Below are 55,588 nucleotides of genomic sequence, written 5' to 3'. Positions count from 1 at the left end.
CTGGTGGCGCGGCTCGCGCCTGGCCGTCGCCTCCGACGCCCGCATGCTCCTGGGCGTCGGCGCCGCACTCGTCCGGGCCGCCTGCGCCGAGGCCGAGTCGCTGGGCGCGCTGCGCTTCGACGCGACCGTGCAAGCCCAGAACGAGCGCCTCTTCAAGCGCCTGGGGTGGGTGCCGCGCGAGCGCACCCACCTGCACGGCCACCCCCACGTCGTCGTCGACTGGCCCATCGCCCGGGTCCAGCGGCTCGCGGGCGCCACCAAGGCCGCCCTCGGCGGCCTGCTGTCGACCCTGGTCGCCGGCGTGCCGCAGGGCTTCGTCGGCGACGACGGCGCCCCGGTGCCCGGCTCCGACCTGGTCGCCGCCTGCGACGCGATCCTGCCCTCGATGGTCGAGCGCGACCCCGAGTGGGCCGGCTGGTGCGCGGCCCTGGTCAACCTCAACGACCTGTCCGCCATGGGCGCCGCCCCCGTCGCCCTGCTCGATGCCGTCGGCGCCCGCGACGCCTCCTTCGCCCGCCGGGTCCTGCGCGGGCTCAGCGAGGCCAGCCAGGCCTGGGGCGTGCCCGTCATCGGCGGCCACACCCAGCTCGGCGTCCCCGCCGCCCTGTCGGTGACCGCCCTGGGCCGCACCGCACGACCCGTGCCCGGCGGCGGCGGCGCACCCGGCCAGGCGCTGCGCGTCACCGCCGACCTCGGCGGCGGCTGGCGGCCGCGCTACACCGGAGCCCAGTGGGACTCCTCGAGCCACCGCACCGGCGAGGAGCTTCGAGCCCTCGCCGGTGTGGTGCCCGCCCTGGCCCCGACCGCGGCCAAGGACGTCAGCATGAGCGGCCTGGTCGGCACGACCGGCATGCTCGCCGAGGCCTCCGGCTGCCGGGCGGTCCTCGACGTCGCGGCGGTCCCGGCACCTCGCGAGGCGTCGTACGGCGACTGGCTGACCTGCTTCCCCGGGTTCGCGATGATCACCGCGGAGGTCTCGACGAGCTCGACCACCGGGGCGCGGCTGCCCGGCTTCGTCACCACCGCGGTCTGCGGCGAGCTGACCACCGGCGCGGGCGTCGGCCTGCGCTGGCCCGACGGCGTCGTCACCGAGGCCGTCACCTCCACCGTCACGGGAATGGGAGCAGCATCATGACCACCGGCATCGGCGCCGTGTGCGCCAACTTCGGACGCGACGTCGAGGACAACCTCGACCAGATCAGTGCTCACGTCGCGGACGCACGCTCTCGGGGCGTGGCACTGCTCGCGTTTCCCGAGGCCTGCCTCGGCGGCTACCTCTCCGTGCTCGGCTCCGGTCGCGACGGCAGCCACAGCGACGCCCCGGAGGACCTGCCGCCGGCGATGGACGTCGACGGGCCCGAGCTCCGCCGGGTCGCGGCCCTCGCCCGCGACATGACCGTGGTGGTCGGCTTCTGCGAGTCCGACGGCACCGACCGCTTCAACTCCGCCGCCGTCGTCAGCGGCGAGGGCGTGCTGGGCGTGCACCGCAAGGTCCACCAGCCGCTCGGCGAGGGCCTCTACTACGCCGCCGGCGAGACCTTCGCCGCCTTCGACACCGCGATCGGCCGCGTCGGAGCGCTGATCTGCTACGACAAGGCGTTCCCCGAGGCAGCACGCGCGCTGGCCCTCGACGGCGCCGAGGTCGTCACCTGCATCTCGGCCTGGCCGGCCTCGCGCACCGCCTCGGCCGACGACCTCGCCGACGACCGCTGGAAGCACCGCTTCGACCTGTTCGACCGCGCCCGGGCGCTGGAGAACCAGGTCGTCTGGGTGGCCTCCAACCAGGCCGGCACCTTCGGCCGGCTGCGCTTCGTCGGCTCGGCGAAGGTCGTCGGTCCGGGCGGCGACGTGCTCGCCCAGACCGGCACCACCGCCGGCGTCGCCTACGCCGACGTCGACGTGGCCGCCACCCTCGAGGGCGCACGCCGCGCGATGTTCCACCTCGGCGACCGCCGCCCCGAGCTTTACGGGGAGCGCGTCCATGCCTGAGATGAGCGTCGTCGTGCGCTGGCCCGACGGCCGCGAGCAGGACTGTTACTCCCCGTCGCTGGTCATGCACGACCACCTGGCCGAGGGCGAGACCTACACGGTCGCCGACTTCGAGCGGCGGGCCGCGCACGCGCTCGCCGTCGCCAGCGAGCGGGTCCGGGCCACGTTCGGCTTCGCCTGCACCTCCGCCGCGGCCACCCGCGAGCAGATCGCCCGCGCGGCGACGGCGTACGCCCCCGACCAGCTGGTCGAGGTCGTGCGGATGTGGCCCCCCATGCCCCCCGACGAGAGAACGAAGCCATGACCGCCACCACCGAGCACCGGAGCACCACCGTCGCCGTCGTCGGCGGCGGCCAGGCCGGGCTGTCGACCAGCTGGTACCTCACCCGCGACGGCGTCGACCACGTCGTCCTCGAGGCCGGCACCGCCGCCCACGAGTGGGCCGACACCCGCTGGGACTCCTTCACCCTGGTGACTCCCAACTGGCACTGCAGGCTGCCCGGCTACGAGTACGACGGACCCGACCCCGACGGGTTCATGACCCGCGACGAGGTCGTCGCCTGGCTCGGCGGGTACGCCGCCACCTTCGGCCCCCCGCTGCTGGAGCACACCCGCGTCACCTCGCTGGTCGAGCGCGACGGCGGCGGCTTCGTGCTGGAGACGACCGGCCCCGACGGCGAGATCACGTGGGAGGCCGACAGCGTCGTGCTCGCCACCGGCGGCTACCACCTACCGATCGTGCCGCCGTGGGCGACCGCGCTCGACCCGGCGGTCCACCAGCTCCACTCGGCGCACTACCGCAACCCGGCGCAGCTGCCCGACGGCGCCGTGCTCGTCGTCGGCTCCGGGCAGTCCGGCGCCCAGATCGCCGAGGACCTCCACCTCGCCGGCCGTCAGGTGCACCTCGCGCTCGGCGACGCCCCCCGCGTGGCGCGCACCTACCGCGGCCGCGACTGCATGACGTGGCTGTCCGACATGGGCCTCTACGACACCGCGGTCGCGCAGTACCCCGGCGGGCTCGCCGCGCGCGAGAAGACCAACCACTACGTCACCGGGCGCGACGGCGGGCGCGACATCGACCTGCGCGCCTTCGCCCGTGACGGCATGCGGCTCTACGGCATGCTCGACGGCCTCACCGAGCCCGGCGGCACCCACCTCACCTTCCTGCCGACGATGACCGCGGCGCTCGACGCGGCCGACGCGACGTACAACTCGATCTGCCGCGACATCGACCGGTGGATCGAGGCGCAGGGCATCGACGCGCCGCCCCCCTCGACCTACGAGCCCGTGTGGGCGCCCGAGGCAGACCCCCTCGAGCTCGACCTCGCGCAGGTGGGGATCACCAGCGTGGTCTGGGCGATCGGCTACCGGCCCGACTACCGCTGGGTCGGGGTCGGGGTCTTCGACGGCCACGGCCGACCCACCCACACCCGGGGTGTCACCTCGGTGCCCGGGCTCTACTTCCTCGGGCTCCCGTGGCTGCACACGTGGGGCTCGGGCCGCTTCCTCGGCATCGCCCGCGACGCCGAGCACATCGCGTCGTGCGTCACCGGACGGGTCCGCGCGGTGGCACGGGTCTAGGACGTGCCGGTCACCATCGGCGCCGTCGCCGCCCACTTCGGTCGCGACCTCGAGCGCTCCCTCGCCAAGGTCGAGCGGATCCTCGGGGGCGCCCGCGAGGCCGGCTGCGACGTGCTGGTGCTGCCCGACGCCACCCTCGGCGGCTACCTCACCGACCTGCGCGCCCCCGACCTCGACGACCTGCCGCCGGCGCTGGACGACGACTCCCCCGTGCTGGGTCGGCTCGTCGGGCTGGCCGGCGAGATGGTCGTCTGCGTCGGGTACGCCGAGCGGTCCGACGACGCGACCTACAACGCGGCGGTGTGCCTGAGCGGCGACGGGGTGCTCGGCCGGCACCGCAAGGTGCACCTGCCGGCCGCCGAGGCGTCGGCGTACGCCGCGGGCGACCGGTTCAGCGCCTTCGACACCCCGGTCGGCCGGATGGGCATGCTCATCGACTACGACAAGACCTTCCCCGAGGCCGCCCGCGCACTCGCGGTCGACGGCGCCGAGGTGCTGGCGTGCCTGTCGGCGTGGCCGGCCTCGGTCACCGACCGGGCCTCCCGGCTGCCGCAGGACCGGCAGAGCCGGCTCTTCGACCTCTACGACAGCGCGCGCGCCGCCGAGAACCAGGTCGTGTGGGCGTCGTCCAACCAGACCGGGGTCACCGGGTCGCTGCGCTTCCTCGGCCAGGCCAAGGTCGTCGGCCCCGGTGGCGACGTGCTGGCCCGCACCTCGGCCAAGGGCGGCCTCGCCGTGGCCACCGTCGACGTCGGCGCCGAGATCGCCCGGTCGCGGCGGGTCCTGCACCACCTCGCCGAGCTGAGTGCGGCGGCCTACCGTTGAGGGTCGCGCTGCTCACCTACTCGACCAAGCCCCGCGGCGGCGTCGTCCACACCCTCGCGCTGGCCGAGGCCCTGGCCCGGCTCGGCGTGGAGGTCGACGTCTGGACCCTCGGCCGTGGCGGCGACACCGGCTTCTTCCGGCCCGTCGACGACCGGGTCGGCGTGCGCGCGGTGCCCTTCGCCGACCTCGGGCCCGACGAGCCGTTCGGCGAGCGGATCGCCCGGTCCATCGACGTGCTCGGCACCGCGTTCGCGCCCGAGCGGGCGGCGTACGACGTCGTGCACGCGCAGGACTGCCTCAGCACCAACGCGGCCCTGCGCTCGGGTCCGTGCCTGCGCACCGTGCACCACCTCGACACCTTCACGACCCCCGAGCTCGTGGCCTGCCACGAGCGGGCGATCGTCGCGCCGTCGGCCCTGGTCTGCGTGTCCGCGGCGGTCGCCGGCGAGGTGCGCGCCGGCTGGGGCCGCGAGCCGACCGTGATCCCCAACGGCGTCGACGCGGCCCGCTTCGAGGCCGGGGCCGCCGACCAGGTCGGGCGGCTTCGCTGGCGCCGGACCCTGGGCCACTACGTGCTCGCCGTCGGCGGCATCGAGCCCCGCAAGGGCACTCTCGACCTGCTCGAGGCCTACTCCCTGCTGCACGCCGAGCGCCCCGACGTACGCCTGGTGCTCGCCGGCGGCGAGACGCTGTTCGACTACCGCGACTACCGCGGCGCGTTCGAGGCCCGCGCCGCCGACCTCGGCCTGGCACCGACGATCCTCGGCGTCGTGGAAGACGCCGCCCTCCCGGCCCTGGTCGCCGAGGCCGCCGTCCTGCCGTTCGTCTCCACCCAGGAGGGCTTCGGGCTGGCCGCCCTCGAGGCCCTGGCCGCCGGCACCCCCGTCGTGGCCCGCGACCTGCCGGTGCTGCGCGAGGTGCTCGGCGACGCCGTGTCGTACGCCGCCCACCCCGCCGCCATCGCCGCCGCCCTCGACCGCGCGCTCGACGACCCGCCCGACCCCTCGCCCGGCCGGTTCCTGGCCCGGGGGTTCAGCTGGGACGCCGCGGCCGCCGCGCACCTGGAGCTGTACGACCGGCTAGGTTGAGGGTCTCGTCGGTCCGGGTCCTCGTCGGTGGACAGGGCGACCAGAGACTCACACCCACCCCATCTGTCACACCGGGACGCCGGAACCCTGACAGGGCCGATGGACTTTCAGCGGCCCTGTCACACGTTCAGCGTCCCGGTCAGCGCCATGTGACTCCCGGAGCAGGTGAGACGCGATCGACTACGCGGGCGGCCGCCCGACCCCGACCCCGTGGGACCCGGAGTAAGAAAGCTTCCCGGTGCGGTCGAGTGGTCTCGAGACGGTCGCGGGCGACCTCCTCGACCACCGTGGGGTGGGGGTCGTGGGCTCCCGGGGCGCTACCGGCGTGGGAGGTGCAGGCGCAGCACGTCGACGTCGGCGGGCTGCTCGAGGCGTCCGCCGAGGGCGTCGAGGACCAGGAGGACTCGGTCCTGGCTGGCGTGGCGCGGCGCTCCGAGCGTTCCGTCGAGCCGCGAGCAGAGGACGTCGACGCGCAGCCGGCTGGCGGCGCCCTCGAAGACCAGGCGCACCGAGCCCGACTCGCGCTGGACGACGTCGTCGAGGAGCAGGTCGAGCACCTGCTCGACCGGGCCGGGGGTGAAGGTGAGGTCGACGTCGCCCTCGACGGCGGCGGTGAGCCGTCGGTCGTCCTCGTCGAGGACGTCGGCCCAACGCTGCGCCACCTGGGTGGCGAGGTCGCGCAGGGGCACCGCGGCCCCGGCGACCAGGACGCCGCGACCACTGAGCTCGACGAGCTCGCTGGCGGCCGCGTTGAGCTGCGCCACCGCCTTGAGACCCCGCTGGGCGCACTCGCGCGCCGGGACCGACAGGTCGGGCTCGTCGACCAGCTCCTCGAGCGTGAAGCGCAGGCTCGTGAGCGGGGTGCGCAGGACGTGGCTCGCGTGCTGGGAGAACTGACGCTCGCGCTCGAGGCGGTCGCGCAGCTGGCTCGCGCTCAGCTCGAGCGCGGTGGCGATGGCGCGGGCCTCGGGGACCCCGCCGCGCGGCAGGTCGAGGTCGAACCGCCCGCGCCCCAGGGCCGCGGCCGCGACGGCGAGCTGGCGGAAGGGACGCGACAGGCTGCGCGCGACGAGGTAGCCGACGCTCCCGGCGATCACGGCCAGGAGCCCGAACAGTCCGAGCACCCCCCGCAGGTCGCTGCCCCAGATCCCCTCGAGGGCCTCGTCGTGGCGGGCGCTGACCGTGAGGGTCCCGCCCCCCGCGACCACGACGCTCGCGACGGCCTCGTCCTCCTCGGCGACGTCGCCCGGGCGGTCCGCACCGGTGGCGACGACGTCGGGCGCACCGGGGACGGCGTACCTGAGCTCCAGGCGGGGCAGGGCGAAGGGCTCCAGCAGCGCCCGGTCGACCTCGCCACCGGCGGACAGCTCGTCGGAGACGACGCTCGCCAGGGACGTCGCGACCGCCGTGGCGTCGGCACGCTCGGCCCGGCGGACCTCGCCGTCACTGGCGTAGGCGCGCACGAGGCCGGCCCCGAGGAGCAGCAGCAGCGTGATCGCGATGAACCAGATCGTCAGACGTTCACGCATCGGGCGCGGGGGCCTCGAGCCGGAAGCCCACCCCGCGCACGGCGACGACACGCTCGGTCACGCCCTGGCCCTCGAGCTTCTGACGAAGCCGACCGATCGTGACGTCGAGGGTCTTGGTCGACCCGTACCAGTTCTCGTCCCACACGTCGGCCATCAGCCGACCACGGCTGACGACCTTGTCCTTGTTGGCGGCCAGGATCGACAGCACGTCGAACTCCTTGCCGGTCAGCGGCACCTCGGTGTCGCCGGCGTAGACCCGGCGCGCGGCCACGTCGATGCGCAGCCCGTCGTCGGGCTGATCGACGCCGTTGACCGAGCCGCCACCCGTACGGCGCAGCAGCGCGCGCACGCGCGCCTGCAGCTCGGCCAGCCCGAACGGCTTGGCCAGGTAGTCGTCGGCGCCGTAGTCGAGGCCGACCACGCGGTCGAGCTCCCCGGCGCGCGCCGTGACGATCATGATCGCGCCCTCGTAGCCGGCCGAACGGGCCTGCTTGCAGACCTCGAGACCGTCCATGTCGGGCAGGCCCAGGTCGAGGATCATCACCTCGGTGGTGCGACCGCCCAGCTCGTCGAGGGCCTTCTGGCCGCTGTCGACCCAGTCGACGTCGTAGCCCTCGCGCTCCAGCGTCCGGACGAGGGGGAACGCAATGTCCTCCTCGTCCTCGACGACGAGAACTCTGTGACCCATGGGAAGGAGCATAGGGGGTCACCGGGGGTCGCCGAGGCGGACTGGCGGAATCGTTGGACAGACTCCGTCAACCGGGGCCCCGCTCCCTCGCGGCACGGCCCCCCTCCAGGAAGCCGGCCTCCAGGCTAGGAGCCCCCGGACCACAGCCGGGGCACACCCACGACACACCCACGCAACACGGCCCCCACCGTTCGGTAACGGGTCACGGACCGCAGCCGAAGAGGTCGCCGTGCTCCGCGGCCCGCTCCAGCACCCGGTCGAAGGTGAGCTGCTCGAGGCCGAACGGGTCGTCGGCACCGGCGACGACCTCGTCCCAGGTGACCGGCGCGGCGACGTACGGGCGCTCCTTGCCGCGCAGCGAGTAGGGCGCGATGGTGGTCTTGGAGCCGGCGTTCTGCGACCAGTCGAGGAAGACCTTGCCGCCCCGCCGGGCCTTGGTCATGGCCGAGGTGACCAGGCGCGGGTGCTCGGCCTGCAGCTCCTCGGCGATCTCCTTGGCCAGTGCCGTCGACTCCTCGGGCGGCAGCCGGTGCGGGAGATCGGCGTAGAGGTGGAGGCCCTTGCTGCCGCTGAGGACGGGCTTGGCGACGAGGTCGCGGCCGGCCAGCTTGTCGCGCGCGAGGAGGGCCACCTGACAGCACTCGTGCAGCCCGGCCGGCTCCCCGGGGTCGAGGTCGACCACGATCCGGTCGGCGTTGCGCGGGCGGCCGTTGCGCCCGACCTTCCACTGGTGCACGTGCAGCTCGATCGCGGCCAGGTTGGCCAACCAGGTGAGCGTGGCCAGGTCGTCGACGACGGGGAAGGTGAGGGTGTCGTTGGCCGTCTCGCCGTAGCGGCCCGCGCGGCGCCCGCTGGTCGGGACCGTCACCGTCCGCACCCAGGACGGCGTGCCGGCGGGGGCGTTCTTCTCGAAGAAGCTGAGGTCCTGCACGCCGTGCGGCCAGCGGATCCGCGTGACCGCGCGGTCGGCCAGGTGCGGCAGCATCACCGGCGAGATCCGGGCGTAGTAGTCGAGCACCTCGCCCTTGGTCGTGCCGGTGAGGGGGTAGAGCACCTTGCTCAGGCTGCTGATCTTGAGGGTGCGGCCCTCGACGTCGACGTGCAGCTCCTCGACCGGGTGCTTGTCCCCGCGCGGGCTCACCGGTCGACCGCCGCGGCCAGGTCGTCGGGGGTCAGGTCGGTGCGGATCCCCTGGTACGACGGCTGCCGCAGCCTCGGGTGGCCGTGGCCGTGGGAGTCGACGTCGACGACCAGGACGGGCTCGAGCCAGGTGGTGCCGGCGGCGTCGAGGCGCGGCACCTCGTCGACGAAGGGGCTCGTGGGGCGGGCCAGCCCGGCGACGGCGTCGGTGAGCAGCCGGCTCTGCTTGGCGGCGATGCCGCTGCCGACGCGCCCGCGGAAGACCAGCCCGTCGGGTGTGACCTCCCCGACGAGCAGCGAGGCGAGCCGGTGGGTCGTGCCCTCCTGGGGGCGCCAGCCCCCGACGACGTAGGTGCCGCGGAAGCGGTGGGCGAGCTTGAGCCAGTGGGGGCTGCGCTCCCCCGGCCGGTACGGCGAGGACACGCGCTTGCTGACGATGCCCTCGAGGCCCTGCTGGCGGGTCGCCTCGAGGAGCATCGCGCCGTCGTCGTACGACGCGGGCACCTGCCACGGCGACCCGTCGAGCACCTCGGCCAACCGGGCCCGTCGGGTCGCGAGCGGCTCGTGCACCAGGTCGACGCCGTCGAGGCGGAGCAGGTCGAAGACCATGTAGGTGACCGGCACGGTGGTCACCAGCCGCTGCACCGCGGCCGCGCGACGCACGTGCATCCGCTCCTGCAGGGTGCGGAAGTCGGGCACACCGTCGGCGTTGAGCGCGATCACCTCGCCGTCGACGAGCAGGTCGCGCCGGCGCAGCCCGCGCAGGCCCTCGGCGACGTCGGGCCAGGCGCCGGTCACGTCGTTGTCGTTGCGGCTGGTCAGCCGGTAGCGGCCCCGCTCGCCGTACCCGGCGGAGTCGGCGAGGACCCGCATGCCGTCCCACTTCACCTCGTGGGCCCACCCCTCACCGGGCGGCACGCGGTCGCCGGGCGTGGCGAGCATCGGACGCATGGCCCCCATCCTGCCTGCTGCCGGGCCGCGCGGCGCGCGGTGGACAACCGGGTGGCCGAGCGGGTGATACTGGCCCATGCGTGCGATCTGGAAGGGCGCGGTCTCCTTCGGGCTGGTCAGCGTGCCCGTCAAGCTCTACTCCGCGACCGAGAGCCACGACGTGGCCTTCCGCCAGGTGCACGAGAGCGACGGCGGCCGCATCAAGTACCAACGGGTCTGCTCGATCGACGGCGAGGAGGTCCCCTACTCCGAGATCGCCAAGGGCTACGAGACCGAGGACGGCGAGATGGTCATCCTCACCGACGACGACATGGCCGCGCTGCCGTCGACGTCGTCGCGCGAGATCGCGGTCGAGAAGTTCGTGCCCAGCGACCAGATCGACCCGATGCTGTTCGAGAAGTCCTACTACCTCGAGCCCGAGAAGACCGGCGCCAAGCCCTACGCGCTGCTGCGCCAGGCCCTCCTCGACGCCGACCGGATGGCCGTGGTCACCGTCGCGCTGCGCCAGCGCACGACGGTCGCGGTGCTGCGCGTGCGCGACGACGTCATCGTGCTGCAGACGATGATGTGGCCCGACGAGATCCGCACCCCCGACTTCCAGGTCGAGACCGGCGAGGTCAAGGACTCCGAGGTCAAGATGGCCACGATGCTCGTCGAGACCCTGGCCGGCGACTTCGACGCCAGCGAGTACGAGGACGACTACGCCGACGCGGTCAAGGACCTGGTGCAGACCAAGATCGAGGGCGGCGAGATCAAGCGGACCCCGACCTCGACCAAGACCGGTGGCGAGGTCGTCGACCTGCTCGCCGCGCTGCAGCGCTCGGTGGCCGCGGCCCGGACCGCCCGCGGCGAGACCGTGCCCGACGAGGCCGAGCCCGACGACGACACCGATGCCGACACCGTCGAGGACGCGCCCGCCGCGAAGGCCCCGGCCCGGAAGACGGCGGCGAAGAAGGCTCCTGCGAAGAAGGCCGCCAAGAAGGCCCCGGCGAAGAAGTCGACCACCAAGAAGACCGCCGCCAAGAAGGCCTCCTAGGAGCCCGACCGGTCGAGCCGGTGCATCACGAAGTCGGCCAGGCGCGGCGTGACCAGGTTGAGCACGTCGCCGGCTCGTCCGGCCGCGACGTTGAACGAGACCGGCCGGTCCTCGAGCGCCCGCAGCACCCGGGCCGCGGCCTGGTCGGCGGTCAGTGACGGCCATCGGCGGTAGTGCTCGACGGTGGTCTCGACCATCGGGGTGTGCACCAGGCCGAAGCGCATGTTGGTGAAGGTGACGTTGTCGTCCCAGGTCTCACGCGCCGCGACCCGGGCCCAGGTGTCGAGCGCCGACTTGGAGGCGAGGTAGGCCGCGAACCTGGGCGCCTTGAGCTGCACGCCCCACGACACGATGTTGACGACGTGGCCGAAGCGCTGCTCCCTCATCGCGGGCAGCAGCCCCATCGTGAGCCGGACCGGCCCGAAGTAGTTGATGGCCATGGTCCGCTCGAAGTCGTGGAACCGGTCGTGGCTGGCCGCCAACGACCGCCGGATCGAGCGGCCCGCGTTGTTGACCAGGTAGTCGACCGACCCGTGGTCGGCCAGCACCCGCGCCACCAGCGCGTCGACGGCGTCGCCGTCGGTGAGGTCGCAGGGGTACGCCGCGGCACGCCCGCCGGCGGCGACGAGCTCGTCGGCGAGCGCGGCGATCGTCTCGGCGCGGCGCGCGACCAGCAGCGTCGTCGCTCCGTGCGCGGCGACCAGACGGGCCGTCGCCGCGCCGATGCCCGAGGACGCCCCGGTGACCAGGACCACCCGGTCCTGCAGCGGGCTCGCCGCGCCCGGGCGGAGCAGACGGCGGCAGACGGCGCGAGGGGTCTGGAGGAGGAGGCTCACGTGACGATGATGTCGGTCGTGGCTGTCGGTCGTGGGTGGCAGGGTGGAGCCATGACCGGCCGCACCCCCCGCGCTCCCCGACCGGCGGGCTGGGGCGTGGCGTCGGCGACCACGATCGGCTCCTTCCACGTGGCCACGCACCTGCCCCACCAGGACTCCGTGCGCACCTGGGCGGCCCCCGACGGCAGCGCGGCGGTCGTCGTCGTCGCCGACGGCCACGGCCACCACGCCCACTTCCGCAGCGATGTCGGCGCCGACCTCGCGACCGCGCTCACCCTCGACGCGCTGACGGCCGCGCTCGAGGGCGCGGGCGAGGTCGACCCGGCCGCCGTCGCGGTCGACGCGGTGTCGGCCTGGCGCCGGGCGGTCCTCGAGCACGTCGCCGCTCACCCCTTGCGCTCCGACGAGGCCCGTCGCGGCCCCCTCGTGCCCTACGGCACGACCCTGGTCGCGCTCGCGGTCTCCGACGACCGTCTGGTCGCCCTCCAGGTCGGCGACGGCGACACCGTGGTGGTGCGGGCGTCGGGTCGGGCGTGGCGGCCGCTGCCCGACGACCCCGACGGCGACGGGGTCCGCACCGCGTCGTTGTGCCAGCCCGACCCGATGTCGTCGCTGCGCACCGCGACCGTCGACCTGGCTGCCGACGCCGCCGACCAGGACGACCCGGTGGTCCTGGCCATGGTCTGCACCGACGGCTTCGGCAAGGCCCGCGCCGACCCCGACACGTGGTGGTCCACGACGGCTCGCGACCTCGCCGCGACCGTGCGCGACGGCGGGCTCGACGCCCTGCGGGCGCGGCTGCCGGCCGACGTAGGCGACCCCGCGCAGGTGGGCGGTGACGACACCTCGATCGCCGTGGTGGCCGCCACTAGCTAGCTAGCGGTCCCACCAGCGGGCGAGCCGGTCGTAGCTGCCCTGCGCGAGGAAGGCCTCGGCGTAGCACAGGCACGACGAGTCGTCCCAGTAGCGCGCCACGGTGCCGTCGCCGGTCGTGTACTCGTAGAGCGCCCCGACCGGGGCGCCGCCCTTGGCCCGGTTCCAGTCGCGCAGGGTGCGCTTGTCGGCGATCGCGCTGGCCACCACGAGGGTGCGATAGGCCTCGAGGTCGGCCTTGGTGCGGAAGCGCCCCACGAACACCTCGACCGGGCCCTTGACGTCGCAGTAGCTCTCCTGCGCGGCTCCGGGGTTGACGGTGACGGTCCGCAGGCAGTCGTCGGGCTTCACCCAGCGCCGGGTGAAGGCGACCAGCTGCTTGTCGGTCAGGCTGGTCGGGTAGGGCCGCACGGGCCCGGTGGCGTCGTACGCCGTGGAGAGGACCGACAGGTCGGTGCCGGCGTCGGCCAGGTAGACGGCCGACTGCCGGGCGCGCTGGTCGTCCCAGTACAGGTAGGTCCGGCCGCGTCCTGCGCCCTTGGTCTGGGCGCCCTTCGAGCCGCCCTTCCCCTTCGGCCCCTTCGCCGACGCCCTCGTCGGCGCGGCCGGGTCCTGGAAGGCCATCATCACGCGCGTGCGGCTGGCGTCGAGGACGCCGCCGGGCCGGTCGGTGACCGCCTCGGCCCGGCGGGCGAGGAGGTCGGTGGCCCGGGTGTAGGTGACGAGCTCGAGGGTGCCGGACGGCACGTCGCAGCGCACCCGCTCGTCCTGGCCCCGGCGTGCCTTGGCCGTCCGGCAGCGGTCGGTGCCGGTCGTGACGGAGGCGGCGAGGCTCTCGTAGCGCAGGTCGATCGACGCCGGGCTCATCGGGTCGTCGAGCGGGTCGGGCTCCTCGGTGGCGTCCGCGGGGGCCGACGACGACACGGTGCCGCCGGGCGCGACGACCGAGGGCTGACCGGCGGTCGGACCGGCGTCGGCCGGGTCGGTGCCGTCGTCACGCAGCAGCAGGTAGCCGACCACGGCCAGCACCAGGACCAGCCCGGCCGCAGCGGCCACGAGGAGCAGGATCCGCGGGCCGTCGTCGGGGTCGAGCTCGGCACGTCGCGACCCGATCGGTGCGCTCACCGTGCGGGGGCCAGGACGAGGTCGGAGGCCCCGGCGGGGTGGCGCGTGTCGCGGCGGGTCTCGGGCAGCGGTCGGACGACCTCACGGTCAGCGATCCCTCGCACCGACGCCACCTCCTCCGCTTCCACCTGGTCTTCGATCATGCCACGTCGAGGTCCCCCTCGCGTGCCCCGCCGACGGGTCCGTGGCCGGCTCGGTGGTGTAGCGCCCCGATCGGTGGGGAAGGACCGACCACACACTCGAAGGGAGCTGACCGATGACGATGCAGATGATGCACGAGGCGTTCGGACGCGGCCGCGCCGACGTGGTGGAGGCCAGCCAGGCGCTGGAGGAGACCAGGCGCACGATCGACCGGCGGGTGTCGGGATTCCTCGGCTCGGGCTGGACCGGTGCCGCGGCCGAGGCGTTCGCCGACGCGTGGGAGCAGTGGCTGGCCGGCGCTGCCGACGTCAAGGAGGGACTGGACGCGATGTCGGCGCTCCTCGAGGCCACCCAGCGTGACTGGGCACACCAGGACGAGGCGTCGCAGCAGCGGCTCGACGTGGTGTCGGCCAAGATCGTCGACCGGCTCGGCTGATGGGCGACCCCGGCACGTTCTCCGTCGACCGCGCCGAGCTCGACGCGGTGATCACCGACCTGCAGCAGTGCGAGGCCGACCTCGAGCGCATCACCACCGACCTCGAACGGCGGATGGCGGTCCTGCACGAGACCTGGGAGGGCCTGTCGGCCCAGGCCCAGCGCGCGGCGCACCAGGAGTGGGAGAAGGGCATGCGCGCCATGCACGCGGCGCTCACGACGATGCGCCGGGCCGCGCGCACCGCTCACGACAACTACACGGCCGCGGTCGACGCCAACGTCTCGATGTGGGAGCGGGTGCAGTGAACCAGGCCATCGACGTGACCGGTGGTTCCTACGACTCCGCCGCCGCGGCCTTCGTCGGCGGCAATCAGCTGGCGGCGCTGTTCTACAACGGCCTGACCCGCGACCTGTCCGGGTACGGCGCCATGGCGGGCGACGACGCGACCTCCACCGAGTTCAGCGCGCAGTACGACACCGCCGCGCGCGACGCCGTGGCCGCGTTCAACGACCTCGTCGACTCCTTCGCCACCCTCGCCAGGCTCACCGCCGCCTCGATCGACAACCACCGCCACGCCAACACGGCCTCGGTCTTCAACCGGCCGCCGCCGGTCTACACCGGCGCGACCGCCCTGGGCGACGGACCCGTCGACGTGGCGACGAGCACGCCGCCGAGCAGCCTGGGTGGTGACAACGACGACTTCCCGGAGTTCTGGAACCTCGTCGTCGACCACCTGCAGGGCTTCGCGTGGCCCAACGCCGACACCGACCGGCTGCGCGAGGCGGGGTCGCGCTGGAGGTCGGCCGCCGGCGACCTACGGCGGCTGCCGTCGTACTGCGACACCGCGATCAGCCACCTCGAGTCACAGCGGTCGCCCGAGGTCCCGCTGGCGGTCAACGCGGCCGGCGACGTCAAGCTCGCGGCCGGCGACCTGGCGGAGGTCTGTGACTCGCTCGCCGACGCGTGCGAGCAGTACGCCAGCACCGTCGACGAGCACCGCGACATCATCAAGGGCATCATGCGCGACCTGGCCATCGAGGCCGGCATCAGCGTCGGTGTGGGCGTCGTGGTCGGCTTCTTCACCTTCGGCGGTGGGGCGGCGGCCGGCACCGCGATCGCGGGCACCCGCGCGGTCAGGGCCGCCATGAAGATCCTCGACGCGCTCAACGACCTGCGCCGCCTGGCCAAGGCCCGCGCCGTGCTCAAGCTCGAGTCCGTCGTGACCAAGGTGCCGGGCCTGCGCACGGTCCTGGCGCGCTTCAAGCGCGCCAAGGACCTCGACGAGGCGGCCGCGGTGCGCAAGGTCGACGACCTCGACGACTGGCGCAACCTGCCGCCCAAGATCGACCACACCTGGGACGAGGTCGTGAAGTACAAGAAGGGCGACAACACGCCCCTTGAACACATCAAGGAAGGGCACTGGCCCGACGCCAACACCCCCGGCAAGAGCCACTTCCACGAGGGGATCACCGAGGAGCAGCTCAAGGACTACGTCGGCGAGGCCCTGCGCAAGGGCGACATCGACCCCCACGACCCCGGCAAGATCACCTACGACCTGGGCCGCACCATCGGCACCGACCCCCAGGGCAACCCGGTCAGCACGATCACCGTCTACGTGCGCAATGGTGTCGTCAACACCGCGTTCCCGAGCCCGTGAGAGGACACCCCCGATGAGCCAGGACTGGACCGAACGACTGTTCCGCGACGAGGGAGCCCCCGGGGCCAGGGTCATCCTCGACGCGGTCGCTTCTCCCGGGCCCGACCCGCTCGAGCTCGACCTCAACGTGTGGATCGTGACCGTCGACCGCGCGGCCGGCACGGTGCACGTCGAGCACTCCTTCGACCCCGACGAGGGCGACCTCAGCCTCGACGACCTCGTCACCGGCCTGGGGTCGAGGTTGGCGGACCCGTCGTGAGAGAGGCCCCGCGCGACTCGATCCGCGACTTCGCCGGCGACGACGCCGGCGCGAGGGTCCTGCGCGACGGCCTCGGCCAGCTCGCCCGCCACTACGCGGGCACGCCCTTGGGCGAGCGGATCACCGACGTCCTCATCGGTCGCACCGACATGCGTGACCTGGCCGGCGACCCCGAGCTCGTCTCGCTGACCACGGGGTTCACCCGGCAGTTCGCCGAGCAGTGGGACCGGATGGACCCCGACGAGCGGGCCGACCTCGTACGCCGCGGGGACGTCGTGCTGGCCGACCTCGAGCCGGAGCCCGACCGGTCCCGCTGACCCCCACCTTCCCCGCCGTCCCGCGGCAGGTCGGGCCGTCAGGCCAACGACTCGAGCCAGGCCTGGTGGAGGTCGGAGAAGTGGCCCTGCCCGCTGCCGACGAGCTCGTCGGGGGTGCCGTCCTCGACGATCTCGCCGTGCGCCATCACGAGCACCCGGTCGGCGATCTCGACCGTAGAGAGGCGGTGGGCGATGATCACCGCGGTGCGTCCGGCCAGCACCGTGCGCAGCGCACGCTGGACCAGCCGCTCCGACGGCACGTCGAGCGACGACGTCGCCTCGTCGAGGATGAGCACGGCCGGGTCGGCCAGGAACGCCCGGGCGAAGGCGATGAGCTGGCGCTGCCCGGCACTGAGCCGTCCGCCCCGGTTGGCGACCTGCGTGTCGTAGCCCTGGGGCAGCGCCATGATCAGGTCGTGGGCGCCCAGGGCGCGCGCCGCGGCCTCGACGTCGGCCTGGCTGGCCCCGGGCCGGCCGAACCGGATGTTGTCGGCGACGCTGCCGGTGAACAGGTAGTTCTCCTGGGTCACCATCACCACCGACGAGCGCAGGTCGTCGGAGGTCAGGTCGCGCAGGTCGACGCCGTCGAGCAGGATGCGGCCACCGGTCGGGTCGTAGAACCGGGTGCAGAGCTTGGCCAGGGTCGTCTTGCCGGCACCGGTGGTGCCGACGAGGGCGACGGTCTGGCCGGCGGGGACGGTGAGGTCGAGGCCGGGCAGGACGTCGCGGTCGTCGAGGTAGCCGAAGCGCACGTGGTCGAAGGTCAGGGTGCCGCCGCCGGCACCGAGCGGCACGGGCACGGTCGGCTCGGGCACCGTGGGCTCCTCACGAAGCACGTCGGCGAGCTTGTCGAGCGCGGCCGAGGCCGACTGGAAGGTGTTGAGGAACTGCGAGATCTCCATCATCGGCTCGAAGAAACGGCGCAGGTAGAGCAGGAACGCCGCCAGCACCCCGACGGTGATCTCGCCGTCGTGGGCCAGGTAGGCGCCGTAGACCAGGGTCACGGCGATGGTGACGTTGCCGATGAGCTTGATGCCGGGCATGAACCAGGCGACCAGACGGAACGCGACCAGGTTGGCCTTGCGGTTGTCGTCGTTGAGCTCGTCGAAGATCTCGAGGTCGCGCGGCTCGCGGCGGAAGGCCTGGACCGCGCGGATGCCGCCCATGGTCTCGACGAAGTGGACGATCAGCAGCGCGACCTTCTCGCGCGAGACCCGGTAGGCCTTGGCCGACGACCGGCGGAACCACGCCGTCACCCAGAACAGGAACGGACCCGAGACCAGCGCGACCAGGCCCAGCTTGACGTCGAGGAACATCAGGATGACGGCGGTGCCGACGAGGGTGAGGAACGCCGTGACCAGTCCGTCGAACCCGGTCTCGAGCATCTCGTAGATGGCGTCGATGTCGGAGGTCTGCCGCGAGATCACGCGACCTGAGGTGTAGTCGTCGTGGAACGCCGGGCTGAGCCGCTGGAAGTGGCGGAAGACGCGCCGACGCAGCTGGTAGAGGAGGTCCTGGCCGATGCGGCCCGACCGCAGCAGGAACAACTGGCGGGTCAGTGCCTGCACGACCGTCGCGCCGAGCACCAGGGCGACCACCGTCAGCAGGGGGCCGAGGTCGTCACGCTCGCGGATCGGCGGGATGCCGGAGTCGATGCCGACGCTCACGAGGTAGGGGATCGCCAGGCGGGCGACGTTCTCGACGACGACGACGCCGACCAGCAGCCAGATCGCACGCTTGTAGGGACGCAGGATCTCGTCGAGCAGCTGGCGCGACCCACCGGTGAAGGTGACCCGGTCGGCGGTGTGGATCTCGTCGGCGTCGTTCTTGCCGACCCCGCGCCACGACTTGTCGAGCGGGCGCTCCTGGGTGGTCGTCATGCCGACACCGCCTCGCGCAGCTCGGCGTCGGCCGAGAGCAGCTCGCGGTAGGCCGGGACCGTGGCGAGCAGCTCGCTGTGGTCGCCGACGTGGGTGATCGTGCCGTCCTGGAGCAGCGCCACCCGGTCGGCGAGCAGCACGGTCGAGGCGCGGTGGGCCACGACCAGGCCGGTGGTGGCCGACAGCACGCTGCGCAGGGCGTCCTCGACGAGCTTCTCGGTGTGGACGTCGAGCGCGGACAGCGTGTCGTCGAGCACGAGCACCTGGGGCCGGGCGAGCACGGCCCGGGCGAGGGCGAGGCGCTGGCGCTGGCCGCCCGAGAGCGCCATCCCCTGCTCGCCGATGCGGGTGTCGAGGCCCCACGGTAGGTCGCGGACGAAGCCGGCCTGGGCGACGTCGAGCGCCTCCTCGACCTCGGCGTCGCTGGCCGGGTCGACGGCGGGGCTGCGGCCCAGGGTGAGGTTCTCGCGCGCGCTCATCGAGAACAGGGTGGGCTCCTCGAAGGCGGTGGCCACCAGGGAGCGCAGGTGGTGCAGGTCGAGGTCGCGCACGTCGACGCCGTCGAGGGTCACCCGGCCGCCGGTGACGTCCTGGAGCCGCGGGACCAGCGAGGTGAGCGCGGTCTTGCCCGACCCGGTGGCGCCGACCAGGGCGACGGTCTCGCCGGGGCGCAGGTCGAGCACGATGTCGCGCAGCACGAGCTCGTCGGGCGCGTCGGGGAAGGCGAAGTCGACGTGCTCGAAGCGCAGGTGGCCGCGCGGCTCCGGGATGGTGACGGTGCCCCCGACGATCGCGGGCTCGGTGTCGAGGACCTCGAGGATGCGCGCGGCGGCACTCATCGCCTCCTGCGCCATCGCGAGGATCACGCCGAGGGCCGAGACCGGCCAGACCAGCGAGAGCAGCAGCGTCAGGAACGCGACGAGCTCGCCGGGGGTGAGCGCGCCCTGGCCGACGCCGATGGCGCCGAGGAGCAGCACCACGCACACGGCCAGGTTGGGGATGACCTCGAGGAAGGTCCAGAAGCGGGAGGAGAGCCGGACCTTGTCCATGCTGAGCTCGTGGAGCTCGCGGGCGCCGGTCTCGTACTGCGCGGCGACGTGCTCGCTGCGGCCGAAGGCCTTGATGACCCGGATGCCGATGGCCCCCTCCTCGGAGAGGGTGGCCAGGTCGCCCTGCTTGTCCTGCACGCGGCGCGACATCACGACGTAGCGCTTCTCGAAGCGGGCGCACAGCCAGATGATCGGCACGGCCGTGGCCGCGACGACCAGGCCGAGCGGCCAGTACATCGCGAGCAGCACGGCACAGACCGTGATGACCTGGACGACGTTGACCACGAGGAAGATCAGGCCGAAGCCGAGGAACCGTCGGATGGAGCTGAGGTCCTGGATGGCCCGCGACAGCAGCTGGCCGGCCGGCCACCGGCTGTGGAACGACATCGGCAGCGCCTGGAGGTGGCGGTAGAGGTCGTGGCGCATGGTGTTCTCCATCGCCAGGACCGCCGTGCTCTGCACCCAGCGGCGCAGCCAGATGAGTACCGCTTCGACGAGGCCGAACGCGAGGGCCAGCAGGCCCAGCGGCAGCACCGGGGCCAGCTCGCCGTCGGCGATCGGGCCGTCGATGACGGCCTTGGTGACCAGCGGGATCGCGATCGAGGTGCCGACGACAGCCAGCGAGGTGACCAGCATCGTCACCACCGAGAGCAGGTGCGGGCGCAGGTAGCCGCGGATGCGCCAGATCGAGTGCACGCCCGCGGGGGGCGCCACGTCGGGGTCGGGTCCGAGATCAGTTGCCATCGGCAACGATCCTAGGTGTCGACACCGACATCGGCGAACGACTAAGGCACCTCAGAGGGTGGTCTGCTACCTCAGATGTGACGGTCGTCCCCACCGTGCCACCACGCCGGATGGCCGACGGGCACGATGACGGCCGACCGACCGCCTCAGGTAAGAAGTCCGCGCACCACCCGCAGCCCGACCGACATCCGCGCCAGGTCGGCCTGCTCGTCGGACACGAGCTGGGTCAGGGTCTCGGCGGCACGGGCGACGACGACGGCGTCGCCGTCCTCCCAGGCCGCGATCCGGGCGGGGGCGGAGTCGTCGGGCGAGGTGGCGGCCAGCACCTGGGCGGTCAGCTGGGCGTGCACCGCGTGCAGGTCGTCGCGCAGCGCTGCGCGCGCCATCGTCTGCCACTGGTCGGCGCGCGGCAGCGTGAGGATCTGCTGGCTCAGGCCCGACAGGCCGAGCCGCTCACCGAGCGCGAAGTAGACACGCGCCACGTCGGCCACCTCCAGGCCCTCACGACCGGCGATCTCGACGACGTTGAGCAGCACGTACGCCGTCGGCAGCGCGGCCACCCGCGCCGCGAGGTCGTCGGGCACGTGGTTGGTGACGAGCTGGTCGCGTCGCTTCTCGTAGGCCGCCAGCTCGCGTCCGACCATCAGGTCGGGCAGCTGGGTGATCGCCTGCTGCACGGGGCCCGCGAACTGGTCGACCAGGCCCTGGCTGTCGAGCGGCGGGCGCCGGTTGGTCACCAGCCAGCGCGAGCCGCGCTCGACCAGCGTGCGCATCTCGATGCGCATGTGGGTGACCACCGCGGCGTCGATCGTGGTGTCGTGGGTGGCGAGCTCCTCGCGCAACGGCAGCGAGCCGAAGATCTCGCGGGCCACGAAGTTGGCCCGGGTCAGCTCGGCGGCGGTCGCACCGGTCTCGCCGGCGAGCCGCGGCCAGTAGGTCATCCCGGCGCCGTTGACCAGGTCGTTGACCACCTGGGTCACGATGATCTCGCGGCGCAGCGGGTGGTCGGAGATCCGGTCGGCGAACCCCTCGCGCACCTGGGTCGGGAAGTAGGCCCGCAGGTCGAGGTCGAGGTAGGGGTCGTCGGGCAGGTCGGAGGCGATGAGCTCGTTGGCGAGCACGATCTTGGTCCAGGCCAGCAGCACCGACAGCTCGGGCGTGCTGAGACCCTGGCCGCGGTCGATGCGCCGCGCGACCTGGCGGCTGGTCGGCAGGTCCTCGAGCTCGCGGTTGAGGACGCCGTCCTTCTCGAGCTTCTTCATCCACGACTCGTGCACGTGCAGCAGCGGCGCGGCGTTGGACTCGGCGTTGGCCAGGGCGAGGTTCTGCTCGTAGTTGTCGCGCAGCACCAGCGCGGCCACCTCGTCGGTCATCTCGGCCAGCACCTTGTTGCGCTGCTTCTCGGTGAGGTCGCCGGCGGCGACGACGCGGTCGAGCAGGATCTTGATGTTGACCTCGTGGTCGGAGGTGTCGACGCCGGCGGAGTTGTCGATGAAGTCGGTGTTGACCCGGCCACCGCCGCGGGCGTACTCGATGCGGCCGAGCTGGGTCAGCCCGAGGTTGCCGCCCTCCCCCACGCACCGGGCGCGCAGCTGGCCGCCGTTGACGCGGATCGCGTCGTTGGCCTTGTCGCCGACGTCGGCGTGGGACTCCTCCTCGGCCTTGACGTAGGTGCCGATGCCGCCGTTCCACAGCAGGTCGACCGGCGCGAGGAGGATCGCGCGCATCAGCTCGGCCGGCGTCATCTTGTCGGTGCCGGCGGCGATGCCGAGGGCGGCACGCATCTCGGGAGTGATCCGCACCGACTTGGCCGTGCGCGGGAAGACCCCGCCGCCGGGCGAGATCAGCGCCGCGTCGTAGTCCTGCCACGAGGAGCGGGGCAGGTCGAAGAGCCGCTTGCGCTCGGCGTACGACGTGGCCGCGTCGGGGGTGGGGTCGATGAAGATGTCGCGGTGGTCGAAGGCCGCCACGAGCCGGGTGGTCTCGGAGCACAGCAGGCCGTTGCCGAAGACGTCGCCGGACATGTCGCCGATGCCGACGCAGGTGAACTCCTGGGTCTGGCAGTCGACCCCCATCTCACGGAAGTGGCGCTGCACCGAGACCCAGGCCCCGCGGGCGGTGATGCCCATGGCCTTGTGGTCGTAGCCGACCGAGCCGCCGCTGGCGAAGGCGTCGCCGAGCCAGAAGCCGTAGTTCTTGGCCACGCCGTTGGCGATGTCGGAGAAGGTCGCGGTGCCCTTGTCGGCGGCGACCACCAGGTAGGTGTCGTCGCCGTCGTGGCGCACGACGCGCTCGGGCGGCACCGTGACGCCCTCGACCAGGTTGTCGGTGACGTCGAGCAGGCCCGAGATGAACGTCTTGTAGCAGGCGATGCCCTCGGCCAGCCACGCGTCGCGGTCGACGGCGGGGTCGGGCAGGTGCTTGGCGAAGAAGCCGCCCTTGGCCCCGACCGGGACGATCACGGTGTTCTTGACCATCTGCGCCTTGACCAGCCCGAGCACCTCGGTACGGAAGTCGTCGCGCCGGTCGCTCCAGCGCAGCCCGCCGCGCGCGACCGCGCCGAAGCGCAGGTGGACGCCCTCGACGCGCGGCGAGTAGACGAAGATCTCGAACTTCGGCCGCGGCTCGGGCAGGTCGGGGATGGCCGACGGCTCCATCTTCAGCGAGATGTAGCGGTGCGGGGTGCCGCCCTGCGCGTGCTGGAAGTAGTTGGTGCGCAGGGTCGCCTTGACGTGGGTCAGGTAGGACCGCAGGATCCGGTCGTGGTCGAGGCTGACCACGTCGTCGAGGGCGGCCTGGATGCGAGCCTCGACCTCGGCCTCGGCCTCACCGGTCGACCCCGTCGCGCTCCCCGAGCCGCCCGCGCGCCGGTCGGGGTCGAAGCGCAGGTCGAACAGCTCGAGGAGGAGCCGGGTGATCTCGACGTTGCTGCCGAGTGCGTCCTCGATGTAGTCGAGGGCGAACGGGGTGCCACCCTGCTTCATGTACTTGGCGTAGGCCCGCAGCAGCGCTGCCTGGCGCCAGGTGAGCCGCGCCCCGAGCACGAGCGCGTTGAAGCCGTCGATCTCGGTGAAGCCGTCCCAGACCGCGCGGATGGCGTCCTGGAACAGGTCGCGCGCCTCCTCGGGCAGCGTGCCGCCGTAGCGCAGGCCGAACTCGTAGATGTAGGACGGGCGCTCGAGCCCGGTGAGCCCGTAGGGCCGCTCGTCGACCACCTCGACGCCCATCGAGCTCAGCATCGGCAGGATCTGGCTCAACGACAGGGGCGGACCGATCCGGTAGAGCTTGAGACGCGCCTCGCCCGCCCCGGCGTCGAGGTCCTGGTAGAGCGAGTGGTCGATGCCCTGCTCGCCGCTGATCGCCTCGAGCCGGCCGAGGTCGACCGACGCGGTGCGCGGCGCGAAGTCCTCCTTGTAGGCCTCGGGGAACGAGTCGAGGTAGCGCCGGCCCAGGACGGCGCCGACGTCCTCGCCGTACTCGGCGATGACGGCGGTGGTGAAGTCGTCGCGCCACGACCGGGAGGCGTCGGCGAGCCGCCGCTCGAGGTCGGCGGTGTCGACGTCGGGGATCGAGTGGCCGGCGGGCTGACGGACCACGAAGTGGACCCGGGCCGTCGTCGACTCGTTGATGCGGACGTTGAACTCGACGCTGTCGGACCGGTAGCGGTCCTTGAGGATCTGCACGAACTTCTCGCGCACCCCGGTGTTGTAGCGGTCACGGGGCAGGTAGACGAGCACCGAGACGTAGCGGTCGTAGGTGTCCTTGCGGACGAACATGCGCACGGCCCGGCGCTCGCGGGCCTGCATCGCGGCCTCGGCCAGCGGGCCGAGCTCCTCGACGGGGGTGTGGAACAGGTCGTCGCGCGGGTAGGTCTCGAGGGTGTCGAGCAGCGCCTTGCCGGCGTGGCTGGCCGGGTCGAACCCGCTGCGCTGGAGCACCGCCTGGACCTTCTCGCGCACCAGCGGGATCCGCAGCAGCGACTCGGTGTAGGCGGCGCTGGAGAACAGGCCGAGGAAGCGGCGCTCGCCGGTGACCTCGCCGTCGGCCCCGAAGGTCTTGACCCCGACGTAGTCGAGGTAGGCCGGGCGGTGGACCGTCGAGCGGGAGTTGGCCTTGGCCAGCACCAGCAGCGTCTTCTCGCGGGCCTTGGCCTTGACCGCCTCGGGCAGCCGCCCGAACGACTCCGACATGACCTGGTCGGAGCGCAGGATGCCCAGGCCGGTGCCGGGCACGGCTCGCAGGACGTCGTCCTCGACGCCGTCGACCAGCGCGCGCTCCAGGGAGTACTCGCGGTAGCCGAGGAAGGTGAAGTTGCCCTCGGCCAGCCACGTGAGCAGCTCGCCGGACTGGCGCAGCTCCTCGGCGTCGAGCGGCGGCGGGTCGTCGTGCAGGCCCTGGACGATGGCCGCGACGCGCAGGTTCATCTTGTCCCAGTCCTCGACGGACTCGCGGACGTCGCGCAGCACCCGCTGGACGTCGTCGACGATCGACGCCGCGGTCGGGCCACCCAGGTCGCCGCCCCGCAGCCGGTCGACCTCGACGTGCATCCACGACTCGCGCACGGCGCCGTCGCGCGGCGGGCTCGACCCGTCGGCGACCGGAACCACCGACCGCAGCTCGCCGGTCACGTCGCGCACGACGTCGAAGCTCGGGTGCACGACGAGGTGGACGTCGCGCAGCTGGCGGCTGAGCTCCATCGTCAGGCTGTCGACGAGGAACGGCATGTCGTCGATGACGACCTCGACGACGGTGTGGCCCGCGGCGCTCCACCCGTGCTCGGCCGGGGTCGGCGTCAGGACGCGCACCTGGGCGGTGCCCTGCGGGCGGCTGCGCGCCAGCTTGTAGTGCGAGGCCAGCGCGCCGTAGACGTCGGCGTCGGAGCGGTCGAGGACGTCCTCGGGCGACACGTGCCGGAAGTAGGACTGCAGCAGGGTCGCGACCTGGTCGTGCGGCGGGCCGCCGCTGCCCTTCCCGTGCTGGGCGAGGGTCACGGCCTTCGCGAGGAGCTCGGCCTTGTCGGATTCGTGCGTCGTCGTTGACACGGGTGTCACGGTAGGACCCGGGGCAGGCAGCGACAACAGCCGGGCCGCTACCCACCGGTCACGTCACGAGAACGTCACGACACCTGACCTCGTCAGAGCCGGCTGCGGACCTCCCACAGCACGGGGTAGTACTGCAGCGGGAGCCGTCCGCGCAGGTACGCCGAGCCGCTCGACCCCCCGGTGCCCGACTTGCTGCCGATCATCCGCTCGACCATCACGACGTGCCGGGCCCGCCAGCTCGCGGCGAGCTCGTCGTGCTGGAGCAGCGCGTCGGCGAGGGCCCACACCGCGGCGTACCGGTTGCGGTCGTGGGCGGTGGTGCGCACCGACGTCGCGACCTCCTCGTCGTCCGCCGCGGGCAGGTCGTGGGCCTTGAGCACGGCGAGGAAGGCGTCCCACAAGGTCGGCTCCTCCAGCCTCCGCCGCAGCCGGTCCTGCTCGTCGGGCGTCAGGCCCCGGAACCGCTCGAGGTAGGCCGGGTCCTTGGCCCCGGACAGGAACTCGAGCTCGCGGAACTGCACGCTCTGGAACCCGCTGGCCGGCGCCAGGCGCTGGCGGAACTCCAGGAAGTCCTGCGGGGTCATGGTCTCGAGCACGTCGACCTGCTGCACCAGGACCCGCTCGATCACGTGCACCCGCGCCAGCAGGTGCTGGGCCCACCAGAGCTCGCCGCCGACCATCGCCTCCCGGGCGGCGGCGACCTCGTGCAGCAGCTGCTTGAACCACAGCTCGTAGACCTGGTGGATGGTGATGAACAGCAGCTCGTCGTGCGCCGGCGGGTCTGACTCGAGGTGCTGGGCGTCGAGCAGCACCGGCAGGCGCAGGTAGCTGCCGTAGGTCAGCTGGGCGCCCTGCTCGCCGAAGAAGACGAAGCCGTCGTCGCCGGAGTCGGTCTGGTCGTCGGTCACGAACGCCAGCCTTCCACGGACAGGCCCCGGACCCGCCGGGCATGATGGCGCCATGAAGTTCCGTCACGTGCTGACCTACGACGCCCCGCCGGCCGAGGTCTACGCCATGCTCGCCGACCCGGCGTTCCGCGAGAAGGTCTGTGCTGCGCAGGAGGTGGTCTCCCACGACCTCACCCTGACGCCCACCGGCGACGGCTTCGAGCTCGTGATGCACCAGGTCCAGAACACCGCCGGCCTGCCCGCGATCGCCAAGAAGATCGCCGGCGACACGACCGAGGTGACCCTCCAGGAGTCCTGGCGCGACCCCACCGGCGGCACCCTCGAGATCATCACCCCCGGCAAGCCCACCGGGGCCTCGGGCACCATCGCGCTGGCCGCCGACGGCGCCGGCACCACCGAGACCGTCGAGCTCGAGATCAAGGTCAAGGTGCCGCTGATCGGCGGCAAGCTCGAGTCGCTCATGGCCGACAACGTCAGGAGCGGCATGGACGTCGAGCAGACCGTCGGGGCCGCCTGGCTCGCCGGCAGCCGCTAGCCCCTCCCCTCGCTCCGCCCCCTCGCTCCGCCCTCCCGCTCCAGCCCACCCCAGTCCGAGGAGACCTCCCGCATGCCCAAGTCGATCCGCTACGAGATGGCCTACGACGCCCCGGTCGAGACGGTCGCGGCGATGCTCGCCGACCCGACCTTCCGCGAGGACGTGTGCCGCTTCCAGGGCGTCACCCAGGTCGAGGCCACCGTCGAGGTGGCCGGCGACACCAAGAAGGTCAAGGTCGACCAGATGCAGCCGACCGCCGGGGTGCCGTCGTTCGCCAAGAAGATCGTCGGCGACGAGACCAACATCGTGCAGGAGGAGAGCTGGTCGAGCCTGACCCACGCCGACATCACCGTCACGATCCCCGGCAAGCCCGGCGACATGTCCGGCACCGTCACGCTCGCGCCCACCGACGCCGGGGGCACCCTCGAGGCCGTCGACCTCACCATCAAGGTCAAGATCCCCCTGGTCGCGGGCAAGCTCGAGAGCCTCATCGGCGACCTGCTGCTCAAGGCCCTGAAGGCCGAGTACAAGGTCGGGCGCGACTACCTGGCGCGGTAGTCCTGACCCTCGCCGGCCACCTCGGGCGCCTGCTCGTTCTCCGCGGACTCCCGCTCCGCCCGCTCGTCGGCGCGCCGTCGTACGACGACCACGACGCCGAGCACGACGAACGGGCCGAACGCCAGCAGCAGCGTCAGCGCCTGCTCGACCGGGTGCATCGCGCCCAGGTGCAACGGGGTCATCACCCCTACGATTCTGCACCGGTGAGATGACTCACGGAACACCGACCGCCCCTGCCGGGGTTCTCCTCGGGTCCCACACCCGAACCACGAGGAGTCCCCGTGCCCGATCTGTACGACGAGCTGACCGTCGGAGCCTGGACGCTCCCCAACCGCATCGTCCTGGCGCCGCTCACCCGCAGCCGCGCCGACGAGAACGGCGTCCACGGCGACCTGGCCGTCGAGTACTACTCCCAGCGCGCCGGCGCCGGGCTGATCATCACCGAGGGCACCCAGCCCAGCGCGGTGGGCCAGGGCTACAGCAACACGCCCGGCCTGCACTCGCCCGAGCAGGTCGAGGGCTGGCGTCGCATCGCCGACGCCGTGCACGCCAAGGGCGGGCGCATCGTCGCCCAGCTGATGCACGCCGGCCGCGTCTCGCACCCCGACAACAAGCACGGCCTCGGCGCCGTCGCCCCGAGCGCGCTGGCCGCGCCGGGCGAGATGTTCACCGTCCAGGGCGGCATGCAGCCGCACCCCGTGCCGCGTGCGCTCGAGCTCGCCGAGATCCCGGGGGTCGTCGAGGAGTACGTCCAGGCCGCCCGCAACGCGATCGAGGCCGGTCTCGACGGTGTCGAGGTCCACGCCGCCAACGGCTACCTCATCCACCAGTTCCTCGCGCCCGGCTCCAACCAGCGCACCGACGAGTACGGCGGCTCCCCGGAGAACCGGGCCCGCTTCGCGATCGAGGTGACCCGCGCGGTCGCCGAGGCCATCGGGGCCGACCGCGTCGGCATCCGGATGTCCCCGGCCCACAACATCCAGGGCTGCACCGAGGACGACCCGGCCGACGTCGAGGCGACGTACGCCGCGCTGACCCAGGCGATCGCGCCGCTCAGCCTGGCCTACGTGAGCGTGCTGTCCGCCGACCCGCGCAGCGAGACGGTGCTGCGCATCCGCAAGGACTTCGGCGGCCCGTTCATCATCAACACCGGCTTCGGTGACGTGACGACGCGTGAGAGCGCCCAGGCGCTGCTCGACGACGACCTCGGCGACGCCGTGGCCGTAGGTCGCGCCTACATCGCCAACCCCGACCTGCCGCAGCGGTGGGCGACCGGTGCCGAGCTCAACGAGCCCGACCCCGACACCTTCTACACCCCGGGCGCCAAGGGCTACACCGACTACCCGACGCTCGCCGGCTGATCCTCTCGTCGGTCGAGGTGCGAGGAGCCCCGGCGACGAGCCTCGAGACCACCGCAGCCGACCTCCTGCCCTGGCCCCTCGGTCAGGTCGGAGTGACGCTGCGGTGGTCTCGGCCGCGCTCGACCTGCGGCTGTCCCCGGCTCGCCGACCGTGCCTCGCGGCGTGCCGTCAGCCCTGGTGCGGGTGACGGTGCTCGGTCGGCGGGACGAACGTCTCCTTGATCGAGCGCGGTGACGACCAGCGCATCAGGTTGACCGCGGCGCCGGCCTTGTCGTTCGTGCCCGACGCGCGGCCGCCGCCGAAGGGCTGCTGGCCGACGACGGCGCCGGTGGGCTTGTCGTTGATGTAGAAGTTGCCTGCGGCGAAGCGCAGGGTCTTGCGGGCCCAGGCGATCGCGGCGCGGTCCTGGCTGATCACCGCGCCGGTGAGGGCGTACGACGACACGCCCTCGAGCTGCTCCACGACCTGCTCCCAGCGCTCGTCGTCGTAGACGTGGACGGCGAGGATCGGGCCGAAGTACTCGGTGGTGAACACCTCGTCGGCCGGGTTGGTCGCGGTGATGATGGTCGGACGGACGAAGTAGCCGACCGAGTCGTCGGTCTGGCCGCCGGCGACGATCTCGAGGCCGCGCGTGCGCTTGGCGCGGGCGATCGCCGCCACGTGCTTGGCGAACGCGCGGTCGTCGATGACCGCACCCATGAAGTGCGACAGGTCGGTGACGTCGCCCATCGAGAGGTTCTCGGTGTCGGCGATCAGCTGGTCCTTGATCTTGGCCCACAGGCTCTGGGGCACGTAGGCGCGCGAGGCCGCCGAGCACTTCTGGCCCTGGTACTCGAACGCGCCGCGGATCATCGCGACCCGCAGCACGTCGGGGTCGGCCGACGGGTGGGCGACGATGAAGTCCTTGCCGCCGGTCTCGCCGACGATGCGCGGGTAGGAGCGGTAACCGCTGATGTTGGTGCCGATGGTCTGCCACAGGTGCTGGAAGGTCGGCGTCGAGCCGGTGAAGTGGATGCCGGCCAGGTCGCGGTGGGTCAGGGCCACCTTGGAGACGTCGAGGCCGTCGCCGGGGAGCATGTTGATGACGCCCGGCGGCATGCCGGCCTCCTCCAGCAGCTCCATCGTCAGCGACGCGGCGAGCTGCTGGGTGGGGCTGGGCTTCCACACCACGGTGTTGCCCATCAGCGCCGGCGCGGTCGGCAGGTTGCCGGCGATGGCGGTGAAGTTGAACGGCGTGATCGCGTAGACGAAGCCCTCGAGCGGACGGTGGTCGGTGCGGTTCCACACGCCGGGGCTGTTGGCGATCGGCTGGTCGTGCAGGATCTGCTTGGCGTAGTGGACGTTGAAGCGCCAGAAGTCGATGAGCTCGCAGGCGGCGTCGATCTCGGCCTGGAACGCCGTCTTCGACTGCCCGAGCATCGTGGCGGCGTTGAGCCGCTGGCGCCAGGGCCCGGCGAGCAGGTCGGCGGCCTTGAGGATGATCGCGCAGCGCTCGTCGAAGGACATCGCGCGCCAGTCGTGGGCGGCGTCGAGGCTCGCCTTGACCGCGGCCTCGGCGTCCTTGGTCGTGGAGTTCTTGAGCGTGCCGAGCACGTGCTGGTGGTCGTGCGGCTGCACGACCTTGATCTCCTCGCCGCCACCGTTGCGCTTGCGGCCGTTGATGTGGGCCTTGAAGGTGTGCTGGCGGCGCTCGAGCTTGTCGATCTCCGCGACCAGGGCGACCCGTTCGGGGCTGCCGGGCGCGTAGGTCAGGTTGGGCTCGTTGATGGGAGCCGGTGGGGTGGTGATCGCGTCCATGCGCCCGACCCTACTGAGGTGGGTCCGTCACGCCGAGTCGGCGGCGGGAGGGGATCAGGACAGGAGGTCGGGGACCTCTTGGGTGGCGTACCAGGCGAGGTCGTCGTCGGGGTCGGCGTCGGCCGGGCGGTCGGCGGGGTCGGCGTGGACGGCGACGACACGCTTGAGCGGCACGGGGTGCTCCGGGGAGCCGACCTCGGCGACGACCACGACCCGACGCCCGGCGCCGGACAACAGCTCGGCCGACGCGTCGGCGGCGGTCATCAGGGCGTCGTACTCGGACTCCTCGTCGTCGCCCTCGGCGACCACGACGTCGTCACCGGGCTCGAGCGTGCCCGACGCCCAGGCCTCGCGCAGGCGGTCGAGGGTGGTCGGCAGGTAGACGCGGGTCACTCGTCGCTCTTGCCCGCGCGCTTGGGGCTCCGCACCGCGGCCCGCTTGCGCCCGCGCGGGGCACGGGTGGCCGTGGTCGTGGCCAGCAGCTCGTCGAGGGCCTCGGTGATGCAGGTGCCGAGCAGGTCGGCGTCGGGGAGGGCGTCGCGGTCGGCGGTCAGGCCGTAGAACACCTTGCCGTCGTACGACGTCACGCCGATCGCCAGCGGGTGCCCCTCGTGCAGGGGCGGGACGGGGTAGGTGGCGACCATCCGCGCACCGGCGGCGTAGAGCGGCGACTGCGGGCCCGGCACGTTGGTGACGCTGAGGTGGTAGCCGCGGCGCAGCTCGTCGGAGGCGACCCGCGACCCGATCGCGTGGAAGGTCGTCGGGGCGAACCCGGCGATGCCGGCCAGGCGGTTGGCGGCGACGCTGCGACCGGTCTCGGCGTGGGCCTGGAAGGAGTAGCTGACCTGGTGCAGCCGCACCAGAGGGCTCGCCTCGCTGATCGGCAGCTCGACGAAGTGAGCAGCGATCTGGGTGCCGAGCGAGGTCGCCTCGAGCTCGTCGTCGATCACGGAGACCGGGACGACGGCGCGCAGCTGGCGCAACCCGCCGAGCGACTCGGCCCGGGTCATCAACCACGCGCGCAGCGCCCCGGTGAGGGTCGTCAGGATCACGTCGTTGACGGTGCCGCCGTGGACCTCGCGGATGCGGCGGTAGTCACCCAGCCGGGTCTCGACGGTCACGACCCTCCGGTGCTGCGAGAGCGGGCCCACCACGGGCCCGCGGCGCTTGGGACGGCGCCCGGTCAGCGCCTGGGCCACCGAGCGGGCCCGGCTGCCGGCACGGTCGGCCGTGCGCAGCGCCGACCCGGCCGCGACGCTGGCGGTCTCGACGATCGTGCGGGGCGAGGTCACCGAGTCGGCGACGGCGCCGGCGACCAGTCCGACGGCGGACGGCGCCGAGCGCGGCACCCAGTCGTCGGGGTCGAGGGTCTTGGGCTCGGGGGTCATGTCGAGCAGCAGCTGCCCCAGGTCGACGGTGTGGACGCCGTCGACCAGCGCCTGGTGGCTCTTGTAGAGCAGCGCGACGCGGTCGCCGGCGAGACCCTCGACGACGTAGATCTCCCAGAGCGGACGGTTGCGGTCGAGCCGGCGCGACACGATGCGGGACACGAGCTCGCGCAGCTGGTCGTCGGTGCCCGGGCGCGGCAGCGCGGAACGGCGTACGTGGTAGCCGAGGTCGAAGTGCTCGTCGTCGACCCACACCGGGTTGGCCAGCCCACCCGGGACCTCGAGCAGCCGCTGGCGGTAGCGCGGCACGAAGGAGATCCGGTCGGTGACCAGGGCGAGCAACCGGTCGTGGTCGAAGCCGGACTCGCCGGGCTCGAAGATCTCGACGGTCGCGTTGTGGCGTGGCGCCGTCATCGTCTCGGCCGTCAGGAAGGCCAGGTCGCGCGCCCGAAGCCGCTCACTCATGCCGTCACCTCTCCGTCCCCATCCGGTCGACGCTGACCGTCGTGCGGCCCACGTCACTCGCCGGCAGGTCGCCGTCGAGCCCCTTGGTCCACCGTGGGATTCTCGCAGAGGACGCCCCGCTGCCCGGCACCCGTCCAGCCTGTCGTCCTCGTTCACTCCCACTTGTCGTCCAGCCAGAAGGGTCCCCTTCATGCGCCGTGGTCTCAGCGCCGCCGCCGTCCTGCTGTCCGTGCTCGCCCTCACCGCCGCCTGCGGCGACGACGGCGGGACGAGCGGCACGGACACCCCCGGAGCCGATGGCACCTCCAGCCCCGGCGGCACCTCCAGGCCCGGCGGCTCGGCCACGAGCAGCACCGAGGAGCCCGACGCCGCCCAGACGATCGCGATCACGCTCGAGGGCGACACGGGCACCCCCGCGGGCGACCGCGTCGACGTCGACCTCGGCAAGCCCGTCGACCTCGTCATCACCGCCGACCGCCCCGGCGAGATCCACGTGCACTCCTCGCCCGAGCAGTACTTCGACTTCGTCGCGGGCACCAACGACCCGATCGAGCTGACGTTCGACCGTCCCGGTCTGGTCGAGATCGAGTTCCACGAGCCGATCGACGCCCCGATCGTCGAGCTCAAGGTGCAGTGACGCACCGGTGACCCCCCGGCTCGCCGCGTCCACCGGAGACCTCTCGGCCCACGGGATCGGTGGCCAGCAGGACCTCCCCATCTCGCTCAACCTCGCCATCGCCGGCGCCGTCGCCGCCCTGGTGGTCTCGTTCACGGTCCTGGCCGTGGCCTGGCGCACGCCGCGCTACTCCGAGGAGACCAGCGGACGTCCCGCCCCCGTGGTGGTGGCCCGGCTGGTCGCCCACCCGGCGTTCGGCATCGCGCTGCGGGTCTTCGGGATGGTGCTGTTCCTCTACACCGCGATGGTCGCGGTCCTCGGGGTCGACAAGGTCATCAACCCGTTCTTCGGCATCGTCTACGTCTGGCTCTGGGTCGGCATCGTGCCGATGTCGCTGCTCTTCGGTCCCTTCTGGAAGGCGATCAGCCCGGTCCGCACGATCAACCTGCTGTTCGCCCGGATCGCCGGCAGCGACCCGGACGAGGGGCTCTACCGCTATTCCCCGCGACTGGGCTACTGGCCCGCGGCGTTCGGCCTGCTGGCCTTCGTGTGGCTGGAGCTGGTCTACCCCTACTCGACCGAGCTCAGCCCGGTGCGCCTGTGGTTCGCGATCTACGTCGCCGCGATGCTGGTCGGCGGTGCCCTGTTCGGCAACGTCTTCTACGAGCGGGCCGACCCCTTCGAGGTCTACTCGACCCTGGTCGGCCGCGCGTCGATCTGGGCGGTGCGCGACGGCGAGCTCCTCGTCCGCAGCCCGTTGGCCAACCTCGTCTGCACCCCGACCCTTCCCGGGCTGCTCGCCGTCGTCGGGGTCCTCTTCGGCAGCACCGGCTTCGACTCGTTCGGCGAGTCACCGACCTACGTGCGCTTCCTGCAGGGCACCGACGTCAGCGGCTACCTGCTCAACAACCTGACCCTGCTGCTGTTCTGCCTCGGCGCGATGGGCATCTTCGCCGTCGGTTGCATGCTCACCGGGGTCGGCCCCGGCCAGTCACGCCGCGACCTGCCCAACCAATACGCCATCTCGGTCGTGCCGATCGTCATCGGCTACGTCTTCGCCCACTACCTCAGCTACTTCGTCGAGGTCGGCTCGCGCACCCTCGTGCTCGCCAGCGACCCGTTCAGCGACGGCTCCGACTACCTAGGCACCGGCGACTGGTCCGACCTCACCTGGCTCTCCTACCACCCGACCCTGCTGGCCAGCATCAAGGTCGGCGCCGTGGTCGTCGGGCACGTCGTCGCCGCCATCGTCGCGCACGACCGCGCCCTGCGACTGCTCCCCGCCCGCCACCAGCTCACCGGTCAGCTGCCGCTGCTCATCGCGATGGTCGGGTTCACCTCCGGCGGGCTGTTCCTGCTGTTCAGCTCCTGAGGGCGAGGGGTCGGACGCAGCGCCCCTGTGCTGGGAGTCGGGCCTTCGTCAGACGGGGGCACCCACACGGTGGTCGGGGTGCGAGGGCTGCTGGGCCCGAGCCTCGAGACCTGGTGAACGACGCCGCCCACCCGTGTCGGACGGTGGAGGAACGTCGGCCAGTGGCGCCGAGGATCCTCCGCTGACGACGTGTGCCCAGGCTCGAGAGGTCAGCACCGAAGGTTCGTGCCACCGGATGGCACGAACCCCAAGTCATGTCGTGGCGCTCATCCACCCGACGCCGTCGTCGATCAGGATCAGGCGAGGATCGCGTGCACCAGGTTCACGTGGACCTCGCTTGATGCGTCGGAGGTCGAACCACCCGACTCTGCCGAAGGTCGGCGCGCTCCCACACGGTGGTCGAGGTGCGACGAGCGCTAGCGAGGAGCCTCGAGACCCGGTGAGCGACCCTGCCAACTCGTGCCCGCCTTGGCAGCGCCGGCTGAGGTGGTTTCGAGGCTCGGCCGCGGGCGGCCTCGCACCTCAACCGCCGTGGGCGCCCGACTCTGCCGCCCACCGGGCTCCGCCCGGTCATACCGCCAGGAGGGCTGCTTTCGACCATGCCGCCTACAGCGCGCACATCGCAGACGCACGCCAGGAGGTCGAAGCGAGGGCCCAGTGCGGCACCCTGCGGCGGTGCGTCAGCCACCGTTCGCGCCGGCGACAGGCCCGGAATGGTGGCTACCTCACCGCCGCCCGCCCAGCGGTCACCCGACCTCGACGCCGGCCATGACCCCCGCGACCAGGCCCGCCACCGCCTTGGTGAGGGCGGACTCCCCCGACTCCAGGAGCGTGCGGCCGGCGACCAGCGCGCGGTCGACGGTGGCACGGTCGTCGGGCAGGAAGTGCAGGCTCGCCAGGCGGGTGAACCCGCCGACCATGCCGGCGACCTCCTTCTCCGACCAGCCGAGGGTGGGGCGCATCCGGTTGACCACGACGTGCACCGGGACCGGGCCGACGAGGTCACGCAGGTCGACCAGGCCGCGCGCGAGCCGGGAGAGACCCACCGGGTCGGCGGCCCCGACCACCACGACCTCGTCGGCGACCTCGAGGGCGCCGCGGGTCAGCTGGTTGCGGCCCGGCCGGCCGCCGAGGTCACCGGTCGGGTCGCCCTCCAGGCTGAAGCCGGTGTCGACGACAACGTCACCGTGGGCGCGGCCGAGCTCGAGGACGTGCTCGATAGTGCCGCTGCGGACCTCCGACCAGCGGTCGGGCCGGGGCAGCCCCGTGATCACCGACAGCCGGCTGTCGAGGCCGCGCTGCACCGTGGCGAACCGCTCGTCGAGCTGACCGGCCGTGGCGAGCCGGGCGGCCGCCAGGAGCCCCGAGACCTCGTCCATCACGCCGAGCTGCTGGCCCAGCGACCCGCCGTAAGGGTCGGCGTCGACGAGGATCGTGCGACCCCGACGACCGAGCTCGGCCGCCATCGCGCACGCCACGGTGCTGCGCCCGGGCGCACCGGCCGGCCCCCAGACGGCGACCACCCGGCCCGCCCGCGCCGGCCCGGCAGCGGCGCCGGGGTCGGCCGGACCCGCATCGGCCCCGGCACCACGCCCCGGACCCCCGGGCGCGGTCGTCGGGCGCGGACCCAGCCCGGCCGCGAGGACGGCGTCGGCGAGGCCGGCGAGGCCGGAGACGGGGACGACGGCACGGATGCCGATCCGCCCGGCCCGGGCCGGCCCGCTCTCGGCCTGGTCGTCGGCCACCACGGCGACGGGGTGCACGCCGTGCCCGACCAGGCGGGCGACCGCGTCGGCGTCGAGTCCTCGCGACTCCAGCCCGAGCACGGCGGCCTGGGCCTGGCCGGACGACGCGGCGGCGAGCAGGTCGTCGACGTCGACGCAGCGCTTGAGCACCACCGTCGAGGGGTGCGCGGCGAGCACGGCCAGGGCCTGCGACTCCCAGTCGGCGCCCGACGCGACGACCAGGACGACGATCACCGACCCACCTGGCCGAGCGAGACGACCGGCGTGGTCAACGACCCGAGCAACCGGTAGAACGCCGCGACGTCGTCGGCCGGGACCGCCAGCTCGACCTGACGGTCGCCCCCGGCTCCGAAGTCGTCGGGTTGCGGCGCGGCCACGACGCGCACCTCCTCGAGCGCGGGGACCCCGGCGTCCCGCGGACCGGCCCCCGCCCCCGCCCCCGACGCGGCGACGTCACCCGGGTCGCCCTCACCGTCGACGTAGACGTTGACCGTCGCGCCGGCCCCGATGCTGCTCGGCACGAGCAGCGGGTCGACGGCGATCGAGATCGTGACGGTGCCGGCCTCGTCGAGCTCGCCGATCGCCGAGCGCGGCAACAGCTCGCCCGCGCCCACGGGTCGCACCAGGGTCAACGCGTCGGGCAGGTCAGCGCCGACCTCGAAGTAGCGCTCCAGCTCGCCCGCGTCGGCGAAGCGCAGGCGCCGCGCCTGCAGATCGGCAGGGTCGAGCTCCTGACCGGCGGGGGCGTCGTCGGCGACGACCCAGACCTGCACGGTGTCGTCGGCCGACGCCAGGACGCGGGTGCCCACGAGCACCGACGCCGCGACGATCGCGACCCCGACCCACAGACGGGGATCGCGCCAGCCGGGGGACGACGTACGGACGGCGGGCGGCACCTGGCCGCCAGGGGTCCCGAGATTCCTGGCCACGCCGACATCATCGTCGGCGAGGGCCGCCGAGAAAACCGTTCCTCCACAGGCACGGGACGGCGGTGACCGGTGGGGTGGGTGAGGTGCGACGATGGGCCCATGGCCGGCACTCCGCGCTTCCTCACCCTCGCCGACGTCGCCGAGGTGCTCAACACCTCCAGCGCCCAGGTCTACGCGATGGTGCGTCGCGGCGAGCTCGAGGCGATCAAGATCGGCGGGCGCGGCCAGTGGCGCGTCGAGGCCACCAAGCTCGAGGACTACATCGCCCGGGCCTACCAGTCGACCCGGGAGTTCGTCGACGAGCACCCGTTCGCCGACGACGTCGTCGACGCCGAGGCGGAGTGACGCGTCAGCCCACCTCGGAGTCGAGCTCGACGGTCGCGGTGCGTTCCTGCCCGTCGCGGACGTAGGTGAACTCGATCTGCTCCCCCGGCTGGTGGGTGCGGATGCTGACGATCAGCGAGATGCCGTCGACGACCCGCTGGCCGTCGACCCGGGTGACGATGTCGCCCTCCTCGAGGCCGGCGTCGTCGGCAGGCGTGTCGGCCAGGACCTCGCGGAGCTTGGCCCCGACGACGTCGCCGGCGTCGGTCCCGCCGACCTTCGCGCCGATCACCGGGTAGCGCGCCTGGCCGGTCTTGAGGATCTGGTCGGCGGTGATGCGCACCTGCTCGACCGGGATCGCGAAGCCCACGCCGATGTTGCCGGCCTCGCCGTTGGTGGCGCCGCCGTTGGTCGCGATCGCCGAGTTGACCCCGACCACCTGCCCGCGCAGGTTGACCAGGGGCCCGCCGGAGTTGCCGGGGTTGATGGCGGCGTCGGTCTGCACCGCGTTGATGTACGAGGTGTCGTCGGTGGTCTCGCCGGTCGACACCGGACGGTTGAGGGCGCTGACGATGCCCGCCGTGACGGTCGCGCTCAGGCCCAGCGGCGAGCCGATGGCGACCACGCCGTCGCCCACGCGCAGCCGGCGTGACGCCCCGAGCGAGGCCGGCGGCAGGTCGGCGTCGTCGGGCAGCTCGAGCACGGCGATGTCGTAGACGGGGCTGCGACCCACGATGCGTGCCTCGTAGGAGTTGCCGTCCTGGTCGACGACCTGGACGGGCCCGTTGTTCTCGGCCGCGGAGGCCACCACGTGGTTGTTGGTGATGACGTGGCCGGACTTGTCGAGCACGAAGCCGGAGCCCGTCGCGCCGCCGTCCTGACCGTCGAACTGGGCCACGATCTGGACGGTGCTGGGCAGCACGGCCTGGGCCACCGCCGAGACACTGCCGACCGCGACCGGGGGCAGCTCGACGACGTCGTCGTCGGACAGGCCCTGGTACGGCGACGGCGCGTCACCGGCGACGTCGTCGCGCAGCACGCTGCCGGCGACCCCGCCGACCAGCCCGACCACCAGCGCCAGGAGCGCCACCGCAGGCCACATCCAGGCGCCCGGCCGGGCGCGGTGACTGGTCGGGGTGCCGGCACCGGCCCCGCCGTCGGGCGGCGTACGGCGGGCGTAGTCGGCCCACGGCTGGATCGGAGCCGTCGCGGGCGGACCCGACGGAGGCGCCCACAGCGGCGCGGCCGGCTGGGCGACCGAAGGGGCGACCGGCTGGGCGACCGGGTGGGCGTCCGGCACCTGGTCGACCGGCGGCTCGGTCGGGGCCGCCTGGTCGCGACGGTCGGGATCGTGGTCGGTCACGGTGTCATCATCCCTGGTGGGCGGTGATCGGTCGCCACCCGTGTGGGATGACCTTGTGACCAGGGCCGACCCGGGCCGACCCGGGCCGGCCCGAGCCGCTCAGCGATCGTCGAGGCGGACCGGGGTCTGGGTGCGCGGCGACTGCGGGCTGGGGGTCACGTGCATGACTGGCTGCAGGCGCCGTTCCGGCACCGGGATGTCGGCCGGCGCCGAGGTGCCGAGCGCGAGCACCCCCATCACGGCCGCACCGGCCGCGCCGCCACCGAGGGCGGCGATGCCCACCATGCCGCGGCGCGAGCGGGTCCGGTTGTCCACGTCGTGCGAGGGGGCACCGGCCAGGAAGCAGTCGCCCGGCGGCATGCCGAGCAGGGCGCCCTTGAGGTGGTCGGGGGCGCAGGCCGCCGGACCGTCGTCGAAGGACAGGCTCGACAGGCGGGTCTTGACCCACCCCTCGCGCTCGACGTCGTCGCGGCACGCGTGGCAGGTGTGGACGTGGGCCCAGGCCGCATCGGCCTCGGCGGGGGGCAGCCGACCGTCGAGGAGGTCGCTGACCCGGCGTCCGAGGTGACCGCCGTTGACCATGCTCATCGGCCCCGCCCCTCTCCCACGGTCTCGGGCGTGGGGGTCGGGCCGGAGTAGCGGGCGCGCCCCTCGGTCGGGGCCCGGTGGGCCAGGGCGGCGCGCAGCATCGCGCGGCCGCGGTGGATGCGGGAGCGGACGGTGCCGAGCTTGGCCCCGAGGATCTCGGCGATCTCGTCGTAGGTCAGCCCCTCGACGTCGCAGAGCACCACGGCGACCCGGAAGTCGGGAGGCAAGGTGGCCAGGGCCCGCTCGACGTCGTCGTCGAACGTGCGGTCGGCGTAGGCGGTCTCGGGGGCCGGGGACGGGCTCGAGAGCCGGGCGGCGCGTTCGTCGGAGAGGGCGTCGAAGCGGATGCGCTGCTTGCGGCGGGCCTGGTCGAGGAAGAGGTTGGTGGTGATGCGGTGCAGCCAGCCCTCGAAGGTGCCGGGGGTGTAGGACGACAGCGACCGGAACACGCGCACGAACACCTCCTGCGTGAGGTCCTCGGCGTCGGGGCGGTTGCCGGTCAGGCGGTAGGCGAGCCGGTAGACGCGGTCGGAGTGGCGCTCGACGATCTCGTCCCAGGTGGGCACACCCTGCTGGGGCAGGGGATCGGTGTGGGTCACGGTCGTCCTTCGTCGCATCGGTCGCACGTGGGGTCGCGAGGTCGGCATCCGGGTCTGATCGACGGTAGCGGGCACGGCTGAGGTTTCGCTGTGAGCCCTGCGGCCGCTGTGAGCACGGTCGTGATCACGCCTCGATCAACGAGCGACCAGCGGCCCGTGTTCCCGGGTCGGGCGGCGTACGGGCGATAGCGTGCGTCCATGCCGAGCACGCCGACCCCACCGATCGCCGCGACGTCCTGGACCTTCGCCGAGACCTACGTCGCCGAGGACCACGTCCTCGCGGCGGCCCGCGAGCGTGCCGTCGAGGTCGGGGTGGCGGCGATCGGCAGCGGAGGCGGAGCGGCGCTGCGGTTCCTGGCCTCGGTGCTGGAGGCCCGTGCGGTCGTCGAGATCGGCACCGGCACCGGCGTCTCGGGGTTGTGGCTGCTGCGGGGCATGCGCCCTGACGGGGTCCTCACCACCGTCGACCTCGAGGCCGAGCACCAGCGGCTGGCGCGCGAGGCCTTCACCGAGGCCGGCATCGCCGCGCAGCGGGTGCGCACGATCCCCGGCTCGGCCCTCGACGTGCTCCCCCGCCTCACCGACGCCCACTACGACATCGTCTTCGTCGACGGCGACAAGACCGAGTACACCGCCTACCTCACCGAGGCGCTGCGCCTGCTGCGACCTGGCGGCGTCGTGGTGTTCGACAACGCCCTGTGGCACGACCGGGTCGCCGACCCGGCCCAGCGCGACGAGGAGACCGTCGCTGTGCGCGACCTGACCCGTGCCGTGCTCGAGCACGAGGGCCTGGTCCCGCTGCTGCTGCCCGTCGGTGACGGCCTGCTCCTCGCCAAGAAGGAGTGGCAGCCCGAGCACCCCTGACCGGGGACGCCCCGCAGGCGTCAGGCGCGAGCGGCGGGCTGGAAGCCGTCCCAGCCCTCGGCGACGGCCACGACCTCGCTCGCCTCGATCAGGACCGGCTCGCTGCCGATGATGCGGGTGCCGGCCGCGTCGGCGACGCCCTCGGTGAAGGTGCGCTGGAACTCGGCGCGCGCCTGGTCGGAGGCGAAGACGTAGAACCCCTCGAACCACTCGCCTGGGCGCACCCGCCAGGTCTTGAAGCACAGCCCGGCCATCCCGGTGAAGCGCGCGTGCGACGTCGACTCGACGTACGACGCCAGCTCGGCCTCGACCCCCGCAGGCGCGTCGGCCAGCGACCAGCGGATGGTCAGCGACCTCACGACGTGGCTCCCACCCCGGCGAGCGGGTCGGGCGAGCCGAGCCAGGTCAGCAGGGCGCGGGCACCGAAGCCGGTGGGACCGGCGGACCACTCGTAGTCGTCGTCGGGGGCGTCGCCCACCGAGGCGATGTCGAGGTGGGCCCACGCCACGTCGCCCACGAAGTGCTGGAGGAACAGCGCGGCCATGATCGCCTGCGGACCCGAGGGCGCGTTGTCGGCGTCGGCGACCTTGGAGGCCAGCTTGTCCTCGTAGGCGGCGTGGAGCGGCAGGCGCCAGAACGGCTCGCCGGCGTCGTCGCCGGCGCCCAGGAGGGCGTCGGCGAGCGCGTCGTCGGTGGCGAACAGGCCGCCGACCTGCTGGCCCAGGGCGACCTTGACGCCACCGGTGAGCGTGGCGACGTCGACGATCGCGGCCGGGGAGAGCTCGGCGACGGCGTAGGCGAGGGCGTCGGCGAGGACCAGGCGGCCCTCGGCGTCGGTGTTGATGACCTCGGAGGTGCGGCCGCCGTAGTGGCGCAGGACGTCGCCGGGACGGGTGGCGCTGCCGGAGACGGCGTTCTCGGCGGCGGGCACGAGACCGACCACCTTGACCGGGCAGCCGACCTCGGCGAGCGCGGCCATCGTGGCCAGGACGACGGCGCCACCCGTCATGTCGCGCTTCATCGTCGACATGCCCTGGGCCGGCTTGATGGAGATGCCGCCGGTGTCGAAGGTGATGCCCTTGCCGACCAGGACGACTGTGGGGGTACGGCGGTTGCTGCGCGACGGCGTGTAGTCGAGGCGGATCAGCCGCGGCGGGGTCGCCGAGCCCTGGCCGACGCCGATGATGCCGCCGAAGCCCTGGGCCCGCAGCTGCTCGTCGTCCCAGACGCGGCAGGCGAGCCCGGCCTCGGTGGCGAGCTCCTGGGCCTGCTCGGCCAGCCAGGCGGGGTTCTTGAGGTTGGACGGCACGGTCGCGAGCTGGCGGGCGCGCCATCCGGCGCCCCCGAGCGCGACGGCCCGGTCGAGCGCCGCACGGTCGACCTCGTCGGCCGAGGCCGGGAGCCCGGCCAGGACGACGCGGGCCACCGGGACGTGCTCGGGCGCGGAGGAGCGCCAGGAGAAGCCGAACGAGCCGAGCATGACGCCGACCACGAACGCCTCGATGCCGTGCTCGGCGTCGAGCGAGGCGATCGTCGTGGCCACGCCCGCACGGTCGTGGGTGGCCCGGGCCACGACCGCACCCGCGCGACGCAGGTCGGTCGGGGTGGCCTGGCCGACGCCGACGAGCAGCACCAGGCGCAGGTCGGCGTTGTCGGGCCCCCCGAGCGGCACCGGGACCGTGACGACCTCGCCGACCGCGCCGGTGGCCCGTGAGGCCTCGGCGATGGCGACCAGGTCGAGCCCGAGGTCGTCGCCGACCTCGGCGGCCCCGGGCCCCAGCAGCGGCGCGAGGGGCTCGCCCTCGACCGCGTCAGCCGGGTCGGCCGGGTCACCCGGCAGCACCGGGATCGCGATCACGTCGACGCCGGTGAGGGCGTGGAGCGGCTGCCGGGTCAGCGCGACGTCAGGTGGTGAGACCTGGCTGGGCAGGGTCGGCCGGACGGGGGACGGGGCGCCCCTGGTCACCCGACGACGTTCTTGAGGGCGTCGCCGAGGGCGCCGGCCTCTTCCGCGTTGAGCTCGACCACGAGGCGGCCACCGCCTTCGAGGGGCACCCGCATCACGATGCCGCGGCCTTCCTTGGTGACCTCCAACGGACCGTCACCCGTCCGTGGCTTCATCGCCGCCATGCGGCACCTCTTCCATGTCGTGGCGGAGCAGGACGACACTGTCGTGCTCGTGTGGCGACCATTATCCCCCATGGGAGCGCGCCGTCGCACCACCACCGCCCGTCGCCGCTCGGCGGTCGGCTCCCAGAGCCGCGCGAGAGCCCCGCGGGAGCCCTGTGGGATCCGCACGAGATCGCCGGCGGGAGCCCCGTGTGACCGCGGGGACCGGGTGGCAGACTCCCCTGTCATGACTGCCGGCTCCGACGACTCCCCCGTGCTGCTCGACCTCACCGACGGGGTCGCCACGATCACCCTCAACCGCCCCGACGCGATGAACAGCCTCGACATCGCGACCAAGGAGCTGCTGCTCGAGATCGTCACCCGGGTGGCCGACGACCCCGCGGCCCGGTGCGTCGTGCTGACCGGCACCGGTCGCGCGTTCTGCACCGGCCAGGACCTCAAGGAGCACATCCACCTGCTCCACCACGGCGGCAGCGACCAGCTCTTCACCACCGTCGACCAGCACTACAACCCGATCGTCACCGCGCTCGCGACGATGGAGAAGCCCGTCCTGGCCGCCGTCAACGGCGTCGCCGCCGGGGCCGGCGCGTCGCTGGCCTTCGCCTGCGACCTGCGCATCGTCGCCGACACCGCCGGCTTCAACCTCGCCTTCGCCAACGTCGCCCTGTCGTGCGACACCGGCGCCTCCTACCACCTGCCGCTGCTGGTCGGGCGCGCCAAGGCGATGGAGCTCCTCTACTTCCCGCGCACCGTCAAGGCCGACGAGTCCCTCGAGCTGGGCCTGGCCAACCAGGTGGTGCCCGCGGCCGACCTGGCCGCCGTCGTCGGCGAGATGGCGGCGCGCCTGGCCGCCGGCCCCACCGTCGCCCTCGGCGCGATCCGACGATCCGTGTCGTACGCCGCCGGCGTCACCATGGCCGAGGCCCTCGAGCTCGAGAGCGCCATGATGACCAAGACCGGGGCCACCGCCGACCACCAGGCCGCCGTCGCCGCGTTCGTCGCGAAGGAGAAGCCGGTCTTCGAGGGGCGCTGAGGCGGACGTCGGGACGATTCGCCTGAGGTCTCGGTTCGCCTGAGGTCTCGGTTCGCCTGAGGTCTCGGCCCGTCGGAGGTCTCGGCCCGTCGGGTCGTCCGCGTGCCTGGCATCGCGGGCAGCGGCAAGCCGCGCCCTCGTCGGCGCGGACGACCCGAGACTCACACCACCTGTCCCACCTGTTGCACCGGGACGCTAAGGCGTGACAGGGCCGCTGAAATTTCAGCGGCCCCGCCCCAGGTTCAGCGTCCCGGTGTGACCACCGTGGCTCAAGGGGCACCCGAGGGTCGGGCGGCCGCGCCAGCGGCGGCGCGCCGAGCGTGCGAGGCGTCGCCGACAGCGCGCCGTCAGCCGATCGCGAGAGGCTCGGGGTCAAGGATCGCGCAGCGACCGCGCAGCGGCGCGAAGCGTCCCTGACGCCGAGACGCGATCGGCTACGCGCGCGGCCGCCCGACCCGGACCCCGTGAGACCCGGGACGAGAAGGCCTCCCGGTGCGGCCTGGTGTGGTCTCGAGACGGTCGCGGGCGACCTCCTCGACCACCGTGGGGTGACGGACGTGGGGCGGCCTCTCGACCACCGTGCGGCGCGGCCTAGGGCTCGACCGGCGCGAACGACCGCACCCCGCGCCCGGCCCCGAAGATCCGCAGGACCTGGTCGGGGACGACGCGCGACATCCGTCGGCGCGACGGCGCGGCGCCGTACTCGACGGTGAGCGCCGTGCCGCGGAAGTGGTGGTTGCACCAGCCCGTCATGGTGCCGTGGCAGACGCCGCCGCAGTCGAGGGTGCGGGTCGGGAGACCGAGGGTGCGGGCCACGCGGCGGGCGAAGGCGCGGCGCTTGGTGTCGGTGTCGACCCCGTGGAGGGGCTGGTGGAAGCTGAGCACCCAGTCGGGGTCGACGCGGCGCAGGAAGCGCATGACCGCGCGGGTCTCGGGCTCGGAGGCGGGTCCGCTCCCGGACTCGTAGCTGCCGTCGAGGTCGGCCCAGGCGTAGGGGAAGTTGCGGTTGAGGTCGACGCCGCGGGCGTTGCGGCGGCTGCCGGCGGCGAGCCCGTCGGGGTTGTAGACCGGGACGACCCACAGGTCGAGGCCGACGACGGTCGGCCCGTCGACCAGGGCGCGCAGGGCCCGGCGCGGCGCCGGTTCGTTGCCGTGCATCGTCGCGAACAGCACCACCGTCTCGACGCCGGGCTGGTCGGGGTCGCCGAGGTGGTAGGCGACGATCGGGCGCCCCGAGACCGAGCGGCCCAGCACGCGCTGCTCGAAGGCGGCCGGTTCGCGGGCCGCGGCCACGGGGACCGGGCCAGCAGGTACGACGAGACCGGCGGCGAGCAGCACCAGCAGGAGCGGGCCGACGCACCGGCGCAGCATCACACGGCCTTGACGAGGTAGGCGTAGGTGAACACGAGCACCCCCACGACCATCCCGAGGTGCCCCAGCATCGACAGGCCCGGGCCGGAGGACCACGAGTCCTCGACGGCGCTCGAGGCGTGGCGCCCCCGGGTCGGCAGCCAGCGCATCAGGATCAGCAGGCCCGCCAGGGCCACGACCCACCACAGCACCAGGCCCACGAGGCCGAGCAGCGTCGAGGCACCCTCGGAGACCTGGTCACCGGTGACCAGGAACGACCCCCAGGTGACCACGGCCAGCGTGCCGACGACGGTGTGGACGGCGACCGGGCCCCGGGCGATCTCGGCCCGCCCCGCGCCCTCGCGGTCACGCCGCAGGCGCAGCCGGGTGAGCAGCACGACGACCGCTGCCAGCACGGTGAGCACGTAGACGATGACCGGGGACACGCCCGGCAGTGTCTCACCCGGGAGGGCGGTCGTCCCCTCGGCTCTCCGGGGAGTCCTGCGTCGGCTTGTCGAGCACGACCGGCTCCTGCTCCGACGTCTGCTCGTACGCCGGCGGGGCCTGCTGGGCCTGCTGGGCCTGCGCCTCGAGCTGCGCAGCCAGCCGCGACAGCAACGTGTCGACCTCCGACATCCGGTAGCCGCGCAGGCCCAGGGAGAAGCGCACCTGCCGCAGGTCGGCCGCCCCGAGGTCGCCGGTCGGGGGCACCAGGGCGTCGGGGCGGTCGTCGTACTCGTCGACCATCGGGGCGCCGCGCCCGGACGCGACCAGGGCGATGCCGCCCAGCGCCAGCACGACCACGATGCCGAAGAACCAGGTCACGACGACTCCTCGCGCGCGGCCCTCATGAGGGCGACCGCCTCGTCGACGTCGTCGGTCACCACGAGGCGGTCGAGGTCGGTCGCGGAGATCTTGCCGTCGGCCAGCACGGTGCCGCGCAGCCAGTCGAGCAGCCCCGACCAGTAGTCGGTGCCGATGAGCACGACCGGGAACGCGCTGACCTTCTGGGTCTGGGCCAGCGTGAGCGCCTCGAACATCTCGTCGAGGGTGCCGAGCCCGCCCGGCAGCACGACGAAGCCCTGGCTGTACTTGACGAACATCGTCTTGCGCACGAAGAAGTAGCGGAAGTTGATGCCGACGTCGACCCACTCGTTGAGCCCGGACTCGAAGGGCAGCTCGATGCCGAGCCCGACGCTGAGGCCACCGGCCTCGCTGGCGCCCTTGTTGGCCGCCTCCATCGCCCCGGGCCCGCCGCCGGTGATCACCGCGAAGCCGGCCTCGACGAGCTTGCGGCCCGCCTCCTCGCCCTGGGCGTACGACGGGTGGTCGGCCGGGGTGCGCGCGGACCCGAAGACGCAGACGGCCGGTCCGAGGTGCGCGAGAGCACCGAAGCCCTCCACGAACTCGGCCTGGATGCGCAGCACCCGCCACGGGTCGGTGTGCACCCAGTCGCTCGGACCGCGGGTGTCGAGCAGCCGCTGGTCGGTGGTGGTGCCGTCGACCTGCCCGCGGCGCTGGATCACGGGCCCCTTGGCCTTCGACTTCACGCCGGGCCCCCGTCCGCACCCGCACCGAGCCAGGTGCGCAGGACGCGCTCGCAGTGCTCGATCTGGGCGACCGGCACGAACTCCTCCTGCTTGTGGGCCAGCATCGGGTCGCCGGGGCCGAAGTTGACGGCCGGCACCCCCAGGACCGTGAAGCGGGCGACGTCGGTCCACCCGAACTTGGGGTTGACCACCCCACCGACGGCCTCGACGAACTGCCGGGCCGCCGGTCGGTCGAGGCCGGGGAGCGCGCCGGACGCGGTGTCGGTGAGGCGGACGTCGAAGCCGGCGAAGAAGTCGCGGACGAACGCCTCCGCCTCGGCCTCGCTGCGGTCGGGGGCGAAGCGGAAGTTGACCTCGACCACGCACTCGTCGGGCAGCACGTTGCCGGCCACCCCGCCGCGGATCGCCACGGCGTTGAGGCCCTCGTGGTACTCGAGCCCGTCGATCACCGGGCGGCGGGCCTGGTAGCCCTGCAGCCGCACGAGCACGTCGGCCATGCCGTGGATGGCGTTGACGCCCTTCCAGGAGCGGGCCGAGTGGGCGCGTTCGCCGGTGGTGCGCACCTCGACGCGCAGCGTGCCCTGGCAGCCCGCCTCGACCACCCCGTCGGACGGCTCCATCAAGATCGCGAAGTCGGCGGCGAGCAGGTCGGGATCGCTCTGGGAGAGCTTGTTGAGGCCGTTGAACTCCGCGTCGATCTCCTCGGACTCGTACAGGACGTAGGTGACGTCGCGGTCGGGCTCGGGCACGGTCGCCGCCAGGCGCAGGATGACCGCGTCGCCGCCCTTCATGTCGCAGGTGCCGAGCCCGTGCAGCAGCCCGGTCGCGGTGTCGAGGCGGCTCGGCAGGTTGTCGTTGAGCGGCACCGTGTCGAGGTGACCGGCGATGACCACGCGCTCGGCACGCCCGAGGTCGGTGCGGGCCACCACGGTGTTGCCGCGGCGTACGACGGTGAGGTGGGGCAGCGTCGAGAGCGCGGCCTCCACGGCGTCGGCGATCGCGAGCTCGTCCTGGCTGACCGACTCGATGTCGACCAGCTGACGGGTGAGGGTGACGGCGTCGGCGGTGAGGTCGAGGGGCACGCACCACAGTCAACCAGCCATCCACCACTGGCTCGATCGGGTGGTTCTCCACAGACTTCGGGAGAACGGCTGCGCGAGCCGCGACCCAGGAGTTCCATGGAAGACATCACCCGGACCGTCCCCACCTCCGTCACCCGCACGGATCCCCCCAGAAGGAGCACGACGATGTGCGACCACTCACCCTCCTGTCCTGACACCGACTCGAGCGCCTGCTGCACGGCCCACGTGGTGGCCGACCACAGCGAGCAGGGCTGGTGCCGGCTGTGCAACGGCGTCATCCTCTTCGACGACGGCGGCTACCTCACCCCCGACGGCCGCGCGCTCAAGCTCGCCGGCTGAGGCCCCGGACCGAGGCCCACCGACGGGCGCTCGCTGGCCCATTCGGGCCATTCCGGGGTCGGTCCTCACGCCCTAGCGTCGCGCCATGGACCGCTCCCGCTCCGTGGCCACGGCCCCGATGCTCGTCTCGTGCCTGGCCCTGCTCGTCGCGCTCGGCGGCACCTCGTACGCCGCGGCCACGCTGGCCCGCAACAGCGTCGGCTCGCCGCAGGTCAAGAACGGCTCGCTGACGACCGCCGACGTCAAGGACGCGACCCTGCGCGCGACCGACTTCGCGAAGGGTCAGCTCAAGCCCGGCCCTGCCGGTCCGGCGGGCCCCGCCGGGACGCAGGGCGTCACCGGGGACCAGGGACCGCAAGGCGCCCAGGGACCGCAAGGCGCCCAGGGACCGCAGGGCCCCACCGGCGTTCAGGGTCCTGCGGGTCCCGTGGGTGCGACCGGCTCGTCGGCCGCCGCGGTCCTGACCGGCAGGGCCTCCCTCACCGGCAGCCAGAGCCTGAGCCTCGACGGACGGGTGACCAGCGGGGTCGACGACGACGTCTCGACCCTCTCCCCTGCCGTGGCGACCGTGGTGCGCAACTTCCGCGTCGAGCTCGGCACGGCGCCGGGTGGGGTCGCGCGCCGCGAGTTCACCCTGGTCCTCGACGGCAACGCCGCCCAGCGCAAGCTCCTGTGCTCCATCACCGGCACGGCCACCTCGTGCGAGCAGACCGTGGCGATCGCGGTCCCCGCGGGCTCCGAGCTCGGCTTCCTCTTCCAGGGGTTCCTCAACGGCGGTGGCGCCGCTCCCGCCGCCTCCGTCGCCCGGTGGGGACTCACCATCGGCACCACCTGACGGACGGATCAGCTCGGCGCGAACACGCAGAACTCGTTGCCCTCGGGATCGGCCAGCACCGTCCAGTGCGGCTGCGCCCACAGGTACGTCGCCCCGCGCGCCAGCAGGTCGTCGACCAGCCCGACGACGTCCCAGTGCACGCGGTTGGGCTCGGTGCGCGGCTCCGGGACGGCGTTGAAGTCAAGGGTCATCCGGTCGTCGGCCGCGACCCCGGCGAGGGTCCACCACCGTGCGTCGTCCTCGCCCTGACCGGGCTCCGGGTCGACGCCGAAGAGCTCACCCCACCAGCGCGCGAGCAGCTCGGGGTCGACGCAGTCGACCCCGACGCCGTGGAGCCGGAAGCCCGGCGCCCGGTCGCGCACGAACGCGCAGAACTCGTTGCCCTCGGGGTCGGCCATCACCGTCCAGCCGAGCCCGGTCTCGGCGGCCGGCGACAGCACGCGCGCGCCGAGCGCGACGAGGTCGTCGACCGACGCGCAGTCGACGTCGAGGTGCAGCCGGTTCTTGACCCGGTGCGGACGGTCGACCTCGTTGATCCAGACGGTGTGGCGCGGCGTCGGGCCCTCGAGCCGTCGGTGCTCGAGCGGTCCGACAACCTCGAGGCCGCTGACCGCCGCCCAGAACCGCGACTGCGCGTCGACGTCGAGCGCGTCGAGGCACAGGTCCTGCCAGGTCACGAGGCTCACGGCGGCTCAGCCGGCCTTCGTGACGGTGATCGCGACCTGCTCCCCGTCACCCAGGGCGGCGTCGTAGGAGTCGGCGGTCCCGACCACCATCTCGTACGACGTCGTCAGGGTCTCGCCGGTCACGAGCGCCTCGTGCTCGCGCACCGCGTCGGCGAGCACCTGGCTGCCGGTGAGCCGGAGCGCGATCCGGTCGGAGACGTCGAGGCCGGCGTCGCGACGGGCCTGCTGGACCGCGCGCACCAGGTCGCGGGCCAGGCCCTCGGCGGCCAGCTCGGCGGTGACCGCGGTGTCGAGCACGACGAACCCGCCGCCGGGCAGCACGCCGATCGCGGTGTCGGCGTCGCTCGAGCCGGCCACGGTCTCGAGCGTGTACTCGCCCTCGACCAGCGCCAGCCCGCCCGCGGTGACGGTGCCGTCGTCGGCCACCGACCAGTCGCCGGACTTCGAGCCCTTGATGGCCACCTGGACGTCGCGGCCCAGTCGCGGCCCCGCGGCCCGCGCGTTGACCATGAGCTTCTGCTCGACGCCGTACGCCGCCGCCTCGGCACTGTCGGCGGCGAGCAGCCGGACCGTCTTGACGTTGACCTCGTCGGCCACGATCGACTCGAATCCCTGCAGGGACTGGGGATCGGCCACCACGACGGTGAGCGTCGAGAGGGGCAACCGGTTGCGCAGCGACGCCGCCTTGCGCAGCGCCGAGGTCGCCGAGCAGACCTCGCGCACCTGGTCCATCGCCGCGACGAGCGCGTCATCGGCCGGCAGCGAGTCGACCTCGGGCCAGTCGGTCAGGTGCACCGAGCGCCCGCCGGTCAGGCCCTGCCAGACCTCCTCGGTGGTCAGCGGCAGCAGTGGCGCGGTGACCCGGCAGACCGTCTCGAGCACCGTGTGCAGGGTGGCGAACGCCGCGGCGTCCTCGTCGAAGAACCGTCCCCGCGAGCGTCGGATGTACCAGTTGGTCAGCACGTCGAGGAAGGTGCGCGTCGCGTCGCAGGCCTCGGCGACGGCGTACGCGTCGAGGGTGGTCGTCATCTCCGCGACGTACTGGCGGGCCTTGGCGAGCACGTAGCGATCGAGCAGGTTGGTCGACTCGGTCGACGCGACGACGTCGACGCCCCGGCCGCCGTCGGCGGCGTTGGCGTAGAGCTGCAGGAAGTACCAGCTGTTCCAGAGCGGGATCATCACCTGGCGCACGGAGTCGCGGATGCCCTGCTCGGTGACGACGAGGTTGCCCCCGCGCAGGATCGGGCTCGACATCAGGAACCAGCGCATCGCGTCGGCGCCGTCGCGGTCGAAGACCTCGCTGACGTCGGGGTAGTTGCGCAGCGACTTGCTCATCTTGTTGCCGTCGCTGCCCAGGACGATGCCGTGGCTGACGCAGTTCTGGAAGGCCGGCTTGTCGAAGATCGCGCTCGCAAGGACGTGCATCGTGTAGAACCAGCCGCGGGTCTGGCCGATGTACTCGACGATGAAGTCGGCGGGGAAGTGGTTGTCGAACCACTCCTGGTTCTCGAACGGGTAGTGCACCTGGGCGTAGCTCATCGAGCCCGAGTCGAACCACACGTCGAGCACGTCGGTGACGCGGCGCATCGTCGACCGCTCGCCCTCGGGCCGGGGATCGTCTGGATTGGGTCGGGTCAGCTCGTCGACGAACGGACGGTGCAGGTCGCGCTCGCCGTCCTTGTTGGTCGGCACCCGCCCGAAGTCGCGCTCGAGCTCGGCGAACGAGCCGTAGACGTCGACGCGGGGGTACGCCGGGTCGTCGCTGACCCAGACCGGCACAGGGCTGCCCCAGAAGCGGTTGCGGGTGATCGACCAGTCGCGGGCGTTCTCCAGCCACTTGCCGAACTGGCCGTCCTGGATGTGGTCAGGCACCCAGCTGATCTGCTGGTTGAGCTCCATCATCCGGTCCTTGAACGCCGTCACCTCGACGAACCACGACGAGACGCCCTTGTAGATCAGGGGCTCGCGGCAGCGCCAGCAGTGCGGGTAGGAGTGGTCGTAGGTCTCGCGGCGCAGCAGCACCGTGCCCGGGGTGACGGCGCCACCGTGGTTCTTGAGGTCGTCGATGACGTGGGGGTTGGCGTCGAAGACGAGCATCCCGGCGTACTCGTCGACGGGGGCGGTGAAGCGGCCGTCCTTGCCGACGGGCATCACGGCCTCGATGCCCTCGCGGTCGGTGACCTCCTTGTCGACCTCGCCGAAGGCGCCGGCGGTGTGGACCATGCCGGTGCCGTCGGTCGTCGTCACGGCCTCGTCGGCCGGCACGACCCGGAAGGCACGCTCGCGGCCGGCGTAGTAGGAGAACGGCGGCGTGTAGGTCAGGCCGAGCAGGTCGGCGCCCTTGCCCCGCCAGGCGACCGTGGGGTCGTCGCCCAGCTCGCGGGCGTACGCCGACAGCCTCGCCTCGGCCAGGACGTAGCGGGTGCCGTCGACCTCGACCATGACGTAGTCGATGTCGCTGCCGACCATCACGGCCAGGTTGCTGGGCAGGGTCCACGGCGTGGTGGTCCAGATCAGCAGCTTGGCGCCCAGGAACTGCCCGGGCGTCGTGACGTCGTAGCCGACGGTGACGGCGGGGTCCTGGCGGTTCTGGTAGACGTCGTCGTCCATGCGCAGCTCGTGGTTGGACAGGGGCGTCTCGTCGTTCCAGCAGTAGGGCAGCACGCGGAAGCCCTCATAGACGTAGCCCTTGTCGTGCAGCTGCTTGAACGCCCACATGACCGACTCCATGTAGTCGGGGTTCATGGTGCGGTAGTCGTGGTCGAAGTCGACCCAGCGCGCCTGGCGCGTGACGTAGTCGCGCCACTCGCCGGTGTACTTCATCACCGAGTCGCGGCAGAGCTCGTTGAACTTCTCGATGCCGAGCTCGAGGATCTCGTCGGTGGTCTTGATGCCGGCCAGGCGCATCGCCTCGAGCTCGGCGGGCAGGCCGTGGGTGTCCCAGCCGAAGCGGCGCTCGACCCGGCGTCCGCGCATCGTCTGGTAGCGCGGCACGACGTCCTTGACGTAGCCGGTGAGCAGGTGGCCGTAGTGCGGCAGGCCGTTGGCGAAGGGCGGGCCGTCGTAGAAAACGAACTCGTTGCTGCCGTCGGCGCCGGCCTCGCGCGCCTCGACGCTGGCCTGGAAGGTGCCGTCCTGCCGCCAGAACTCGAGCACCCGCTCCTCGATCTCGGGGAACCGCGGGTTCGACGGCACGCGTCGGGCGGGGTCGTTCTTGGGGTACGGCATCGGGAGGCTCCTGCGGTCGGTACGTGCTCGTGTCGCACGAGGACGACCCCTGTGCTGCCTGTGCTGCCGGGGACCGCGGTACCACCTCGCTTGCCGCCGTCCGGGGACGGAGACCGCTTCGTTCGGGTTTCCGGTTCTAGTGAGGTGCCCGCTGGCGTGCGGGACCCGTTCTTCCGGAAGGCTCGCCGCTGATGACGGCTCGGGCGCCTGTGGTCACCAGCGTAGGACCCGGGGGTGGGCCCCAGCGAATCAGTTCCACCCACAGGAAACCCGAACCCGACCCGAACCGCGCCCGCGAGAGTGACGCCATGCCCCTCACCTCCGCGCGGTACGCCGCCGTCACCAGCACTCTCGCCCTCGTCGTCGCCCTCGGCGGCACGTCGTATGCCGCCGTCAGGATCGGCACCAAGGACCTGCGTGACAACGCGGTCACGAGCGTGAAGATCAAGAACGGCGCCGTCACCGGCGCCGACGTGAAGGAGTCCACGCTCGGCCGGGTGCCGAACGCCGACACGGCGGTGCGGGCCCAGGAGGCGGGCGTCGTGGACGGCACGACCATCACCACCGTCGACACCTCCCAGGACCCCGGACCCGGGCGGCCCGCGTACGTGTTCCAGAGCGCCGACTTCACCATCGAGCTCACCTGCACCGTGGCCGGTGGCATCACCCGTACCGGCCTCGCGGCGAGCACGAGCCTGCCCGGCGGCTACGTGTCGACCGTCGCCGTGACCGACTCGGCGCCCCCGACGGTGCTCCAGGCCGACATGGAAGGGTTGTCGTTCAACCCGGGTCAGCCGTTCGACCTGCTCGCCGGCGACGACGGGGACACCGCGCAGGTGTCCTTCGTCTACAGCAACGCCGCGGGCAGCCGGGTCTCCGGGACGCTGTCGGCCGACGTGACCATCAACCCCGACGACGACTGCAGCGCCACCGGCGTCGTGCTCGCCCACTGAGGCGGACGCGGGCACAGCGGATCGATCGGATCCCGTGGCGCACGTCCCGACTGTCCCAGGACCATCGAACACTCGCGCGAATTGTCGGTGGTGGCGTCTAGGGTCGAAGACATGACCGGCACCCAGACCTTCCTCGACCCGGCCCTGGCCGCGGTCGCGCAGGCCCGGGACTGGAAGCGACAGGGCGAGGTGGCCGAGCTGGTCGCGGTCCTCGACTGGACCGGCGCCCACCAGGTCGGTGATGCACTGGTGGCGACCCCGGGGCTGCGGCTGGGTGGGGTCGGGTGCCCCGTCATCAGCGAGTTCGACACCTGGGACCTGTCCTGTGTCCTGGGCCAGTCCGCCGACTCCTGCACCACCTACGTCGGCAACGCGTTGGAGCTGCGCCACCGCCTGCCCCGGCTGTGGCAACGCGTCCTCGACCTGCAGGTTCCGGTGTGGCGCGCGTTCCGGATCACCGCCCGCACCCAGTGCCTACCGCCTGAGGGTGTTGCTGACGTCGACCGGGCCCTGGCCCACTGCGCCGAGTCGATCACGCTGGGCCAGGTCGAACGCACCATCGCCGTCGCCCTGGCCACCCACAACCCGGCCGAAGCCGAGGACCGGCGCAAGCGCGCCGACGAAGCCCGCTGTTTCGACATCGACCTCACCGACAACCCGATCCTGCTCGGCGGGACCGTCGAGGTCCACGGCGTCCTCGACCTCGCCGACGCCCTCGACCTCGACGCCGCCATCACCGCGACCGCCACCCAGCTCGCCGACCTCGGCAACAACGACCCGTTAGACGTACGCCGCGCCGCAGCCGCCGGCGAGATCGCCCGCGGCCAGCTCGCCCTCGACCTCACCGCCAACCCCGACACCGACCCCAGCACCGGCACCGCGCCTGGGCGGGGAGTCACGCTCTACGCCCACGTCAACGACACCGACGTCGCCACCGTCAACGGCACCCCGGTCCTGGTCGACCAGCTGATCACCTGGTGCACCCGCCCCGGGGTCAAGGTCACCATCAAGCCCGTCATCGACCTCAACGCCGACCTCACCACCCACGGCTACGTCCCCGATGCCCGTCTGGCCGAACAGGTCGACCTGCGCGACCGACGCTGCGTGTTTCCCGTTCTGCACCCGCCACCGCACCGACCGCGACCACACCCAGCCCTACGACCACGACACCGATCACGACACCGATCACGCCAGCGATCACGCCAGCGATCACGACGGCGACCACGACGACGGCGGGGTCGCCCAGACCCGGTCGTTCAACCTCGCCCGCCTGTGCCGCGGACACCACCGCGCCAAGACCTTCAGTCTCTGGTCCTACGACTCACCAGCCCCAGGGGTCTACCTGTGGCGATCCCCGGCCGGTACGACCTACCTCGTCGACCGCACCACCGAACCCTGACCACCCCGCCCCGACACCCCGCCCACCCGGCCGGGGCCACCGGCACGCCTGTGGTTGGGTCGTGCGGGTGAGTGATCCGGTGTGGGTGCTGCACGACCACCGCAAGCCGCGGCCGCACTTCGACCTCCGGCTCGAGGAGGACGGGGTGCTGAGGTCCTGGGCGGTGCCGCGCGGCCTGCCCACCGACAGCCACCACGACCGGCTCGCCGTCGCGGTGGCCGACCACGCGCTCGAGCACGCGACGTACACCGACGACGACAAGACGGTGGCCGACCACGGCACCTGGACCCTCGTCGACCGCAGCGATCGACGCTTCGTCTTCGACCTGCACGGTCAGCACGGCACGCGCCGCTACGCCCTCATCGACACCGGACGTGACTGGCTGCTGCACCTGCTCAAGGAACA

The 55,588-nt window shown here is 72.7% G+C and carries 55 protein-coding genes (2 of these 55 running past the window's edge); 26 read left to right on the top strand and 29 right to left on the bottom strand.

What is annotated here, in order from left to right; all coding sequences use genetic code 11:
• The 6 genes in view from FZC61_RS08805 to FZC61_RS08780 are tightly spaced (at most 3 nt apart) and all read left to right on the top strand, a layout consistent with a single transcriptional unit that may run on beyond the window.
• Nucleotides 1-1,135: the 3' portion of an MSMEG_0567/sll0787 family protein gene (locus FZC61_RS08805; protein WP_148613759.1), read on the top strand. 299 nt of this gene lie to the left of the window's left edge; only the last 1,135 of its 1,434 coding nucleotides appear in the window; its start codon lies beyond the left edge, outside the window; the stop codon is at nt 1,133-1,135.
• On the top strand, nt 1,132-1,989 hold the full coding sequence (locus FZC61_RS08800) for a carbon-nitrogen hydrolase family protein (RefSeq protein WP_211357167.1): 858 nt from the start codon (nt 1,132-1,134) through the stop codon (nt 1,987-1,989). The genes FZC61_RS08805 and FZC61_RS08800 overlap by 4 nt, the downstream gene beginning before the upstream one ends.
• Nucleotides 1,982-2,293 (top strand): MSMEG_0570 family nitrogen starvation response protein, encoded by a 312-nt coding sequence (locus FZC61_RS08795; RefSeq protein ID WP_148613758.1) that lies wholly within the window; start codon nt 1,982-1,984, stop codon nt 2,291-2,293. The genes FZC61_RS08800 and FZC61_RS08795 overlap by 8 nt, the downstream gene beginning before the upstream one ends.
• Entirely contained in the window at nt 2,290-3,570 is a 1,281-nt protein-coding gene (locus FZC61_RS08790; RefSeq protein ID WP_148613757.1) for an MSMEG_0569 family flavin-dependent oxidoreductase, read from the top strand. The genes FZC61_RS08795 and FZC61_RS08790 overlap by 4 nt, the downstream gene beginning before the upstream one ends.
• A 3-nt stretch (nt 3,571-3,573) precedes the next feature.
• Complete coding sequence (locus FZC61_RS08785; protein WP_148613756.1) at nt 3,574-4,395, top strand: carbon-nitrogen hydrolase family protein; 822 nt, start codon at nt 3,574-3,576, stop codon at nt 4,393-4,395.
• Nucleotides 4,392-5,483: an MSMEG_0565 family glycosyltransferase gene (locus FZC61_RS08780; RefSeq protein WP_148613755.1), complete on the top strand. Its 1,092-nt coding sequence runs from the start codon at nt 4,392-4,394 to the stop codon at nt 5,481-5,483. Before FZC61_RS08785 ends, FZC61_RS08780 begins: the two co-directional genes overlap by 4 nt.
• Nucleotides 5,484-5,800: 317 nt before the next feature.
• Here FZC61_RS08780 and FZC61_RS08775 read toward each other — a convergent pair whose 3' ends face one another.
• From FZC61_RS08775 to ligD (FZC61_RS08760), 4 genes are all read right to left on the bottom strand, one after another.
• On the bottom strand, nt 5,801-7,012 hold the full coding sequence (locus tag FZC61_RS08775) for a histidine kinase dimerization/phospho-acceptor domain-containing protein (protein ID WP_148613754.1): 1,212 nt from the start codon (nt 7,010-7,012) through the stop codon (nt 5,801-5,803).
• Nucleotides 7,005-7,700, bottom strand: a complete 696-nt coding sequence (locus tag FZC61_RS08770) for a response regulator transcription factor (RefSeq protein ID WP_246142607.1) — start codon at nt 7,698-7,700, stop codon at nt 7,005-7,007. The genes FZC61_RS08775 and FZC61_RS08770 overlap by 8 nt, the downstream gene beginning before the upstream one ends.
• 202 nt (nt 7,701-7,902) lie before the next feature.
• Nucleotides 7,903-8,841, bottom strand: coding sequence for a non-homologous end-joining DNA ligase (gene ligD, locus FZC61_RS08765; RefSeq protein WP_148613752.1), 939 nt, complete (start codon nt 8,839-8,841; stop codon nt 7,903-7,905).
• On the bottom strand, nt 8,838-9,791 hold the full coding sequence (gene ligD / locus FZC61_RS08760) for a non-homologous end-joining DNA ligase (RefSeq protein WP_170286034.1): 954 nt from the start codon (nt 9,789-9,791) through the stop codon (nt 8,838-8,840). Before ligD (FZC61_RS08760) ends, ligD (FZC61_RS08765) begins: the two co-directional genes overlap by 4 nt.
• A 76-nt stretch (nt 9,792-9,867) precedes the next feature.
• Here ligD (FZC61_RS08760) and ku point away from each other — a divergent pair, with 76 nt between their 5' ends.
• Entirely contained in the window at nt 9,868-10,827 is a 960-nt protein-coding gene (ku, locus tag FZC61_RS08755) for a non-homologous end joining protein Ku (protein WP_148613750.1), read from the top strand.
• Here ku and FZC61_RS08750 read toward each other — a convergent pair.
• Nucleotides 10,824-11,663, bottom strand: coding sequence for an SDR family NAD(P)-dependent oxidoreductase (locus FZC61_RS08750; protein ID WP_246142606.1), 840 nt, complete (start codon nt 11,661-11,663; stop codon nt 10,824-10,826). The genes ku and FZC61_RS08750 overlap by 4 nt on opposite strands.
• A gap of 51 nt (nt 11,664-11,714) precedes the next feature.
• On the opposite strand from FZC61_RS08750, the gene FZC61_RS08745 reads away from it, so the two are divergent.
• Nucleotides 11,715-12,539, top strand: coding sequence for a protein phosphatase 2C domain-containing protein (locus FZC61_RS08745; protein ID WP_246142605.1), 825 nt, complete (start codon nt 11,715-11,717; stop codon nt 12,537-12,539).
• Here the strand turns inward: FZC61_RS08745 and FZC61_RS08740 are convergent, their stop codons facing one another.
• Nucleotides 12,540-13,661, bottom strand: coding sequence for a hypothetical protein (locus FZC61_RS08740; protein WP_148613747.1), 1,122 nt, complete (start codon nt 13,659-13,661; stop codon nt 12,540-12,542). It lies immediately after the preceding gene.
• A 256-nt stretch (nt 13,662-13,917) separates the two neighbouring features.
• On the opposite strand from FZC61_RS08740, the gene FZC61_RS08735 reads away from it, so the two are divergent.
• Genes FZC61_RS08735 through FZC61_RS08715 form a run of 5 tightly spaced genes read left to right on the top strand, consistent with a single transcriptional unit; the run spans nt 13,918 to nt 16,471 of the window.
• The gene (locus tag FZC61_RS08735) at nt 13,918-14,238 is read left to right on the top strand and encodes a WXG100 family type VII secretion target (protein WP_148613746.1); all 321 of its coding nucleotides are present in this window, start codon (nt 13,918-13,920) and stop codon (nt 14,236-14,238) included.
• Nucleotides 14,238-14,543 carry a WXG100 family type VII secretion target gene (locus tag FZC61_RS08730; protein WP_148613745.1) on the top strand — a complete coding sequence of 102 codons (306 nt, stop codon included), beginning with the start codon at nt 14,238-14,240 and terminating at the stop codon, nt 14,541-14,543. The genes FZC61_RS08735 and FZC61_RS08730 overlap by 1 nt, the downstream gene beginning before the upstream one ends.
• Nucleotides 14,540-15,895, top strand: coding sequence for a WXG100-like domain-containing protein (locus FZC61_RS08725; protein ID WP_148613744.1), 1,356 nt, complete (start codon nt 14,540-14,542; stop codon nt 15,893-15,895). Before FZC61_RS08730 ends, FZC61_RS08725 begins: the two co-directional genes overlap by 4 nt.
• Before the next feature lie 13 nt (nt 15,896-15,908).
• On the top strand, nt 15,909-16,154 hold the full coding sequence (locus tag FZC61_RS08720; protein ID WP_148613743.1) for a hypothetical protein: 246 nt from the start codon (nt 15,909-15,911) through the stop codon (nt 16,152-16,154).
• The gene (locus FZC61_RS08715; protein ID WP_148613742.1) at nt 16,151-16,471 is read left to right on the top strand and encodes a hypothetical protein; all 321 of its coding nucleotides are present in this window, start codon (nt 16,151-16,153) and stop codon (nt 16,469-16,471) included. Before FZC61_RS08720 ends, FZC61_RS08715 begins: the two co-directional genes overlap by 4 nt.
• A 38-nt stretch (nt 16,472-16,509) precedes the next feature.
• On the opposite strand, the gene FZC61_RS08710 is transcribed toward FZC61_RS08715, so the two are convergent.
• From FZC61_RS08710 to FZC61_RS08695, 4 genes are all read right to left on the bottom strand, one after another.
• Nucleotides 16,510-18,351: an ABC transporter ATP-binding protein gene (locus tag FZC61_RS08710; RefSeq protein WP_148613741.1), complete on the bottom strand. Its 1,842-nt coding sequence runs from the start codon at nt 18,349-18,351 to the stop codon at nt 16,510-16,512.
• Nucleotides 18,348-20,144 (bottom strand): ABC transporter ATP-binding protein, encoded by a 1,797-nt coding sequence (locus FZC61_RS08705; protein ID WP_148613740.1) that lies wholly within the window; start codon nt 20,142-20,144, stop codon nt 18,348-18,350. Before FZC61_RS08705 ends, FZC61_RS08710 begins: the two co-directional genes overlap by 4 nt.
• 146 nt (nt 20,145-20,290) lie before the next feature.
• The gene (locus FZC61_RS08700) at nt 20,291-25,186 is read right to left on the bottom strand and encodes an NAD-glutamate dehydrogenase (protein WP_148613739.1); all 4,896 of its coding nucleotides are present in this window, start codon (nt 25,184-25,186) and stop codon (nt 20,291-20,293) included.
• A 92-nt stretch (nt 25,187-25,278) separates the two neighbouring features.
• Nucleotides 25,279-26,094, bottom strand: a complete 816-nt coding sequence (locus tag FZC61_RS08695; RefSeq protein ID WP_246142604.1) for a tryptophan 2,3-dioxygenase family protein — start codon at nt 26,092-26,094, stop codon at nt 25,279-25,281.
• Nucleotides 26,095-26,146: 52 nt separating this feature from the next.
• Between FZC61_RS08695 and FZC61_RS08690 the strand changes: the two genes are divergently transcribed.
• Nucleotides 26,147-26,629, top strand: a complete 483-nt coding sequence (locus FZC61_RS08690; RefSeq protein WP_148613737.1) for a DUF2505 domain-containing protein — start codon at nt 26,147-26,149, stop codon at nt 26,627-26,629.
• Nucleotides 26,630-26,701: 72 nt separating this feature from the next.
• Complete coding sequence (locus FZC61_RS08685) at nt 26,702-27,187, top strand: DUF2505 domain-containing protein (protein WP_148613736.1); 486 nt, start codon at nt 26,702-26,704, stop codon at nt 27,185-27,187.
• On the opposite strand, the gene FZC61_RS08680 is transcribed toward FZC61_RS08685, so the two are convergent.
• A complete protein-coding gene (locus tag FZC61_RS08680) occupies nt 27,172-27,369 on the bottom strand; it encodes a hypothetical protein (RefSeq protein WP_148613735.1) in 198 nt (65 codons plus the stop codon). The genes FZC61_RS08685 and FZC61_RS08680 overlap by 16 nt on opposite strands.
• Nucleotides 27,370-27,468: 99 nt before the next feature.
• On the opposite strand from FZC61_RS08680, the gene FZC61_RS08675 reads away from it, so the two are divergent.
• Nucleotides 27,469-28,548 carry an alkene reductase gene (locus FZC61_RS08675; RefSeq protein WP_148613734.1) on the top strand — a complete coding sequence of 360 codons (1,080 nt, stop codon included), beginning with the start codon at nt 27,469-27,471 and terminating at the stop codon, nt 28,546-28,548.
• 168 nt (nt 28,549-28,716) lie between these two features.
• Here the strand turns inward: FZC61_RS08675 and pruA are convergent, their stop codons facing one another.
• Genes pruA through FZC61_RS08660 form a run of 3 tightly spaced genes read right to left on the bottom strand, consistent with a single transcriptional unit; the run spans nt 28,717 to nt 32,198 of the window.
• Nucleotides 28,717-30,345 carry an L-glutamate gamma-semialdehyde dehydrogenase gene (gene pruA, locus FZC61_RS08670; protein WP_148613733.1) on the bottom strand — a complete coding sequence of 543 codons (1,629 nt, stop codon included), beginning with the start codon at nt 30,343-30,345 and terminating at the stop codon, nt 28,717-28,719.
• Between the two features lie 54 nt (nt 30,346-30,399).
• Nucleotides 30,400-30,738: a DUF6912 family protein gene (locus FZC61_RS08665; RefSeq protein WP_148613732.1), complete on the bottom strand. Its 339-nt coding sequence runs from the start codon at nt 30,736-30,738 to the stop codon at nt 30,400-30,402.
• Nucleotides 30,735-32,198: a WS/DGAT/MGAT family O-acyltransferase gene (locus FZC61_RS08660; protein WP_148613731.1), complete on the bottom strand. Its 1,464-nt coding sequence runs from the start codon at nt 32,196-32,198 to the stop codon at nt 30,735-30,737. The genes FZC61_RS08665 and FZC61_RS08660 overlap by 4 nt, the downstream gene beginning before the upstream one ends.
• A 190-nt stretch (nt 32,199-32,388) precedes the next feature.
• Here FZC61_RS08660 and FZC61_RS08655 point away from each other — a divergent pair, with 190 nt between their 5' ends.
• A complete protein-coding gene (locus FZC61_RS08655) occupies nt 32,389-32,835 on the top strand; it encodes a hypothetical protein (protein ID WP_148613730.1) in 447 nt (148 codons plus the stop codon).
• Nucleotides 32,836-32,842: 7 nt separating this feature from the next.
• Nucleotides 32,843-34,186 carry a hypothetical protein gene (locus FZC61_RS08650; protein ID WP_148613729.1) on the top strand — a complete coding sequence of 448 codons (1,344 nt, stop codon included), beginning with the start codon at nt 32,843-32,845 and terminating at the stop codon, nt 34,184-34,186.
• A 746-nt stretch (nt 34,187-34,932) separates the two neighbouring features.
• Here FZC61_RS08650 and FZC61_RS08645 read toward each other — a convergent pair.
• Together FZC61_RS08645 and FZC61_RS08640 are read right to left on the bottom strand one after the other, a co-directional pair.
• The gene (locus FZC61_RS08645) at nt 34,933-36,165 is read right to left on the bottom strand and encodes a CpaE/TadZ family protein (protein WP_148613728.1); all 1,233 of its coding nucleotides are present in this window, start codon (nt 36,163-36,165) and stop codon (nt 34,933-34,935) included.
• Nucleotides 36,162-36,860, bottom strand: a complete 699-nt coding sequence (locus tag FZC61_RS08640) for a hypothetical protein (protein ID WP_148613727.1) — start codon at nt 36,858-36,860, stop codon at nt 36,162-36,164. Before FZC61_RS08640 ends, FZC61_RS08645 begins: the two co-directional genes overlap by 4 nt.
• 99 nt (nt 36,861-36,959) lie before the next feature.
• On the opposite strand from FZC61_RS08640, the gene FZC61_RS08635 reads away from it, so the two are divergent.
• Nucleotides 36,960-37,205 (top strand): helix-turn-helix domain-containing protein, encoded by a 246-nt coding sequence (locus FZC61_RS08635; protein ID WP_148613726.1) that lies wholly within the window; start codon nt 36,960-36,962, stop codon nt 37,203-37,205.
• Between the two features lie 4 nt (nt 37,206-37,209).
• Here FZC61_RS08635 and FZC61_RS08630 read toward each other — a convergent pair whose 3' ends face one another.
• The 3 genes from FZC61_RS08630 to sigE form a co-directional block, all read right to left on the bottom strand.
• Nucleotides 37,210-38,547, bottom strand: coding sequence for a S1C family serine protease (locus FZC61_RS08630; RefSeq protein ID WP_148613725.1), 1,338 nt, complete (start codon nt 38,545-38,547; stop codon nt 37,210-37,212).
• A gap of 99 nt (nt 38,548-38,646) precedes the next feature.
• Nucleotides 38,647-39,135 (bottom strand): zf-HC2 domain-containing protein, encoded by a 489-nt coding sequence (locus tag FZC61_RS08625; RefSeq protein ID WP_148613724.1) that lies wholly within the window; start codon nt 39,133-39,135, stop codon nt 38,647-38,649.
• A complete protein-coding gene (gene sigE, locus FZC61_RS08620; RefSeq protein ID WP_246142603.1) occupies nt 39,132-39,752 on the bottom strand; it encodes an RNA polymerase sigma factor SigE in 621 nt (206 codons plus the stop codon). Before sigE ends, FZC61_RS08625 begins: the two co-directional genes overlap by 4 nt.
• Before the next feature lie 180 nt (nt 39,753-39,932).
• Between sigE and FZC61_RS08615 the strand changes: the two genes are divergently transcribed.
• The gene (locus tag FZC61_RS08615; protein WP_148613722.1) at nt 39,933-40,598 is read left to right on the top strand and encodes an O-methyltransferase; all 666 of its coding nucleotides are present in this window, start codon (nt 39,933-39,935) and stop codon (nt 40,596-40,598) included.
• A 20-nt stretch (nt 40,599-40,618) separates the two neighbouring features.
• Here FZC61_RS08615 and FZC61_RS08610 read toward each other — a convergent pair whose 3' ends face one another.
• From FZC61_RS08610 to FZC61_RS08600, 3 genes are read right to left on the bottom strand one after another with little or no spacing between them, the layout of a single operon-like run.
• A complete protein-coding gene (locus FZC61_RS08610) occupies nt 40,619-40,957 on the bottom strand; it encodes a hypothetical protein (protein WP_148613721.1) in 339 nt (112 codons plus the stop codon).
• The gene (locus FZC61_RS08605) at nt 40,954-42,564 is read right to left on the bottom strand and encodes a leucyl aminopeptidase (RefSeq protein ID WP_148613720.1); all 1,611 of its coding nucleotides are present in this window, start codon (nt 42,562-42,564) and stop codon (nt 40,954-40,956) included. Before FZC61_RS08605 ends, FZC61_RS08610 begins: the two co-directional genes overlap by 4 nt.
• The gene (locus FZC61_RS08600; RefSeq protein WP_091024313.1) at nt 42,561-42,728 is read right to left on the bottom strand and encodes a DUF3117 domain-containing protein; all 168 of its coding nucleotides are present in this window, start codon (nt 42,726-42,728) and stop codon (nt 42,561-42,563) included. The genes FZC61_RS08605 and FZC61_RS08600 overlap by 4 nt, the downstream gene beginning before the upstream one ends.
• 226 nt (nt 42,729-42,954) lie before the next feature.
• Here FZC61_RS08600 and FZC61_RS08595 point away from each other — a divergent pair, with 226 nt between their 5' ends.
• Nucleotides 42,955-43,761 (top strand): enoyl-CoA hydratase/isomerase family protein, encoded by an 807-nt coding sequence (locus FZC61_RS08595; protein WP_148613719.1) that lies wholly within the window; start codon nt 42,955-42,957, stop codon nt 43,759-43,761.
• 591 nt (nt 43,762-44,352) lie between these two features.
• Here the strand turns inward: FZC61_RS08595 and FZC61_RS08590 are convergent.
• Genes FZC61_RS08590 through dapE form a run of 5 tightly spaced genes read right to left on the bottom strand, consistent with a single transcriptional unit; the run spans nt 44,353 to nt 47,743 of the window.
• The gene (locus tag FZC61_RS08590) at nt 44,353-45,132 is read right to left on the bottom strand and encodes a M14 family zinc carboxypeptidase (protein ID WP_148613718.1); all 780 of its coding nucleotides are present in this window, start codon (nt 45,130-45,132) and stop codon (nt 44,353-44,355) included.
• Nucleotides 45,132-45,557: a hypothetical protein gene (locus FZC61_RS08585; protein ID WP_148613717.1), complete on the bottom strand. Its 426-nt coding sequence runs from the start codon at nt 45,555-45,557 to the stop codon at nt 45,132-45,134. Before FZC61_RS08585 ends, FZC61_RS08590 begins: the two co-directional genes overlap by 1 nt.
• Before the next feature lie 13 nt (nt 45,558-45,570).
• The gene (locus FZC61_RS24035; RefSeq protein ID WP_425465813.1) at nt 45,571-45,936 is read right to left on the bottom strand and encodes a DivIVA domain-containing protein; all 366 of its coding nucleotides are present in this window, start codon (nt 45,934-45,936) and stop codon (nt 45,571-45,573) included.
• Nucleotides 45,933-46,661, bottom strand: coding sequence for an LOG family protein (locus FZC61_RS08575; RefSeq protein WP_246142602.1), 729 nt, complete (start codon nt 46,659-46,661; stop codon nt 45,933-45,935). Before FZC61_RS08575 ends, FZC61_RS24035 begins: the two co-directional genes overlap by 4 nt.
• Nucleotides 46,658-47,743: a succinyl-diaminopimelate desuccinylase gene (dapE, locus tag FZC61_RS08570; RefSeq protein ID WP_148613716.1), complete on the bottom strand. Its 1,086-nt coding sequence runs from the start codon at nt 47,741-47,743 to the stop codon at nt 46,658-46,660. Before dapE ends, FZC61_RS08575 begins: the two co-directional genes overlap by 4 nt.
• A gap of 165 nt (nt 47,744-47,908) precedes the next feature.
• Between dapE and FZC61_RS23010 the strand changes: the two genes are divergently transcribed.
• Together FZC61_RS23010 and FZC61_RS23005 are read left to right on the top strand one after the other, a co-directional pair.
• Nucleotides 47,909-48,082, top strand: coding sequence for a DUF5999 family protein (locus FZC61_RS23010; RefSeq protein WP_170286032.1), 174 nt, complete (start codon nt 47,909-47,911; stop codon nt 48,080-48,082).
• An 85-nt stretch (nt 48,083-48,167) separates the two neighbouring features.
• A complete protein-coding gene (locus FZC61_RS23005; protein WP_170286031.1) occupies nt 48,168-48,917 on the top strand; it encodes a collagen-like protein in 750 nt (249 codons plus the stop codon).
• Between the two features lie 8 nt (nt 48,918-48,925).
• On the opposite strand, the gene FZC61_RS08560 is transcribed toward FZC61_RS23005, so the two are convergent.
• Together FZC61_RS08560 and ileS are read right to left on the bottom strand one after the other, a co-directional pair.
• Nucleotides 48,926-49,603 carry a VOC family protein gene (locus tag FZC61_RS08560; RefSeq protein ID WP_148613715.1) on the bottom strand — a complete coding sequence of 226 codons (678 nt, stop codon included), beginning with the start codon at nt 49,601-49,603 and terminating at the stop codon, nt 48,926-48,928.
• A gap of 6 nt (nt 49,604-49,609) precedes the next feature.
• Nucleotides 49,610-52,831, bottom strand: coding sequence for an isoleucine--tRNA ligase (ileS, locus tag FZC61_RS08555; protein ID WP_148613714.1), 3,222 nt, complete (start codon nt 52,829-52,831; stop codon nt 49,610-49,612).
• Between the two features lie 308 nt (nt 52,832-53,139).
• On the opposite strand from ileS, the gene FZC61_RS08550 reads away from it, so the two are divergent.
• The 3 genes from FZC61_RS08550 to FZC61_RS08540 all read left to right on the top strand — a co-directional run.
• The gene (locus FZC61_RS08550; protein ID WP_148613713.1) at nt 53,140-53,784 is read left to right on the top strand and encodes a hypothetical protein; all 645 of its coding nucleotides are present in this window, start codon (nt 53,140-53,142) and stop codon (nt 53,782-53,784) included.
• Between the two features lie 111 nt (nt 53,785-53,895).
• The gene (locus tag FZC61_RS08545) at nt 53,896-55,254 is read left to right on the top strand and encodes an HNH endonuclease (protein WP_148613712.1); all 1,359 of its coding nucleotides are present in this window, start codon (nt 53,896-53,898) and stop codon (nt 55,252-55,254) included.
• On the top strand, nt 55,251-55,588 hold the 5' portion of the coding sequence (locus FZC61_RS08540) for a DNA polymerase ligase N-terminal domain-containing protein (RefSeq protein ID WP_170286030.1). It continues 7 nt past the right edge of the window; only the first 338 of its 345 coding nucleotides appear in the window; its start codon is at nt 55,251-55,253; the stop codon falls past the right edge of the window. Before FZC61_RS08545 ends, FZC61_RS08540 begins: the two co-directional genes overlap by 4 nt.

Source organism: Nocardioides rubriscoriae (assembly GCF_008087085.1).
Lineage (GTDB): Bacteria > Actinomycetota > Actinomycetes > Propionibacteriales > Nocardioidaceae > Nocardioides > Nocardioides rubriscoriae.
This window is presented reverse-complemented; position numbering and strand designations above follow the sequence as displayed.

Excerpts from the sequence above, each read along its gene's own strand:
- FZC61_RS08800 (WP_211357167.1), top strand. The coding sequence starts at position 1,132 with ATGACCACCGGCATCGGCGCCGTGTGCGCCAACTTCGGACGCGACGTC.
- FZC61_RS08795 (WP_148613758.1), top strand. The coding sequence starts at position 1,982 with ATGCCTGAGATGAGCGTCGTCGTGCGCTGGCCCGACGGCCGCGAGCAG.
- FZC61_RS08790 (WP_148613757.1), top strand. The coding sequence starts at position 2,290 with ATGACCGCCACCACCGAGCACCGGAGCACCACCGTCGCCGTCGTCGGC.
- FZC61_RS08775 (WP_148613754.1), bottom strand. The coding sequence starts at position 7,012 with ATGCGTGAACGTCTGACGATCTGGTTCATCGCGATCACGCTGCTGCTG.
- FZC61_RS08770 (WP_246142607.1), bottom strand. The coding sequence starts at position 7,700 with ATGGGTCACAGAGTTCTCGTCGTCGAGGACGAGGAGGACATTGCGTTC.
- ligD (WP_170286034.1), bottom strand. The coding sequence starts at position 9,791 with ATGCGTCCGATGCTCGCCACGCCCGGCGACCGCGTGCCGCCCGGTGAG.
- ku (WP_148613750.1), top strand. The coding sequence starts at position 9,868 with ATGCGTGCGATCTGGAAGGGCGCGGTCTCCTTCGGGCTGGTCAGCGTG.
- FZC61_RS08745 (WP_246142605.1), top strand. The coding sequence starts at position 11,715 with ATGACCGGCCGCACCCCCCGCGCTCCCCGACCGGCGGGCTGGGGCGTG.
- FZC61_RS08735 (WP_148613746.1), top strand. The coding sequence starts at position 13,918 with ATGACGATGCAGATGATGCACGAGGCGTTCGGACGCGGCCGCGCCGAC.
- FZC61_RS08730 (WP_148613745.1), top strand. The coding sequence starts at position 14,238 with ATGGGCGACCCCGGCACGTTCTCCGTCGACCGCGCCGAGCTCGACGCG.
- FZC61_RS08720 (WP_148613743.1), top strand. The coding sequence starts at position 15,909 with ATGAGCCAGGACTGGACCGAACGACTGTTCCGCGACGAGGGAGCCCCC.
- FZC61_RS08710 (WP_148613741.1), bottom strand. The coding sequence starts at position 18,351 with ATGACGACCACCCAGGAGCGCCCGCTCGACAAGTCGTGGCGCGGGGTC.
- FZC61_RS08705 (WP_148613740.1), bottom strand. The coding sequence starts at position 20,144 with ATGGCAACTGATCTCGGACCCGACCCCGACGTGGCGCCCCCCGCGGGC.
- FZC61_RS08690 (WP_148613737.1), top strand. The coding sequence starts at position 26,147 with ATGAAGTTCCGTCACGTGCTGACCTACGACGCCCCGCCGGCCGAGGTC.
- FZC61_RS08685 (WP_148613736.1), top strand. The coding sequence starts at position 26,702 with ATGCCCAAGTCGATCCGCTACGAGATGGCCTACGACGCCCCGGTCGAG.
- FZC61_RS08680 (WP_148613735.1), bottom strand. The coding sequence starts at position 27,369 with ATGACCCCGTTGCACCTGGGCGCGATGCACCCGGTCGAGCAGGCGCTG.
- pruA (WP_148613733.1), bottom strand. The coding sequence starts at position 30,345 with ATGGACGCGATCACCACCCCACCGGCTCCCATCAACGAGCCCAACCTG.
- FZC61_RS08660 (WP_148613731.1), bottom strand. The coding sequence starts at position 32,198 with ATGAGTGAGCGGCTTCGGGCGCGCGACCTGGCCTTCCTGACGGCCGAG.
- FZC61_RS08655 (WP_148613730.1), top strand. The coding sequence starts at position 32,389 with ATGCGCCGTGGTCTCAGCGCCGCCGCCGTCCTGCTGTCCGTGCTCGCC.
- FZC61_RS08635 (WP_148613726.1), top strand. The coding sequence starts at position 36,960 with ATGGCCGGCACTCCGCGCTTCCTCACCCTCGCCGACGTCGCCGAGGTG.
- FZC61_RS08625 (WP_148613724.1), bottom strand. The coding sequence starts at position 39,135 with ATGAGCATGGTCAACGGCGGTCACCTCGGACGCCGGGTCAGCGACCTC.
- sigE (WP_246142603.1), bottom strand. The coding sequence starts at position 39,752 with ATGCGACGAAGGACGACCGTGACCCACACCGATCCCCTGCCCCAGCAG.
- FZC61_RS08615 (WP_148613722.1), top strand. The coding sequence starts at position 39,933 with ATGCCGAGCACGCCGACCCCACCGATCGCCGCGACGTCCTGGACCTTC.
- FZC61_RS08600 (WP_091024313.1), bottom strand. The coding sequence starts at position 42,728 with ATGGCGGCGATGAAGCCACGGACGGGTGACGGTCCGTTGGAGGTCACC.
- FZC61_RS08595 (WP_148613719.1), top strand. The coding sequence starts at position 42,955 with ATGACTGCCGGCTCCGACGACTCCCCCGTGCTGCTCGACCTCACCGAC.
- FZC61_RS08590 (WP_148613718.1), bottom strand. The coding sequence starts at position 45,132 with ATGCTGCGCCGGTGCGTCGGCCCGCTCCTGCTGGTGCTGCTCGCCGCC.
- FZC61_RS23010 (WP_170286032.1), top strand. The coding sequence starts at position 47,909 with ATGTGCGACCACTCACCCTCCTGTCCTGACACCGACTCGAGCGCCTGC.
- FZC61_RS23005 (WP_170286031.1), top strand. The coding sequence starts at position 48,168 with ATGGACCGCTCCCGCTCCGTGGCCACGGCCCCGATGCTCGTCTCGTGC.
- ileS (WP_148613714.1), bottom strand. The coding sequence starts at position 52,831 with ATGCCGTACCCCAAGAACGACCCCGCCCGACGCGTGCCGTCGAACCCG.
- FZC61_RS08550 (WP_148613713.1), top strand. The coding sequence starts at position 53,140 with ATGCCCCTCACCTCCGCGCGGTACGCCGCCGTCACCAGCACTCTCGCC.
- FZC61_RS08545 (WP_148613712.1), top strand. The coding sequence starts at position 53,896 with ATGACCGGCACCCAGACCTTCCTCGACCCGGCCCTGGCCGCGGTCGCG.